The organism is Streptomyces sp. NPDC037242, assembly GCF_055604165.1.
Genome location: NZ_JBVJUY010000041.1, coordinates 1 through 56507 on the forward strand (window position 1 = coordinate 1; position 56507 = coordinate 56507).

The following is a 56507-nucleotide window of genomic DNA, read 5'->3' on the forward strand; positions in this document are numbered from 1 at the left end:
CAGCCCGTCCAGGTCCACCGCATCATCGCCGAAGGCACCGTCGAGGACCGCATCGCCGAGATGCTGGAGGCCAAGCGGGCGCTGGCCGACGCCGTGCTGGGCTCCGGGGAGTCGGCGCTGACCGAGCTGACCGACCGCGAGCTGGCGGACCTCGTATCGCTGCGGAGGCCCGCATGATCACCGCCCGGGACGACCGCCGCCGCACCTTCGAGACCGTGCCCGCCGGGGTGGAGCCCGTCAGCTGGTGGGGCCGGGCCTGGGTGTCGGCCCTCGAATCGGTGTCCCGCGATCCGGCCCGCCTGGCCAGGGGGCGCGTGTATGCCGTCGAGGGCCATGTCGACGCGGTCACGATCACCCCCGGCCGGATCGTGGCGTACGTCCGGGGCAGCCGGCCCCGCCCCTACCGCACCGAACTGTCCGTGCCCGCCTTCGCGGACGCCGAGTGGCGCGAGCTGCTGGAGGAGGTGGCGGCCGACCCGACGGCGCTGGCGGCGCTGCTGGAGCGGGAGGTCCCGGAGTCGCTCGCGGAGACGATCCTGCCCGGCCGGGGCGAGCTCGCCCCGCGCTGCTCCTGCCCGGACATCGCGCGTCCGCCCTGCAAGCACGCCGCCGCGCTCTGCTACCGGGCCGCCCGCCTGCTCGATGCCGATCCGTTCGTCCTGCTGCTCCTGCGCGGCCGGGGCGAGCGGGAGCTGCTGGACGAGCTGGCCCGGCGCAGCGCGGCGCACGCCGCCCGGGAACAGCCCGACACGGCACCGGACTTCCCCGGGGTGCCGGCCCGCGCGGCCCTGGCCCGCACCGGCCTGCCGCTGCTGCCGGCTCCCGTGGGCGCTCCCGCCGCCGTCGGGCTGCCGCCGGCCTACCCGGCGGACCCTGCGGCTCCGGATCCCCTCGCCCTGGACCAGCTCGCCGGCGACGCTGCCGCCCGCGCCCTGGCGCTGCTCACCACCGGCGAGGACCCGATCGACGGGCTCACCCTGTGGCAGGACGCCGTCCGGCTGGCCTCCGCGCACCCCACGGCCGGGCTCACCGGCGCGGCCCGGGCCCTCTACCGGGATCTGGCCCGCGCCACCGGGCGCAGCACCACCGACCTCGCCCGGGGAGCGGCGGCCTGGCGGCAGGGCGGCCTCGGCGCACTCGCTGCCCTGGAGGAGCCCTGGGATCCTCCGGCCGGGCCCTTCGACCGGGCCCGCCCGGCTCTCCTGGCCGCCTCGCAGGGCTCGTTCCGGCCCGACCGCAACCGGCTCACGGACCGCACCCGCCAACTCCGCCTGGGCCGCGACGCCCTCTGGTACGGCTACGAGTCCCGTCCGGACGACGAGGACTGGTGGCCCATCGGCCGACCGTCCCCGGACCCGGTCACCGCCCTGCTGCGCTGACCTGCTCCGCCCAGCGCGTCAAGGCCGTGAAGTCGCGGTCGCGCAGGCCGTGTCGGGGGTGGATGCGCAGGAGGAGGGCCGGGGCGGGGTGGTGGGCGGCGACCCAGGCGCGGTCGCGCGGTTTGATCATGTCGTCCACCCAGGCGAAGGGGCGGCCGGCCGCCCAGTCGAGGAGGGGACGGGTCTTCCAGGAGAGGCCGTCGGGGTCGCGGGCGAAGAGTTCCGGCCATTCGATGACAGGAAGATCAGCGGGAAGTCCGATGTGCGGGGCGATCATCGTGTTGGCCTCGTGCATCCAGGTGGTGGCCCAGGCGAGTTCGAAGGGCAGGGCCAGCAGACGGGGGCCGTGGGAGGGGTGCAGGCGCACCCGCAGGCCGCGCCGGGCGCTGCGGGAATCCGGTGCCCGGCGGGCCATCCAGACGTCCGGGCGCATCCGGTGACCGGTGTATCCGCGCAGGCCCGCGAGGTGCGACCGGAAGGGATTCAGGGGGCCGTCCACGTCGAGGAGGAGCAGCGGGCGATCAGTCATGAAGTACGGAGTACCCAGTACACGATGGAGTGAAATGCGTACCGGCTCTATAACCCATATGGGTTTACGGCGTTGTTTCCGGTGCGGGTGCAGCACCCGCTGACTCCTCCGGAAGGCAGGGAAACTGATGCGTCACAGTCGTCGGAATGGCTTGATCGCGGCGGTGGTTGCGGGAGGCGGACTGGCGGTCGCCGGGGCGGGCGGCTTCGCCTACGCCGACGCGGACGCGGGCGGGCGGGCCGAGCGCTCGCCGGGGCTGCTGTCGGGGAACCTGGTGCAACTGCCGGTGCACACCCCGGTGAACGTGTGCGGGAACACGGTGAGCGTGGTCGGCGTGCTGAACTCGGCCGCCGGGAACCAGTGCGTCAACGCGGCCCCGGGTAAGGGCGGCGGACATCCTGACCCCCGGCCCTCGCATCCGTCGTCGGGGTCCGCGCACTCGAAACCGGGCTCCGGCCGGGGTGCCGAGAACGGCAGGGGTGCCGACAACGGCGGGGGCGCGGTCGCCGAGGGGCGCGGAAAGGATTCTCCGGGGCTGCTGTCCGGCAACGGGCTCCGGCTCCCCGTCGACGTGCCGCTGAACATCAGCGGCAACTCGGTGAGCGTCGTCGGGGTCGGCAACACCTCCGCCGGCAACACCTCCGTCAACGGTGGACCCCCCAGCGGGGGCAAGCCCGCCCAGCCGCCGGCCGTCGTGCGCCCCGTCACCCCGCCGGCCCCGCCGCAGGGCCCGGCGCTCGCCCACACCGGAGCCGACGGCGTCGGCTACCTGCTGCCCGGCGGCGGCGCGCTGCTCCTCGGCGGAGTGCTCCTCTACCGCCGCTTCCGCCTCGGCTAAGGAGTGTCGTCAAAGTGGCGTCGGCCGCCCGAAGGGCGGTGCCAGGCCCAGCCGTCCAGACGGGACTTTGACGACACGACCTAGGGCCGCCGCCACCCGTCCAGGATCGCGTCGATCCGCGCCGCCAGCCTGGCGCGGGCCGTGAACCGCGGGACTCCCGCCATCAGCAGCGCGTCGTACTCGGTGTCGGTGTGCCGCACGGCTGCCCGTACGGCGACGGAGACGGCCAGCTCGTCGAGGGCCCGGCCCGCCGCGCTGCGGCCCACCCGGCCGCTGCCGCGCAGCGAGGCGTGGGCGGCGATCGCGGCCGCCCGGTCGGCCGGGCACCCGGGGAACAGCCGCAGGATCTCCGCGGTGAAGGCCGCCGTGAACCGGGTGTCCTCGGCCGCCCGGCGCAGCCGGTCGCGCTCCCGGCGGCGGGCCCGCGCCTCGGCGTCCGCGAGGCAGGAGCGTTCGGCGCGGACGAGCGCGGCGTCCTCGACGAGCAGTCCCTGGCGCTCGTAGCGGTGCCGGCGCCTGTGGAAGCGCACGACGACGGCGGAGAGCGAACTGGCCTCACGGGCCCGGCGGGTGAGGGCCGCGTCGCCGCGCGGGAGGTAGACGAGATGCCCGAGGTCGGCGCAGTCCAGGCAGCGCGGCACGCCGGCCTCGCGGACCAGATGCCGGAGCGGACCCTGTCGGCACTCCGCGCAGTGGATCTGCTTCAGTGACTCGAACACCACCAAGCTCATGACGAAGTGATACCGCCGTCCGGGCCGTATATCACCTTGTAGGGATGGGTAGTTGCGCATTCACGGACTCTTCCCCTACATCGTGATGTCCTCCTACCTTCAATCGAGTGGGTCCGGCGGGCCCATGGAGGAGGAGCACATGGGTGGACGACAGTCGACGGCGCGGCGCCCGAAGGAGGCGGCGGCCGTCAAGGCGGCAGCCGTCAGGGCCGCGGCCACCGGGGCGGCGGCTTCCGGGGCCGCGGCCACCGGAAACCTCACGGCCCGCGAGGTCGTCATAGAGCCCGGCGGCTGCACCGGCTGGCACTACCACCGGGTCCCGCTGATAGCTGTGGTCAAGTCCGGGACGCTGACCAGGATCCTGCACGACAACACGGTCGTGGTGCACCGCGCCGGCGCCAGCTTCGTCGAACCCGCGGGCCGGCGCCACGTCCATATCGGGCGCAACCTCGGCACCGAACCGGTCGTGCTCTACGTGACCTGCGCGCTGGCCGACGACGCCCCCTTCGCGGTACCCGCCGAGGCGCCGTCCGGGGCCGCGCCGTGCGCATGCCCGGGGTGTCCTGCGTGAAGCCCGAGTGTCACACGAGGCGGCGTATCTCCCCGCGGACCCGGTAGAAGCCCCCCGAGGCCGCGTGGAGTCCCTCGACCACGTACCGGGCGCCGGGCTCCCGGATCCCGCGGGGGAACTGCACGTTCCAGGAAGGCTCATAGCCCCCCGACACCACCTGCACGCGCATCCGGCCGCCCTGCTGCACGCACTCCACCACCACGCCGCCCGCGGGCGCCGCGGCCACCGAGACCGTCGCCACGGCGGCCGCCGAGGCCGCCGGGGTGAACACCGGCAGGGCGGCCGCCGACTTCACATCCACCGCCGTCGGCACCGAACCCTGCTGGGCCGCGGCTATCGCCGCCTCGCTCGCGTCCACGCAGACGAGGGACCCGTCCGTGGTCACCAGATACAGCCGCTCGTCCAGGTACTGCATGGACAGCGCCGACCCGCACCCGGTGCTCAGCTTCCACAGCCGCCGTCCGTCGGCGTCGAAGCAGTACACCGAGGAGGTGTAGTCACCGGCGAACACGTGCCGCCCGTCCGGCGAGGTCGCGCACGCGTACACCGCCGCATCACACCGGTACGAGGCCTCCACCTCGCCCGTCGCCTTCGACAGCCGCTGCACCTGATTGCGCCCGGTCCCCGCGTACACCGCGTGGTCCTCCTGCCAGCCGAACAGCACGGACCCGCTGGTTGCCGTGTGCCACAGCTGCGCGCCGCCGTCCGGGGCGTAGGCCGTCACGCCCTTGCTGTGCCCGTGGTAGACGGCGTCCGCGTCCGCACGCACCATCCACGCGTTGGAACCGGCCGACCGCCGCGACCACTGGAACTCGTCCTCGTGGTCGATGACGGTGAGTCCGCCGCTGCGGTCGGACACATTCAGCACGCCCTCGCGGATGTCGAGCCAGAAGATGTCCACATCCGCCGCGATGTCGTACGCCCCGAACGGCACCTTCGACGACAGGTCGTACACCGTGCCGTCATCACAGCCCGCGTATATCCAGAACTCGTCCGCGACCAGGCACTTCACCCCGTCCGGCAGCGAATACCGGGCCAGCACCTCACCGCCGTGGCTCAGCGTGTAGACGTCCCCCGCCTGGTTGCCGACCCAGCAGCGGTCCTCGTCCACATGGATCCCGAAGGCCGAGGAGCCGGTACGGAACCGCCACAGCACCGGGGCCACCGCGCGCGCCGTCGACGGCGCCGACGTCACCTCGCGGCGGGTCACCGACCGGGCCGCGCGGGCGCCGCGCTGCGCCGGGGCGTAACCCTTGCGGACCTTCTCGCCGATCTTCTTGGCGGCGGCCGCGCGGGCCTTCTCAGCCGTAGGGAAGGAGGAGGCCTGCAACTGGCCGTCGGCGCCGATGCGTCCGTAGCGCACCGAGACGTCCGTGCCGTCCACGGTCACCTCGTAGAACTTGTGCGCGCCGCCACCCTCCTGCGACAGCTCCAGATACGTCGTCTCCCGAGCCATGACAGACCCCTCCCCAAGGCCGGGCCGCCGGCCCCTGTGCGCCGGTGATCCCTCGTGAAAAACGCTAAGGGCCACCACTGACAATGGGTCGGTGCAGCTGGAAGCGATCACATGGCAGCGGATGGCCGAGCGGCTCGCCGGTCACCTCGAAGAGCGCGGCGCCACCCCCGCGGAGGCGGCCTGGCAGCGCGTGGGCATCGACGGCGCCCCCGCCGCCGGCACCGGCGTGCTGGCCGGGGAGCTCGCCGACGCCCTGCGCCTGCGCGGCCGTTCGGTGCTGGTGGTGCCGGCCGAGGGCTTCCTGCGCCCGGCCTCCCTGCGCTTCGAGTTCGGCCGCGAGGACGTGGACACCTACCTCGGCGGCTGGTACGACACGGCAGCGCTCTGGCGGGAGGTGTTCGGCCCGACCGACCCCGGCGGCACCGGACGCGTGCTGCCCGACCTGTGGGACCCGGCGACCGACCGGGCCACCCGCAGCCCGTACGCCGAACTCCCGCCGGACGGCGTGGTGATCGTGCACGGCCCGCTGCTGCTGGGCCACTGGTTCCCCTTCGACCTCAGCGTGCACATCCGGCTCTCCCCGGGGGCGCTCGCCCGCCGCACCGAGGAGTCCGCGCGCTGGACCCTGCCCGCCTTCGAGCGCTACGAGGCCGAGACCGACCCGGCGGACCTGGCCGACGTCCTCGTCCGCGCCGACGACCCGCGCCACCCCGCCTGGACGGGGCTGCGCGGAGCACAGAACGGCTGACTCCGCGCACCCGGTGGTCGCCCCGGTGGTCGCCCCCGTCCTACGGTCGCCCGCCCAGCCGGGTGACCGCCAGCGCCGCCGCCCGGCAGCCCTCCGCGGCGGCCCGCGCCGCGTCCGCCCCCGCCAGCAGGGCCGCGAGGAACCCGCCGGTGAACGCGTCCCCGGCGCCCGTGGAATCCACCGCCGTCGCCGTCTCGGCGGCGACCTCGGCCGTCACCCGGCCGCCCTCGGCGACCAGGGCCCCGCCCGCGCCCCGCGTCACCACCACCAGCGGCACCCGCCGGCTCAGCTCCGCCGCGGCCCGTGCCGCCCCGGCCGTCGCCGTCGCCCCCGCGAGCAGCCGGGCCTCGTCCTCGTTCGGCAGCAGTACGTCGATCCCCGCCACGGCGTCCAGGAAGCGCTCCGGGCCCAGCGTGGCCAAGAACCCCGCCGAGGCCGGGTCGACGCTCACCGGGATCCCCCGGGCGCGGGCGGCCCGTAGCGCGACCAGGGCCAGCTCGCGGCTGCTGTCGGCGAAGAACAGGTAGCCGGACAGATGGAGCCGGGCGGCGCCGTCCAGCAGCTCCGGCGCCCAGTCGGCGGGGGAGAGCCTGAGCGAGGCCCCGCTGTCGGTCAGGAAGGTCCGCTCGGCGTCCTTGCCGACCAGCGCGACCACCGTCCCCGTCGGCTCGGCCGCATCGACCACCAGCCGCGGCAGCACGCCCGCGTCGAGCAGCGCCTGCTCGTGCCACCGCGCCGATTCCGTGCCCACCCGCGCGAGGAGGCGTACCTCGGCCGCGCCCGAGCGGGCCGCCCAGCAGGCCGCGTTGGCCCCGGCGCCGCCCGGGAGGGTCCGGATCCGGGCCGGGGTGTCGGTGGCCGGAGCCAGTGGCTCCGGATGCACCGCGACCACGTCCGTCACCACGTCCCCGACGACCACCAGCGCCCCGGGCCGGGCCCCGGCCGCTCCCGTTCCGGATCCGGTGTCCCGCCCCCCGGCTGCCCCCGCACCGGCTGCCCCCGCACCGGCTGCCCCCGCACCGGCTGCCCCCGCCCCGGTCACGCCCGTTCCGCCCAGGCCCCCGCGATCCGGGCCCCGAGCCGTACGTTGCCCCGTACCGCCGCGAGGTTGGCCTCCAGCGAGGCCCCGCCCGTTGCCCGCACCAGGCGGCCCAGCAGGAACGGAGTCACCGCCTGCCCCGTGATCCCGCGCTCCCGGCACTCCCCGAGCGCCTCCGCCAGCACCCGGTCGTGCAGCTCCGGGTCCAACTGCTCGGCCTCCGCGACCGGGTTGGCGACCAGCAGCGCCGACTCCGGGCCGCCCAGCGCGTCCTGGGCCGCCATCACCGCGGCCACTTCCTCGGGCCGGTGCACGGTCCAGTCCACCGGCTCCCCGGAACTGGCCAGGTAGAACCCGGGAAAACGTTCCGTCCCGTATCCGAGCACCCCCACGCCCAGCGTCTCCAGCCGCTGCAGCGTGGCCGGCACGTCCAGGATCGACTTCACCCCCGCGCACACCACCGTGATCCGGGTCCGGGCCAGCAGCGACAGGTCCGCCGACTCGTCCTGCGTCCGGGCCCACTCCCGGTGCACGCCGCCCAACCCGCCCGTCGCGAAGACCCGTAGCCCCGCCCGGGCGGCCAGGAAGGCCGTCGCGGACACCGTCGTCGCGCCCGTCGCCCCCGTCGCGAGGGCGGGCGCCAGATCGCGGTGGCCGAGCTTGCGCACGCCCTCGCCGCCCGCGATCCGCTCCAACTGCGCCTTGTCGAGACCGGCGTACGGCACTCCGTCGATGACCGCGACCGTTGCCGGAACCGCCCCCTCCGACCGGACCAGGGCCTCCAGCTCCACGCCGACCGCCAGATTGCGGGGGCGGGGCAGGCCGTGCGCGAGGATCGTCGACTCCAGGGCCACCACGGGCCGGCGCCGGGCGAGGGCCTCGCGTACCTCTTCCGACAGGACCGGGACCTGTGGTGCAGCTGCTGTGTGCTGTGACATGTCCCCATCCATGGCACGGGATCCACCCGCCCAAACGCGCTCGGCGCACACCGGCGGGAAACGTGCACGCGGCCCGCGCGCCGCGCCGGCCCCGGCCGAAACGCCGCGGGTGCACCGCCTCGGGCCTGGACAGGGTGACGGGCCGACGGGGGCGTTGCTGGACGCTCTGGTCACCCCGGCGCGCGGGGTGGCCGGATTAGGCTGCCCGCCATGAGCACCAGTGACCACAGCGCCGCCCCCGCCTCCTTCGCCGTCTCCGTACCCGGGATCCCGGACTCGGAGCTGGAGACCGAGGTACTCGACCCCGCCCAGATCGTCTCCGGCGAGCCCGTCGTGACGGGCCGCGTGCTGTGGGAGGCCGAGGACGGGTCACAGGTCCGCGGGATCTGGCAGATCACCCCCGGCGTGGTCACGGACGTGGAGGCCAACGAGCTGTTCGTGGTGGTCAGCGGCCGCGCCACCATCGAGGTCGAGGGCGGCGAGACCCTGGAGGTGGGCCCCGGCTCCGCCTGCGTGCTCCGGGAGGGCGACAAGACCACCTGGACGGTGCACGAGACGCTCCGCAAGGCCTACCACATCAGCTACTGACCGCCCTTGGCGACGGGGTGGCGGCGGGCCGTGAACAGGGCGAGCGCCGCCATCGGAAGCAGCAGGGCGGCGCCGATCACGTTCAGCCAGCCGTAGCCGGCCTGGGACATGACCAGGCCGGCGGCCGCGCCGCCCACGCCCGCGGCGGTGTTCATCGTGAGGTCGCTCAGGCCCTGTACGGCGGCCCGCGCGGGCTGCGGCACCGAGTCCGTCAGCAGGGCCGAGCCGGACACCATCCCGGCGGACCAGCCGAGGCCGAGCAGGAAGAGGCCGAGCGCGCTCTGCGCGTGGCTCGGCCCGGCCGTGCCGGCGAGCAGCGCGGCGACCGAGAGCAGTCCCGCGGCCAGTCCGATCACGGACAGCCGGCCGAGGCGGTCCGCGAGCCACCCCATCAGCGGGGAGAAGGCGAACATGCCGGCGATGTGACCGCTGATGACCAGGCCGATGAGCTCCAGCCCGGCGCCGTGGTGGCCCAGGTCCACCGGGGTCATCACCATGATCGAGACCATGGTGGTGTGGGACACCGCGACGGTCACCAGCGCCAGGCGCGCCCGCGGGGAGGCCTTGACGGCGGCGAACCCGGCGCGCAGGGAGCGTCCCGCGGGGGTCTGCTCCTCGGGCCCGGCCAGGGCCCGGGCCGTCAGCAGCGGATCCGGCCGCAGGAGTACGGCGATCAGCGCGCCGGTGAGCACGAAGACGGCGCCGGCCCACACGAAGGGGCCCGCCGTCTGGGGTATGGAAGTGCCGGCGAAGCTGCGGCTGGCCGGGGCCGAGAGGTTGGGTCCGAGCACTGCGCCGATGGTGGAGGCCCACACGACGACGGAGATGGCCCGGGCGCGGCGGTCGGCGGGCGCGAGGTCGGCGGCGGCGAACCGGGCCTGGAGGTTCGCGGAGGACGCGGCGCCGAAGGCGGCCATGCCGAGCAGCAGCAGCGGCATGCTCTTGACCGAGGCGGCGAGTACGACGAGGGCCGCGCCGGCGGCTCCGATCGCGTACGCCAGGACCAGCCCGGGGCGGCGCCCGCGCGCGGTCATCAGGGCGGCGAGCGGCAGCGAGACCACGGCGGTGCCGATGACGGCGGCGGTCGAGGCGAAGCCGGACATGGCCTCGGTCCCGCTGACCTCGGTCGCGAGCACGGGGGCCAGGGCGATGCTGATGGGCACGCCGAGGCCGCCCAGTATCTGGCTGGCGATCAACACCCCGGAGGTGCGCCGCCGCAGCCGGGGCAGGTCCGCCGGGTCGACCGGGCGCAGCGGGCGCTCGGTGCGGGGCAGGGTGCTCACGCCGTACACCCGCTTCGCGGCTGGGGCTGGCGTACGGGCGCTGCGTGGCCTGCGGCCGGGGGAGTGGTCACGGCCGCAGTTTCGCACCCCTCACGACGGGAGGGAACCGGGAATTCACCGGTCAGGCGGCCGCGGTCAGAACAGCGGCTGCGGAAGCACTCCCTCCAGCGCGAGCAGGATGCGTTTGGTCTCCACCCCGCCGCCGAAGCCGCCGATGCCGCCGTCGTTCTCCACGACCCGGTGGCAGGCCACCACGAGGGGCAGGGGGTTGGATCCCATGGCGTTGCCGACGGCCTGGGCCGCGCCGGGCTGTCCGACCCGGGCGGCCAGTTCTCCGTACCCCACGACGGCTCCGTAGGGGACCGAGCGGTCCAGTTCCAGCAGTACCTGCCGGTTGAAGCCGGAGCTGAGCCGCCAGTCCAGGGGCAGCTCGAAGCGGCGCAGGGTTCCCGCGAAGTACGCGGCCAGCTGGCGTACCGGCTCGGCGAGGAGGACCTCGCCGCCCGGCGGCGGACGCCAGGCGTCGGCGCCGAGCCGGGAGACCAGCGAGCCGATCATCTCCTCGACCCGGTCCGGCCCGGCATGGAACTCGACCCGGACCAGACCCTCCGGGGTCGCGGCCAGGAGCAGGGGTCCGATGCCGACGGGCTCGCTGTCGACGACGGTCCATTCCAGGTGCGGCCCGCGGGGCCGCTCGGTGCTGTCCACGCGTCCACCGTACGGCCCGCCACTGACAGCCGGGCCCGGCCCCGGGCAGCCCGGCCCGGGCCCCGGCGCCGCCCGTCAGTACCCGCCCACCGCGTCGCGTACGACGTCGGGCTTGTTGGTGATGATTCCGTCCACCCCCATCTCCTGGACCTTCCGGGCGGTCGCCGGGTCGTCCACGATCCAGGTGTCCACTTCCATGGCCTTGCCGTGTGCCCCGCGCAGGCCGTGCACCGCCGCCACCCAGTCCGGGGAGATGGTGGTGTGCCACGGGTTGATCCGGTCGGTGAAAGCGGCGTACCGGGGCAGGTCGGCGACCTCGGGGGTGCCGAGGAAGGCCGTCACGATGTCGGGGCGCAGTCCGTGCACGATGCGGACGCAGTCGGCGCTGAAGCTCTGGACGACGAGGCGGCGGGCCACGTGCTGCTCGTCGAGCCAGCCCGCCTGGTCCAGGACCCGCAGGGTCTGCTCCTCGATCCCGGGGTAGAGCTCCGGCTTCTTGATCTCCAGGAGCAGCCGCTGCTGATTGCGCTGTACCCGGTCGAGGTACTCGCGCAGCGTCGGCACGCGGGCCCCCGCGAAGTCCGGGCCGAACCAGCTGCCCGCGTCCAGCCGGGCGATCTCCGCCGCCGTGAAGTCGGCGATCCGCCAGGGTTTGCGGTCCGGGAACACCTGTTCTACGTCGGTCGTGCGGGTCAGGGCGTCGTCGTGCACGACCACGAGCTCGCCGTCCTTGGTGCGCTGGACGTCGTTCTCCACCCAGTCGAAGCCCAGCCGCATGGCGAGGTCGATGGCCTCCAGGGTGTTCTCCGGGGCGTACGCCGAAGCACCCCGGTGGGCGTACACGATCGGGTTGGTGAATCCGTCCGGCCCGGGGGCGGCCGAGGAGGCCGTCCCGCCCAGCACGGTGAGGGTGAGGCCCAGGAAGGCGGCGGTGGCCGCGGCGGCGGGTCGGACGTACATGCGCGTTCTCCTCGGGTCGTGAGACCTGCTCCCGCCCCAAACGGGCGTGGAGCGGCAGACGTTGCGGCGATGCACTTGCGTGATGCGGTTTCAGGGAGAGCTGCTTCATGGCGATCATGGGGTTGAAGATCACCCGGCCGCCACCGAACTACGACAAACGGACCAGAACCGATCGGACCAGAACAGACCCGTCCGATACCGACCGGAACCGACCGCTCCGGGGCGGACCCGCCGGACATCGGGAGTCCGTGGGGAGGCCTGAGTGTCAGCGGGGGGTCGTACGGTTGACCCATGCGGCCCGTATCGAAGATCGAACGCACGGTGGCGCCTTTCGAGGTCGTCAGCCCCTACCAGCCCAGCGGCGACCAGCCGGCGGCCATCGCCGAGCTGGAGAAGCGCATCCGTGCAGGTGAGAAGGATGTCGTGCTGCTCGGCGCGACCGGCACCGGCAAGTCGGCGACCACCGCCTGGATGATCGAGAAGCTCCAGCGCCCCACGCTGGTCATGGCACCCAACAAAACGCTCGCCGCCCAGCTGGCGAACGAGTTCCGCGAGCTCCTGCCGAACAACGCCGTCGAGTACTTCGTCTCGTACTACGACTACTACCAGCCCGAGGCCTACGTACCGCAGTCGGACACCTACATCGAGAAGGACTCCTCGATCAACGAGGAGGTGGAGCGGCTGCGCCACTCCGCGACCAACTCCCTGCTGACCCGGCGCGACGTCATCGTCGTCGCCTCCGTGTCCTGCATCTACGGCCTCGGCACCCCGCAGGAGTACGTCGACCGGATGGTCGCGCTCAAGGTCGGCGAGGAGATCGACCGGGACCAGCTGCTGCGCCGCTTCGTCGACATCCAGTACACGCGCAACGACGTGGCCTTCACCCGCGGCACCTTCCGGGTGCGCGGCGACACCATCGAGATCTTCCCGGTCTACGAGGAACTGGCCGTCCGCATCGAGATGTTCGGCGACGAGATCGAGGCCCTCTCCACCCTCCACCCGCTCACCGGCGAGGTCATCAGCGAGGACCGTGAGCTGTACGTCTTCCCCGCCAGCCACTACGTCGCGGGCCCCGAGCGCATGGAGAAGGCGATCGCCGGCATCGAGGCCGAGCTGGCCGAGCGCCTCGCCGAGCTGGAGAAGCAGGGCAAGATGCTGGAGGCGCAGCGCCTGCGCATGCGCACCACCTACGACCTGGAGATGATGCGCCAGATCGGGTCCTGCTCCGGGATCGAGAACTACTCCCTGCACATGGACGACCGCGAGCGCGGGTCCGCGCCCAACACCCTCATCGACTACTTCCCCGAGGACTTCCTCCTCGTCATCGACGAGTCGCACGTCACCGTGCCGCAGATCGGCGCGATGTACGAGGGCGACGCCTCGCGCAAGCGGACCCTGGTCGACCACGGCTTCCGGCTGCCGTCCGCGCTGGACAACCGTCCCCTGAAGTGGGAGGAGTTCCAGAAGCGGATCGGCCAGACGGTCTACCTGTCGGCCACCCCCGGCAAGTACGAGCTCTCCCGCGGCGACGGCTTCGTCGAGCAGATCATCCGCCCCACCGGCCTCATCGACCCCGAGGTCGTGGTCAAGCCGACCGAGGGTCAGATCGACGACCTGGTCCACGAGATCCGCACGCGCGTCGAGAAGGACGAGCGGGTCCTGGTCACCACCCTCACCAAGAAGATGGCCGAGGACCTCACCGACTACTTCCTGGAGCTCGGCATCCAGGTCCGCTACCTGCACAGCGACGTCGACACCCTGCGCCGCATCGAGCTGCTGCGCGAACTGCGGGCCGGCGAGTACGACGTACTGGTCGGCATCAACCTGCTGCGCGAGGGCCTCGACCTGCCCGAGGTGTCGCTGGTGGCGATCCTCGACGCCGACAAGCAGGGCTTCCTGCGCTCCGGCACCTCGCTGATCCAGACCATCGGCCGCGCGGCGCGCAACGTCTCCGGCCAGGTCCACATGTACGCGGACAGCATCACCCCGGCCATGGCGCAGGCCATCGACGAGACCAACCGCCGCCGGGAGAAGCAGGTCGCGTACAACACGGCCAACGGGATCGACCCGCAGCCGCTGCGCAAGAAGATCAACGACATCGTGGCGACGATCGCCCGCGAGGAGCTCGACACGGAGCAGCTCCTGGGCACCGGCTACCGGCAGGGCAAGGAGGGCAAGGGAGCCAAGGCCCCCGTCCCCGCGCTCGGCGGCAAGGCGACGGCCCAGGGCAAGGCGGCCGGCAAGGGCGGCAAGGGGGCCAAGGCCGCCGAGGTGCTGACCGACCGTCCGGCCGCGGAGCTGGCCGCACTCATCGAGCAGATGACCGAGCGGATGCGCGGCGCGGCCGCGGAGCTGCAGTTCGAGGTCGCCGCCCGGATCCGGGACGAGGTGAGCGAGCTGAAGAAGGAGCTGCGACAGATGAAGGAAGCGGGCCTCGCCTGACCCGGGGCCGGTCAGTAGGGTTGGGCCAGGGCGTGTTCTCGACGCGCCCTGGAGCTGTAGGTACACGCTGCGCGCCCGCCGATCGGGGTGGGCTATGGAGAGGGGACAGCGCGTGACGGTCAACATGACCAAGGGTCAGGCCATCAGTCTGCAGAAGGCGGACGGGGGCACCCTGACGGCGGTCCGGATGGGCCTCGGCTGGCAGGCGGCCAAGCGCCGCGGGCTGTTCGGCTCGCGGACCCGGGAGATCGACCTGGACGCGTCGGCGGTGCTCTTCGCCGACAAGCAGCCCGTGGACGTGGTGTTCTTCCGCCACCTGCAGAGCGACGACGGCTCGGTCCGGCACACCGGCGACAACCTCGTCGGCGGCGTCGGCCAGGGCGGCGACGACGAGTCGATCCTCGTCGACCTGCAGCGCGTGCCGGTCCACATCGACCAGATCGTCTTCACGGTGAACTCGTTCACCGGCCAGACGTTCCAGGAGGTGCAGAACGCGTTCTGCCGCATCGTCGACGAGACCAACGGCCAGGAGCTGGCCCGCTACACCCTCGACGGCGGCGGCCAGTACACCGCGCAGATCATGGCGAAGGTCTCGCGCGTCGGCAGTGGCTGGCAGATGACGGCCCTGGGCAACCCGGCCAACGGCCGTACGTTCCAGGACCTGATGCCGTCGATCCTGCCGCACCTGTAAGCGAAGAGGAACGGGGGGAGACGAGGCGATGGCGGCCGAACTGGTCCGGGGGCAGAACCACGCCCTGTCCGAACACCGGGTGCGGATCACGGTCTCGGCGGGCACCCCGGTGCTCGCCCTGGCCTCGCTCGGGGACGAGCGGGGCGCCGTGACCGGCCCGCAGGACGTCGCGCACCCCGGTGCGCGCGGCCTTCCGGGTGTCGAGGCGCCCGAAGGGGCCGCCGCCCGGCACGGATTCGCCGTCGACCTCGACGCGGTGGCCGCCGGGGTGCACCGGGTCGCCGTCCTGCTCGCGCTGCCCGCGGGCGGCCCGGCCCGGTTCGGTGCCGTCGCGGCCTCGCACGTGGCCGTCGCGGGCCCGGACGGCGCCGAGCTGGCCGAGTACACCCTGACCGGGCTGGAGGCGGAGACCGCCGTGGTGGCCCTGGAGCTCTACCGCCGCCAGGGGGCCTGGAAGGTCCGCGCCGTCGGCCAGGGGTACGCCGACGGGCTCCCCGCCCTCTTCACCGACCAGGGGCTCAGCGCCCCCGCCGCCGCCGACCTGGCCGCGCGCGTGCACGCCTGCGTCGCGGCCCCGGTCGCGGCGGACCCCGTCCCCGTGGCGGCCGACTCCGACGCGGTCCCGGTGTCCGGAGTCCCGTACGCGGGCACGCCGGGCCCCGCGCCCACGCAGCCGCCGGCGTCCGCCGCTGCCGCTGCGGCTGCGGCCCCGGCCCCGGCCCCGGGTGACGCGACCATCAGCTACTCCCACCCGCGCCGCCGCCCCACCAGCACCGAGCCGCCCGAGCCCGCCCCGCAGGCGGCCCCGCCGCCGCAGCCCGGCCTGCCGCCGAGCCCCGTCGCGGGCGACGCCGCCGGCTGGTCCATGGAGGAGCGGCTCTACAACCAGGTCTGGGGCATGTTCGAGGACCTGGCGCGCGCGGTCGCCGCCTACCGCGGCGCCGTCGAGTTCGCCGACAACCGCATGGAGCGCGAGCTCGACGAGGCGCTGTCCGACCCCCGCCACCGCCTCGGCGGCTCCGGCAACGCCGCCCGTGACACCGCCCGGGCCCGCCGCGACGAGCTCGTCGGGCAGGCCCGGGCCGTCCTCGACCGGGACCTCGCCCAGCTCGTCGCCGAGTCCGAGGTGATCGAGCCCGCGCTGCCGGCCTCGTACGCCCGCTGGGACAACCCCGTCTGGCACGACGGCCGGTCGGCCGGGCTGCCCGAGGAGGCGCCGCTGGCGCTGCGCCTCGGCGATCTGTACCTGCCCGAGCGGCCCGACCTGCGCATTCCGATGCTGGTCCGGGTCCCGCTGGAGCGCGGCCTGTGGATCGACAACGGCCGCACCGGCTCCGAGGCGGCGATGGCCATGGACACCGACCGGCTGCGCCGGGCCGCCATGGACATGGCCGTCGCCCACGCCGCACGACTGCTCGCGGTCCACCCCGCCGACCGCATCTCCGTCCACGTCATAGACGCGGCCGGCGCCGGAGCGGCCGCGCTGGCGCCGCTGGTACGGGCCGGGGTGCTGGCCGCGCCGCCCGCCGCGGGCTCCGCCGGGGTCACCCAGACCCTGGCGCGGCTGACCCGGCGCGTGGACCTCGTACAGATGGCGGTGCGGGCCGGAGCCCCGGAGGACCTGCCGGCCGATGTGGACACCGCCGACCAGCTGCTGATCGTGCACGACTTCCCGCACGGCTTCGACGACCGGGCCGTCACCCAGTTGCGCTACCTGGCCGACGAGGGTCCGGCGGTGGGCGTGCACCTGCTGATGGTCGCCGACCGTGACGAGGCCTCGGCGTACGGGCCGCTGCTGGACCCGCTGTGGCGCTCGCTGATGCGGCTCTCCCCGGTCCCGGACAACCACCTCGCCGACCCGTGGGTCCACCACGCCTGGACCTTCGAGCCGGACCTGCCGCCGCAGGGCAGCCGGGTCCTCGACCAGGCCCTGGAGAGGGTGAAGACGACCCGGGGATGACCATCCACTGACCGTCCTTTGGGATTCCCTTTACCTTATGGGCCCGTTACGGGTACCCTTTGAGGGCGGAGGGGAGTATTCCTGCTTTCCTGCTACGGCGTGCCCGTCAATACGGACGACTTCGGTTCACAGAACGCAGTCGGTCCCGGGGCGCCGGCCCACGGCCTCCAGGCCGCCCGGGTGGAAGAGACCTCCGGCAGCGATGACGCTGACGAAGTGCTGAGCCATCCGCCGGAGGCGTGTTCACCATGGAAGTTTCCTGGACCCTGTGGGCGCTGACCATTCTTGGTCTGTCCCTGCTCATCGGCGCCGATTTCTTCATCGGCCGCAAACCGCACGACGTATCGATCAAGGAAGCGGGCACCTGGACGGTCGTCTGGATCGTCCTCGCCGGACTCTTCGGGCTCGGCCTGTGGTTCTTCGGCAACGGCCAGGCCTCCCAGGAGTTCTTCGCGGGATTCATCACCGAGAAGTCCCTGAGCGTGGACAACCTGTTCGTCTTCGTCCTGATCATGGCGAAGTTCGCGGTGCCCTCCCACCTCCAGCAGCGCGTACTGCTCGTGGGCGTCCTGATCGCCCTGGTGCTGCGCGCGATCTTCATCGCGGCGGGCGCCGCGATCATCGCCAGCTTCTCCTGGGTCTTCTACATCTTCGGCGCGTTCCTGATCTACACCGCCTGGAAGCTCATCCAGGAGGCGCGCAAGGACGAGGAGGATGAGGAGTTCGAGGAGAACCGCCTCCTCAAGTCCGTCGAGAAGAAGTTCGGCGTCGCCGACAAGTACCACGGCACCAAGCTCTTCATCGAGAACAACGGCAAGCGCGTCCTGACCCCGCTGATGGTCGTCATGCTCGCCATCGGCACCACCGACGTGCTGTTCGCCCTGGACTCGATCCCCGCGATCTTCGGCCTCACCCAGGACCCGTACATCGTCTTCACGGCCAACGCCTTCGCCCTCATGGGCCTGCGCCAGCTGTACTTCCTCATCGGCGGCCTGCTCAAGAAGCTGGTCCACCTCAGCTACGGCCTGTCGATCATCCTGGGCTTCATCGGGGTCAAGCTCGTGCTGCACGCCCTGCACGAGAGCGGGGTGCACGTCCCCGTCATCTCGATCCCCGTCTCCCTGGGCGTCATCTGCGGCGTCCTGGTGATCACCACGATCACCAGCCTGATGGCCTCGAAGAAGCAGGCGGCGGCCGAGGCCGCCGCCCGCACCGAGAGCATCGACGCCTGACCTGCGCCGCGGAGCTATGCGGGGGCGGCCGCTTCGGCCGCCCCCGTTCCCGTTCCCGCGCCCGCCCTGGCCCGTACGACCACCGGATTCGTCTCGGGCAGCAGGGCGAAACAGACCAGTGAGACGACGGCGATCCCGGTCAGGTACACGGCCACGCCCCACGGTGGGCCGGAGCCGTCCGCCAGCGCCGTCGCGACGATCGGGGTCAGCGCCCCGCCCAGCACGCCGCCCAGGTTGTAGCCCACGGCCGCGCCCGTGCAGCGGATGCGCGGCGCGTACAGCTCCGGCAGGTACGCGCCCACCACGGCGAACATCGTCACCATCCCGAACAGGGCGCCGACGAAGCCCAGCGTCATCAGGAGCGGATCCGCCGTGCGCAGCAGCGCCACGAACGGGAACATCGACAGCGCGCAGGCCGCGCAGCCGATCAGGCACAGGGGCCGGCGGCCGTAGCGGTCGCCGAGCAGCGCCACCAGCGGGGTCACCAGGCCCTTGAGCGCGACCGCCGCCATGATGCAGGCGAGCATCACCGTGCGGTGCACCCCGAGGTGCTCGGTGGCGTACGCGAGGGACCAGGTGGTCACGGCGTAGAAGACGGCGTACCCGACCGCGAGCGCGCCGCCGGTGAGCAGGAGCAGCCGCCAGTGTCCCCGTACGACCTCCGCCAGCGGGGCCTCGGCCCGGCGGCCGGTGTCGGCGAGCGCACGGAACTGCGGGGTCTCCTCCACGGTACGGCGCAGCCACAGCCCGGCCAGCGCCAGCAGCCCGGCGGCCCAGAACGGCACCCGCCAGCCCCAGGACCGGAACTGCCCGTCGCTGAGGCCGGCCGACAGGGCCAGCATCAGGCCGTTGGCCAGCAGGAACCCCACCGCCGGGCCCATCTGCGGGAAGCTCGACCACAGTCCGCGCCGCCGCTCGGGCGCGTGCTCGGCGGTCAGCAGCACCGCCCCGCCCCACTCGCCGCCGAGCCCGAGTCCTTGCAGGAAGCGCAGCAGGAGCAGCAGGATCGGCGCGGCCACGCCGATGGAGCCGTACGTCGGTACGCAGCCGACCGCGACGGTGGCGACGCCGGTGAGGAGCAGGGAGCCGAGGAGCACGGGGCGGCGGCCGTAGCGGTCGCCGATATGGCCGAAAACCGCCGAGCCCAGCGGGCGTGCGAGGAAGCCGATCCCGAAGGTGCCGAAGGCGGCGAGGGTCCCGGCGAGCGGGGAGAAGGACGGGAAGAACAGCGGCCCGAGCACCAGGGCCGCGGCCGTGCCGTAGACGAAGAAGTCGTAGAACTCGATCGCGGTGCCCGCGAGGGAGGCCGAGGCGAGCCGCAGCATCGAGGGGGGAGAGGTGGTAGTCGGGGAGGGGTCTTGAGCCATGGTGCAGCAATTACCCCGTCCCCGGCCCTCCGGGTGGGCGTTCGGTCATCATCGACCGAAAGGAGTGCGCGGGGACCGCGGCGTTGACCGTGTCCCCGCGTCCCCGCGTCCCCGTGCCTGCTGGTCCGCCCGCTACCAGCCGCGCTCGCGCCACTCGGCCAGGTGCGGCCGCTCGGCGCCGAGGGTGGTGTCGTTGCCGTGGCCCGGGTAGACCCAGGTCTCGTCGGGCAGCTGCTCGAAGAGCTTGTGCTGGACGTCGTCGATGAGGCTGGCGAAGGCCTTCGGGTCGCCCCAGGTGTTGCCGACGCCGCCCGGGAAGAGGCAGTCGCCGGTGAACACGTGCGGGTGCCCGTGCGGGTCGTCGTAGACGAGCGCGATCGACCCCGGGGTGTGGCCGACCAGGTGCCGCGCGGTCAGCTCCACGCGCCCGACGCGCACCGTGTCGCCGTCGGCGACGAGCACGTCGGTCGCCACCGGGATGCCCTCGGCGTCGTACGCGCCCGCGTAGGTGCGCGCGCCGGTCGCCGCGACGACCTCCTGGAGCGCGCCCCAGTGGTCGCCGTGCTGGTGGGTGGTGACGACGGACGCGATGCCGTCGTCGCCGATCAGGTTGAGCAGCGTGTCCGCCTCGGCGGCCGCGTCGATCAGCAGCTGCTCGCCGGTGGCCCGGCAGCGCAGCAGGTAGGCGTTGTTGTTCATCGCGCCCACCGCGACCTTGGAAATCATCAGGTCCGCGAGTTCGTGCACGTCGGCAGCACCGCCGACCTTGACCGCTCCGCTGTACGTCATGACTCGATCCTAGAGCGCAGGGAGGGCGGGGAGGGGGCCGCCTTCGACGGACAGGTGGGCGCCCTTGGTGCCGCGGCCGGCGAGCCAGCCGAGGAGCTCGTCGGCGGGGCCGGTGACGGTCACGGGGGCGCCGTCGGGGCCGCCGGTGTGCCAGGTGCGGACGCCGGTGTCGCCGGCGGGCGCCGTCAGGGTCACCGGGGGCACCTCGGGGCGGCCGGACCAGCGGTCGGCGAGGAAGACGATCTCGCGCTCGGTGAACTCGCCGGGGAGGTCGGCCAGCTCGTAGCCGACGTTCAGGTCGACGTGGTGCAGCTCGACCTCGACGAGCCGGCGGAACGGCACGTTGGAGGCGAGGTCGGTGATGCCGTTGCGCAGCTCGACCGTGCGGGACCAGTCCTGGGGAGGCTCGGTGGTGGCCATGAAGCGGTCCGCGGAATCACGGACGTCCGCCAGTTGTTCTTCCAGAGGCCGGCCGGCGTCGCGCTCGATGTCCGCGTCACGCGAGGCGGCGCTCTCGTACATCGGGCGCCCCTCGAAGACGTTGACGAGGGCATCGGCGTTGCGGGCGAGGTGCGCCAGCACGTGGCCGCGGGTCCACCCCGGCAGGTGTGATTCACCGGCCAGTGCGGCGTTGTCCAGTTTCGCGGCCGCGGTCAGCAGTCGCTCCGTGGCTTCACGTACAGATCGCAGGTCGTGCACATGATCACTCATGGTCCGAGCCTAGTGGTTCCCGAGTGGGCGGCCACACGATCGGGTGAAGCGGTCTGCGGAGTGCCGTAAATCGAATGTGCGTGCTATACGCTCGGAAGTCCAGACTCCAACTCCATCGCAGAGGCGCCCCCCATACCCTGGGACGGGGGCCCGTGCCCCCGCTCTCTCAAGAAAGGTGCGGACCGGCGTGACCGACCGTCTCATCGTTCGTGGCGCTCGCGAGCACAACCTCAAGAACGTCTCGCTAGACCTGCCCCGCGACTCCCTCATCGTCTTCACCGGACTCTCCGGGTCGGGCAAGTCCTCCCTGGCCTTCGACACGATCTTCGCCGAGGGCCAGCGCCGGTACGTCGAGTCGCTCTCCTCGTACGCCCGCCAGTTCCTCGGGCAGATGGACAAGCCCGACGTGGACTTCATCGAGGGCCTCTCCCCGGCCGTCTCGATCGACCAGAAGTCCACCTCGCGCAACCCGCGCTCCACCGTGGGCACCATCACCGAGGTCTACGACTACCTCCGCCTCCTCTTCGCGCGCATCGGCAAGCCGCACTGCCCCGAGTGCCGCCGCCCGATCTCGCGGCAGTCGCCGCAGGCGATCGTCGACAAGGTGCTCGCACTCCCCGAGGGCAGCCGCTTCCAGGTGCTCTCGCCGCTCGTGCGCGAGCGCAAGGGCGAGTTCGTGGACCTCTTCGCCGACCTGCAGACCAAGGGCTACAGCCGGGCGCGGGTGGACGGGGAGACCATCCAGCTCTCCGAGCCGCCCACCCTGAAGAAGCAGGAGAAGCACACCATCGAGGTGGTCATCGACCGCCTCACCGTCAAGGAAGGCGCCAAGCGACGGCTCACCGACTCGGTGGAGACCGCCCTCGGTCTGTCGGGCGGCATGGTGATCCTGGACTTCGTCGACCTCGCCGAGGACGACCCCGAGCGTGAGCGGATGTACTCCGAGCACCTCTACTGCCCGTACGACGACCTGTCCTTCGAGGAGCTGGAGCCGCGCTCCTTCTCCTTCAACTCGCCCTTCGGCGCCTGCCCCGAGTGCACCGGCATCGGTACGCGCATGGAGGTGGACCCGGAGCTGATCGTCCCGGACGAGGACAAGTCCCTGGACGAGGGCGCCGTCTCGCCGTGGTCGCTGGGCCACACCAAGGACTACTTCCAGCGCCTGGTCGGCGCCCTCGCCCAGGAGCTCGGCTTCCGGACGGACATCGCGTGGGCCGGGCTGCCGCTGCGGGCGAAGAAGGCCCTGCTGTACGGCCACAAGACGCAGATCGAGGTCCGCTACCGCAACCGGTACGGGCGGGAGCGCGCGTACACGACGGCCTTCGAGGGCGCCGTGCCGTTCGTCAAGCGCCGGCACTCGGAGTCCGAGAGCGACGCCAGCCGCGAGCGCTTCGAGGGCTACATGCGCGAGGTGCCCTGCCCGACCTGTGAGGGCACCAGGCTCAAGCCGATCGTGCTCGCCGTGACCGTGATGGAGAAGTCCATCGCCGAGGTCGCCGCGATGTCGATCAGCGAGTGCGCGGACTTCCTGGGGCAGATGCGCCTCGACGCCCGCGACAAGAAGATCGCCGAGCGGGTCCTGAAAGAGGTCAACGAGCGGCTCCGCTTCCTCGTCGACGTCGGCCTGGACTACCTCTCGCTCAACCGCGCCGCCGGCACCCTCTCGGGCGGCGAGGCGCAGCGCATCCGGCTGGCCACGCAGATCGGCTCCGGCCTCGTGGGCGTGCTGTACGTCCTGGACGAGCCCTCCATCGGCCTGCACCAGCGGGACAACCACCGGCTGATCGAGACGCTGGTGCGGCTGCGGGACATGGGCAACACCCTGATCGTGGTCGAGCACGACGAGGACACCATCAAGGTGGCCGACTGGGTCGTCGACATCGGCCCCGGCGCGGGTGAGCACGGCGGCAAGGTCGTGCACAGCGGTTCGCTGAGGGAGCTGCTGAAGAACCCCGAGTCGATGACGGGCCAGTACCTGTCGGGCAAGCGGTCCATCCCGCTGCCGGACGTGCGCCGTCCCGTGGACGGGGAGCGCAGGCTCACCGTCCACGGCGCCAAGGAGAACAACCTGCGGGACATCGACGTGTCCTTCCCGCTGGGCGTGCTCACCGCCGTCACGGGCGTGTCGGGGTCGGGCAAGTCCACGCTCGTCAACGACATCCTCTACACGCACCTGGCGCGCGAGCTGAACGGCGCCCGCTCGGTGCCGGGACGGCACACGCGGGTGGACGGGGACGACCTCGTCGACAAGGTCGTGCATGTCGACCAGTCGCCGATCGGCCGGACCCCGCGCTCGAACCCGGCGACGTACACCGGCGTCTTCGACCACGTGCGCAAGCTCTTCGCGGAGACCATGGAGGCGAAGGTGCGCGGCTACCTGCCGGGCCGCTTCTCCTTCAACGTGAAGGGCGGCCGGTGCGAGAACTGCTCCGGTGACGGCACGATCAAGATCGAGATGAACTTCCTGCCGGACGTCTACGTCCCGTGCGAGGTGTGCCACGGCGACCGGTACAACCGGGAGACGCTGGAGGTCCACTACAAGGGCAAGTCCATCGCGGAAGTCCTGAACATGCCGATCGAGGAGGCGCTGGACTTCTTCGAGGCCGTGCCGACGATCGCCCGTCATCTGCGTACCCTCAACGAGGTCGGCCTCGGGTACGTGCGGCTCGGGCAGTCGGCGCCCACCCTGTCGGGCGGTGAGGCGCAGCGCGTGAAGCTGGCCTCGGAGCTTCAGAAGCGCTCGACGGGACGGACGGTCTACGTTCTGGACGAGCCGACGACCGGCCTGCACTTCGAGGACATCTCCAAGCTGATCAAGGTGCTGTCCGGCCTGGTCGACAAGGGGAACACCGTGATCGTCATCGAGCACAACCTCGATGTCATCAAGACGGCGGACTGGGTCGTGGACATGGGCCCCGAAGGCGGTTACGGCGGCGGGCTCGTCGTCGCGGAGGGCACCCCCGAGCAGGTCGCCTCCGTCGGCGCGAGCCACACCGGCAAGTTCCTCCGGGACATCCTCGGGGCGGACCGCATCTCCGACGCGGGCGCGCCGCCGGTGCGGGCCGCGGCCAAGAAGGCCCCGGCCAAGAAGGCGGCGGCCGCGAAGAAGGCGGCTCCGGCCAAGAAGACGACGGCGCGGGCCCGCAAGGCGTAGCCGCTGCGCTGGGCTTGGGCGGTGGGGCTCGGCCTGTGGCCGGGCCCCGCTTGCGTGTGCGGCGCCGTTGCGGGCTCCGCCCCGGACCCGCGCCTCACATCGCCGACGGGGCTGGACGTGGTCTGGCGGCGCCCGATTCGGCGCGGCTGGGCCGGGTTCGGCCGGATGGTGGCCTCAGGATGCGATGCCCACCGCCTGGCGGGTCGTCGCCGGGTCCGTCAGGGTGACGAGGAGCGCGTCCGCGACGTCCGCGCGGGAGATGGTGCGGGCGTCCGGCACGTTCGCGCCGATCACCCGGCGGTAGTTGCCGGTGCGCGGCTTGTTCAGCAGGCGCGGCGGGCGGATCACCGTCCAGCGGGCGCGGCTCGCGCCTATCGCCGTCTCCATGACCGCCAGGTCCGCGTACAGGTCGCTCAGGAACCACCGCAGGACGGGCAGGAGCACCTTGCGGGCGATCACGCCGTCGCTGGGGACGTCCGGGCCGACGGGGGCCGCGCTGACCACCGCCAGGCGGCTCACGCCCGCCCGGTCCATGGCCGCCAGGATGGCCCGTACCGCGGGACCTGTGACCGGGCTGCGCTTGGCCTGCTTGTTGGTGCCCGCGCCCAGCGCCGAGATCACGGCCTCGCGGCCCGCCAGGACCGGGACCAGGGCCTCGGCGTCCGTGAGGTCGGGCACCACGGCCACGTCCAGCCGGTCGTGCGCCGGCACACCCAGCCGCGCGGGGTCGCGGACCACGGCCGTCACGTCGTGGCCCGCCGCCAGCGCCTGCCGGACGACCTCGCGGCCGACGCCGCCCGTGGCTCCGAACACCGTGATCTTCATCCCTGAGCTCCCGGACCAGAGGGGTGGGTGAGCCGTTGCTCGCCCCCGATTTCCCTCAGGGTGCCACCGCGGGCGCGGGCGGACGCTCGCGGCCCGGTGGAACGCGGGTCGAAGCGTCAGAGCTCCGCCGCGTACGGCGGCTCCGCGCCCGCCCGCGTGCACGTCAGCGCGGCCGCGTGGGCGGCGTAGGCCAGTACATCGGGCCAGTCCGCGGAGTGCGCCGGGGCCACCCGCCCGGCCGGGGTCGAAAGCCGGTGCAGCAGCGCCGCGTTCACCGTGTCGCCCGCGCCGATCGTGTCGGCCACCGGCACCCGGCGCGCCGCCACGGAGTGCTCCGCGCCGCCGCTCGTCCACACCGTCAGGCCCGCCGCACCCCGGGTGAGCACCACAGCCGAGGGGCCCGCCGCCAGCCAGTCGCCGACCCGGCCGCCCAGCCACGCCGCATCCTGCTCCGACAGCTTGAGCACGGACACGTACGGCAGCCACTCCAGGAAGCGGGACCGGTACGCCGCGGGGTCCGCGATCAGCGCGGGCCGGATGTTGGGGTCGAGCAGGGTCAGCAGCCCGCGCCCGGACTCCCGGCGCAGCAGGGCCTCGTACGCGCTCGCCCCGGGCTCCAGGACGAGCGAACAGGTGCCGAGCGCCAGGGCGCGTGCACCGGCGGGCAGCGCGGGCGGCAGCTCGAAGAGCCGGTCCGCCGTGCCCTCGACGTAGAAGCCGTAGGCGGCCGAGCCGTCCGGGGCGAGCGAGGGCACGGCGAGGGTGGTGGGCTCCGGGCCGCGCTGCACCAGCGACAGGTCGACCCCGGCCGCGCGCAGCCCGGACAGCAGGCTCTCGCCGAAGCCGTCCGCCGAGACCCGGGAGCAGAAGGCGACCTCCGCCCCGAGCCTGCCGAGAGCGAGCGCGGTGTTGTACGGTCCGCCGCCCGGCCGTGGCAGCAGCGCGCCCGGCGGCTGCGCCACGGGCACCAGGTCGATCAGGGCTTCTCCGCCGACGACGATCACGCGGGGGAAGGTATCCCATCGGGCGCCGGTATCGTCGGGTGGGCCGAACACCGTGCCGAAACACCACGTCCGGCGCGCCGAACTGCCGAACTGCCGAAGTACCGAACTGCCGAAAGCCGAGGAGCCCCATGTCCGCGTCGCCGTCTGCCGCCCGCCGTACCGTCCTCAAGGGCGCCGCCGCGCTCGCCGGGGCCGCCGGGGCCGGACTGACCCTCGCGGCCTGCTCCACCGAGACCAACAGCGGCGCCGGCTCCCCGGCGGTCCCCGCCGAGCCCGTCGAGCTCGGCGCGGCGACCGAGGTCCCGGTCGGCGGTGCCAAGCTGTTCCGGGAGCGCAAGCTCGTCGTCAGCTGCAAGGAAGCCGGCCAGTACAAGGCCTTCAGCGCCCAGTGCACGCACGCGGGCTGCGTCCTGGACAAGATCGTCGAGGGGGAGGGCAACTGCCCCTGCCACGGCAGCCGCTTCGACGTGACGACGGGCCAGGTCCTGCGCGGCCCGGCCACCGACCCGCTGCCCGAGGTCCCGGTCAAGGTCGAGGGCGGCAAGCTCGTCGCCGGCTAGTGCCCCGTACGGTCGACGCGCCAGGACCGCAGGGGGCCCGGGGGGGGGCTCACTCCCAGTCCCAGGCGATCCCGAGGATCCCGCGCCCCACGCACGGCTCGACCAGGTGGACCGTCCGGTGCCGCCCGCTCGGGGTCAGGTCCGAGACCTGCCCGCGCGGCGCGCCCGGCCCGGTCCGGCTGAAGCGGTGGCACCGCACCGGCAGCGCCGCCTCGTCGAAGCGGACCTGGAGCACGTACTGCCCGCCGGTGTAGCTGAAGCCGCGCACGTACTCGGCGCTGCGGCCGCCGGTGCCGTCCTCGAAGCCGTAGCCGAAGACGTACGTGTCGCCCGCGCGCAGCCTGGCGTCGAAGAGGAGCTCGGCGACGAGCACCTCGGCCTCGCGGTGCCAGCGCACGCGTCCGGGCCGGCAGTTCTCGTCGGCCCGCACCCGTACCCGCGCCGGGTCGGAGCCGGGGTCGCCGTGGTGGACGGCCAGGTACCGGTCGACCCCGTCGCGGTGGGCCCGTACGACGTGCTGCGACTCGTGGCCCAGGAGTTCCCCGGCGGGCCCGACCCGTACCCGCTCGTGGTGGCCGACGGTGTGCAGGCCGCCGTCGGCGGGCAGTTCCATGCCGGCCAGGAGCTCCTCCACGGCCGCGCCCACGCTGATCAGCGCCCGGTACGAGCGGGCCGGCGGCCGGACCGCCTCGGGCCCGGCGGCGGCGTCCCGCGGCTCGGCGAGCAGCCGCCGCAGGGTGCCGTCGGGCAGTTCCAGGATCTGCTCCAGCGCCTGTACGGCCTTCAGGGACTCGGCGCGGCGGGGTCTTCGGGCGCCCTGCTGCCAGTAACTGAGGCTCGTCACGCCGACCTTGATGCCGCGGGCCGCGAGTCGGTGCTGCACCCGGTGCAGGGGCAGTCCGCGCGCCGTGAGCGCGGCGCGGAGCGCGAGGTGGAAGGGCCCGGCGCGCAGGAGGTGGGCCAGCTCGGGCGTGGGGTTCCCGGTCGGGCGCATGACGGCTCCTCTTGTGAACGTTCACGCACGATGGTGCGGGAGGCCGCGGCGGTGACGCCCGTGGCCGGGTGGTTCCAGGTGAATGGACGGCAGACGTTCACACCGCAGTCCCACCGTTCACACCGCAATGTCACGGCGTATTGAAGCCTGTTGACCTGCTCGCGACAACACCACGATGCTCCTCCACAGCGTCCGGACGCGGTCCTCCACCCCCCACTCCCCACATCGGGAGGAACGCGATGCGCAACAGAAACGGGCGGCTCACCCTGGCCGCCTTCCTCACCACCCTGCTCCTCGCCCTGTCCGCCGGCACCGCCACCGCCGCCGATGCCGGATCGGACACGGCCCTCGCGACCAAGCGCCTGAACATCACGATGCAGGCGCAGCAGAAGACCAACTGGTGCTGGGCCGCGGGCGGCAACACCATCGCCACCTGGTTCGGCCGCAACTACACCCAGAACCAGTTCTGCAACGCCGCCTTCAACCGCCAGCAGGGGTACGACTGCCCCAACAACCAGGCCACCCTCGGCAACGTCCAGAACGCCCTGGACTGGGCCGGCATCAACTCCGGTTCGTACGTGACCGGCTGGCTGCGCTACCCCACGGTGCAGACCGAGATCAACGCCAACCGCCCGATCGAGACCCGCATCCAGTGGTCCAACGGCGGCGGCCACATGCACGTCATCTACGGCTACGACACCGCCAACAGCTGGGTCTACTGGGGCGACCCGTGGCCCTCCAGCGACCGCTACAACTGGGCCTCGCACGCCTGGTACGTGGACAACAGCACCTTCTCCTGGACCCACTCGCTCTACCGGATCGGGGCGTGACCGCCATGGCCCACGCACCTCGTACGCCGCGCGCCGCAGCCCTGCTCCTGGCCGCCACCGCGGTTCTCGCGCTCGCCCCGCAGGCCTTCGCCGCGCCCGTGCCGCAGCCGCAGTCCGCCACCGCCGAGACCCGGGCGGCGGCCGCGCGGGCGGCCACCGCCCCCGACACCCTGGCCACGCTGTCCCGCTTCTTCGCCCGCGAGGGCAAGGTCGGCGTGGCCGCCGCGCAGCCCCGTATCGAGGGCGAGGCGATCCCGGTCAGCCACCTCTCCCCGGACTTCGTCGCGGGCAAGCCCGGCGCGAGCGTCGCCCGCCTGGAGTTCCTCGCCAGCAAGGCGGTCTCCTCCGACGGCCAGCAGGCCGCCCTGTGGACCGCCAGGACCGAGGCGGGCTGGCAGGTCGTGAACATAGCCACCGGCGACGACGAGTTCCGCTACGCACAGCTGGGCGCCGCCGGACTCCCGGGCGGCACCGTGTTCCGGGAGCCGCAGATCGACGCCTGGTACGTCGCCGACGGCAGCCGGGTGCTGCCGCTGGACGAGGACGCCGTACGGGCCGTGGGCGAGCGGGGCACGACCCTGAGCGCCTACCAGGCCCGGGTCGCCAAGGCCTACGGCGACAAGCTGCCCGGCTCCGCCTACGCCAAGGGCGGCAAGGCCGGCGGCTACGCCGATCCGGGGACCGGTGCGGAAGGCGCGGCCCTGGCGGCCGAGGCCGGGGCCGGGGCCGGGAGCGGAGCCGGTGACGGCGGGACCCTGCCCGTGCCGGCCGGAGCCGCGGCCGGCGCCCTCGCCCTCGGGGCGCTGGGCACGCTCGCGGTGCGCAGGTCGCGCCGGGCCCGGTCGGGGGTCTGAGCCCCGGGCTCCACTCCACGGGCGGGCGCCGGCGACCCCGGCGCCCGCCCACGGGAGTGCGTCCCGCCGGGGACGCACTCCCGCCGCCGCGAGGCGGGGAACGGTCCGGTTGTCGCACCTCGCCAGTAGGGTGGTTGGCATGGCCGACCCTTCCAGCTACCGCCCAAAGCCTGGACAGATCCCCGACTCTCCGGGGGTCTACAAATTCCGCGACGAGCACCGCCGGGTGATCTACGTCGGGAAGGCCAAGAGCCTGCGCCAACGCCTGGCCAGCTACTTCCAGGACGTCGCCGGGCTGCACCCGCGTACCGCCACGATGGTGACCACGGCCGCGGCCGTCGAGTGGACGGTCGTCTCCACCGAGGTCGAGGCGCTCCAGCTGGAGTACTCCTGGATCAAGGAGTTCGACCCCCGGTTCAATGTCAAGTACCGCGACGACAAGAGCTACCCCTCCCTCGCCGTCACCATGAACGAGCAGTACCCCCGCGTCCAGGTCATGCGCGGCCCCAAGAAGAAGGGCGTGCGCTACTTCGGCCCCTACGGACACGCCTGGGCCATCCGCGAGACCGTCGACCTGATGCTGCGCGTCTTCCCCGTGCGCACCTGCTCCGCCGGGGTGTTCAAGCGCTCCGCCCAGATCGGCCGCCCCTGCCTGCTCGGCTACATCGGCAAGTGCTCCGCGCCCTGCGTCGGCCGGGTCACCCCCGAGGAGCACCGCGAACTGGCCGAGGACTTCTGCGACTTCATGGCCGGGCGCACCGGCACCTACCTCTCCCGCCTCGAAGCGCAGATGCGCGAGGCCGCCGAGGACATGGAGTACGAGAAGGCCGCCCGGCTGCGCGACGACATAGGGGCCCTGCGCCGGGCCATGGAGAAGAACGCCGTCGTCCTCGCCGACGCCACCGACGCCGACCTGATCGCGGTCGCCGAGGACGAGCTCGAAGCCGCCGTGCAGATCTTCCACGTACGCGGCGGCCGGGTCCGCGGCCAGCGCGGCTGGGTCACCGACAAGGTCGAGGCCGTCGACACCGCCGGGCTCGTCGAGCACGCCCTCCAGCAGCTGTACGGCGAGGAGAAGGGCGAGGCCGTCCCCAAGGAGGTGCTGGTCCCGGCGCTCCCGGAGGACACCCCGGCCCTCACCGAGTGGCTGGCCGAGCGCCGCGGCTCCCAGGTCAGCCTGCGCATCCCGCAGCGCGGGGACAAGAAGGCCCTGATGGAGACCGTCCACCGCAACGCCCAGCAGTCCCTCGCCCTGCACAAGACCAAGCGGGCCAGCGACCTCACCACCCGCTCCCGGGCGCTGGAGGAGATCGCCGAGGCCCTGGAGCTGGACAGCGCCCCGCTGCGCATCGAGTGCTTCGACATCTCCCACCTCCAGGGCGACGACGTGGTGGCCTCCATGGTCGTCTTCGAGGACGGCCTCGCCCGCAAGGGCGAGTACCGGCGCTTCCAGATCAAGTCGTTCGAGGGGCAGGACGACGTCCGCTCCATGCACGAGGTGATCTCCCGGCGCTTCCGCCGCTACCTCCAGGAGAAGCTGAAGACGGGGGAGTGGCCCGAGGACGGCGCCGACGGCGAGGCCCCGGAGGAGGACGACGGCCGCCCCAGGCGCTTCGCGTACCCGCCCCAGCTCGTCGTGGTCGACGGCGGGCAGCCGCAGGTCGCCGCCGCCAAGCGGGCCCTGGAGGAGCTCGGCGTGGACGACGTGGCCGTGTGCGGCCTGGCCAAGCGGCTGGAGGAGGTCTGGCTGCCCGGCGAGGACGACCCCGTCGTGCTGCCCCGCACCAGCGAGGGCCTCTACCTGCTCCAGCGGGTGCGTGACGAAGCCCACCGGTTCGCGATCCAGTACCAGCGCAACAAGCGCGGCAAGCGCTTGAAATCGGGCCCGCTGGACGATGTGCCCGGCCTCGGCGAGAGCCGCAAGCTGGCCCTGGTCAAGCACTTCGGTTCGGTGAAAAAGCTGAGACAGGCGACAATCGACCAGATCTGCGAGGTCCCGGGCATAGGCCGCAAGACGGCCGAGACCGTGGCCGCGGCCCTCGCCCAGGCGGTTCCCGCTGGTCCTGCCGTCAACACGGCGACAGGGGAGATCATTGAGGATGAGATCCCCGCGTCGGCGGGGGCATCGTCCGAACGGGGGACCGAGCAATGACCCAGCACGAGTCCGAGCACGTGACCGCGCACGAGACCGAGCACGACCGAGACGGAGCACAGGTGAGTACGGGCCTGACAGTGGAGCCCGGAGATACCGCCGAGGCGGCCATCCCCGAGCTGGTGATCATCTCCGGAATGTCCGGGGCCGGCCGCAGCACCGCGGCCAAGTGCCTGGAGGACCTCGGCTGGTTCGTCGTCGACAACCTCCCGCCGGCGCTGATCCCCACCATGGTGGAGCTCGGGGCCCGCTCGCAGGGCAATGTGGCGCGCATCGCCGTCGTCGTCGACGTCCGCGGCCGCCAGTTCTTCGACGCCCTGCGCGAGTCCCTCTCCGACCTGGAGGCCCGCGGCGTCACCCGGCGCATCGTCTTCCTGGAGTCCTCCGACGACGCGCTCGTCCGCCGCTTCGAGTCGGTCCGCCGCCCGCACCCCCTCCAGGGCGACGGCCGCATCGTGGACGGCATCGCCGCCGAGCGCGACCTGCTGCGCGAGCTGCGCGGGGACGCCGACCTGGTCATCGACACCTCCAGCCTCAACGTGCACGAGCTGCGCGCCAAGATGGACGCCCAGTTCGCGGGCGACGAGGAGCCCGAGCTGCGGGCCACCGTCATGTCCTTCGGCTACAAGTACGGCCTCCCCGTCGACGCCGACCTCGTCGTCGACTGCCGCTTCATCCCCAACCCGCACTGGGTCCCGGAGCTGCGCCCCTTCACCGGGCTCAACGAGGAGGTGTCGGGCTACGTCTTCAGCCAGCCCGGCGCCAAGGAGTTCCTCGACCGCTACACCGAGCTGCTCCAGCTCATCGCCACCGGCTACCGCCGCGAGGGCAAGCGGTACGTGACCATCGCCGTCGGCTGCACGGGCGGCAAGCACCGCAGCGTGGCCATGTCCGAGAAGCTCGCCGCCCGCCTCGCCTCCGAAGGAGTCGAGACCGTCGTCGTCCACAGGGACATGGGGCGCGAGTGACCGGTCGCACCCTGAGGCTGCGCCGCCTGCGCCGGCTCACCTCCGGCAGGGCCGAGGACGGCGTGGGCCGCACCGGCCTGCGCCGCGGCGCGGCCCCCAAGGTGGTCGCACCCAAGGTCGTGGCGCTGGGCGGCGGCATGGGGCTCTCGGCCTCCCTCGCCGCCCTGCGCCGGATCACCGGTGACCTCACCGCGGTGGTCACCGTCGCCGACGACGGCGGCTCCAGCGGACGCCTGCGCGAGGAGCTCGGCGTACTGCCGCCCGGCGACCTGCGCAAGGCGCTGGCCGCGCTGTGCGGGGACGACGACTGGGGCCAGACCTGGGCCCGGGTCATCCAGCACCGTTTCCAGTCCGAGGGCGATCTGCACGGGCACGCGGTCGGAAACCTGCTGATCGTCGCGCTGTGGGAACAGCTCGGAGACCCCGTCCAGGCCCTCGACCTGGTCGGGAAGCTGCTCGGCGCCCAGGGCCGCGTACTGCCGATGTCGGCGGTGCCGCTGGAGCTCCAGGCCCTGGTCAGGGGCCACGACCCGGCCCGCCCCGGGGACGTGGACACCGTCCGGGGGCAGGCCACCGTCGCCACCACCCCCGGCGAGGTGCTCTCCGTACAGGTGGTGCCCGGCGACCCGCCGGCCGTGCCGGAGGCCGTCGCGGCGGTGCTGGACGCCGACTGGGTGGTGCTCGGTCCCGGGTCCTGGTTCTCCTCGGTGATCCCCCACCTGCTGGTGCCGCAACTGCTCGACGCGCTGGTCGAGACCAAGGCCCGGCGGGTCCTCTCGCTGAACCTCGCTCCGCAACCCGGCGAAACAGAGGGCTTCTCTCCGCAGCGTCATTTGGAGGTTTTGGCCCGACACGCCCCTAAACTCGCCCTGGACGTGGTGCTGGCCGACGAGGCCGCCGTGCCCGACCGCGAGTCCCTCGCCGATGCCGCAAAACGGTTCGGTGCCGCGGTCGAGCTGGCGCCCGTGGCCAGGGAAGACGGCTCTCCGAAGCATGATCCGGAGCTGCTCGCCGCCGCGTACGACCGTATTTTTCGGATGCATGGAAGGATCGGCCCATGGCGATGACGCCCGCGGTGAAGGATGAGATCGCCCGCCTGCCCGTCACCCGCACCTGCTGCAGGAAGGCGGAGGTCTCGGCGATTCTTCGGTTCGCGGGCGGGTTGCACCTGGTGAGCGGACGGATCGTCATCGAGGCGGAGCTGGACGCGGGCATCGCGGCCCGCCGGCTGCGCAAGGACATCCTGGAGATCTTCGGGCACTCCTCGGACCTGGTGATCATGGCTCCCGGCGGACTGCGCCGCGGCAACCGCTACGTCGTCCGGGTCGTCGCCGGCGGCGACCAGCTGGCCCGCCAGACCGGCCTCGTGGACGGCCGCGGCCGCCCCATCCGGGGACTTCCCCCGCAGGTGGTCTCCGGGGCCACCTGCGACGCCGAGGCGGCCTGGCGCGGGGCCTTCCTCGCCCACGGCTCGCTCACCGAGCCCGGCCGCTCCTCCTCCCTGGAGGTCACCTGCCCCGGCCCGGAGGCCGCCCTGGCGCTGGTCGGCGCCGCCCGCCGGCTCTCCATCGCCGCCAAGGCCCGCGAGGTCCGCGGCGTGGACCGGGTCGTCGTACGGGACGGCGACGCGATCGGCGCCCTGCTGACCCGGCTCGGCGCCCACGACTCGGTGCTGGCCTGGGAGGAACGGCGGATGCGGCGCGAGGTCCGCGCCACCGCCAACCGCCTCGCCAACTTCGACGACGCCAACCTGCGCCGCTCGGCGCGCGCCGCGGTGGCCGCCGGAGCCCGGGTCCAGCGCGCGCTGGAGATCCTCGGCGAAGAGGTCCCCGAGCACCTCGCCGCGGCCGGCCGGCTGCGCATGGAGCACAAGCAGGCCTCCCTGGAGGAGCTGGGCGCGCTCGCCGACCCGCCGCTGACCAAGGACGCGGTCGCGGGCCGGATCCGCCGCCTGCTGGCGATGGCCGACAAGAGGGCCCAGGACCTCGGCATCCCGGGCACCGAGTCGAACCTCGACCTCAGCGAGGAGATGGCCGACAACATGGCCGGCTAGCCCCCGTACACCGGAAGGGGTCCGCGCGATCACTCGTGCGGGCTCCTTCTCGGCACGCCCCATTGACATGAGCATGGGCTGATCGTGAGCCTGTCGTCCGAAGCTTTCGTGGCAGACGACGCCCAGGGGGGCACATGAGGCACCGCGCGAGATCGATCCTCGCCGCAAGCGCACTCGTCTTCGGAACCACACTCGCCGCACTGCCCGCGGCGGCCCAGGCCCAGTCCACGGCGCCCGACCGGGCCGCCGCCGACGAGGTGCGGGTCTACGACGCCGACATCACCAAGGAACAGGTACCGCTCGTCCTCGCGGCCGGGCAGGACGCCCACGAGCTCTCCGAACGCGCCCCCGACACCGGGACCGCCAAGGTCGAGCTCTTCCTCACCGGCGACCAGGCCGCGGAGCTGGCGGCGCAGGGCATCAAGCTCGCCGAGCGCAAGGTTCCGGCCAAAGCCGCGGCCCGCTCCCAGGCCGCCGGCGACGGGGTCTTCCGCCCGTACAGCGGCAAGGGCGGCCTCCAGGAGGAGATCCTCCGGACCGCCCAGGAGAACCCCGGCCTCACCAAAGTCGTCTCCATCGGCAAGACCGTCCAGGGCAAGGACATCCTCGCCCTCAAGGTCACCAAGAACGCCAAGAAGGGCAAGGACGGCGACAAGCCCTCCGTCCTCTACATGTCCAACCAGCACGCCCGGGAGTGGATCACCCCCGAGATGACCCGGCGGCTGATGCACCACACCCTGGACAACTACGGCAAGGACCAGCGGATCACCAAGCTGGTGGACTCCACCGAGCTGTGGTTCCTGCTCTCCGCCAACCCCGACGGCTACGACTACACGCACGCCCCCGACGGCCAGCGGCTGTGGCGCAAGAACCTGCGCGACAACAACGCCGACGGCAGGATCACCGCCGGCGACGGGGTCGACCTCAACCGCAACTTCGCCTTCAAGTGGGGCTACGACAACGAGGGTTCATCCCCGAACCAGTCGAGCGAGACCTACCGCGGCACCAAGGCCTCCTCCGAGCCCGAGACCGAGGCCCTCGACCGGTTCGAGAAGCGCATCGGCTTCGACTACGCCATCAACTACCACTCCGCCGCCGAGCTGCTGCTCTACGGCGTGGGCTGGCAGGTGGCCACCCCCACCCCGGACGACGTGGCCTACAAGACGCTGGCGGGCACCCCGGAGAACCCGGGCGTCCCCGGCTACTACCCGCAGGTCTCCTCCGAGCTGTACACGACCAACGGCGAGGCCGACGGACACGCGTCCAACGCCAACGGCATCATGATGTTCACCCCGGAGATGACCACCTGCCAGACGGCCTCCGAGATCGACCCGAACGACCGGTGGAAGCCCGAGGACTGCGCCTCCGGCTTCAACTTCCCGGACGACGAGAAGCTCATCCAGGCGGAGTTCGCCAAGAACGTCCCCTTCGCCCTCGCGGTCGGCGAGAGCGCCGCGCACCCGGACCGGCCCGCGTCCCCCGTGGGCCTGAGCGCCCCGGACTTCACCCTGGACCCCTTCACCACCTCCTACGCGGCCCGCGGCGATGACCAGACGGTCTCCGTCACCGCCCGCAAGGCGCTCCAGGACAAGGAGCTCAACTTCCGGATCAACGGCGGCCGGACGCACGACGAGGACCTCAAGGCCTGGAAGGGCGGCGAGGTCTACGGCGGCGAGGACAACAACTGGTTCGACGAGTACCGGGCCCGGGTGGACGGCGCGAAGCCCGGCGACAAGGTCGAGGTCTGGTTCACCGGCCGCGACCGCGGCAAGCAGGTCTCCAGCGAGCACTTCACCTACACGGTGGCCGAACGCCCGCGCGCGGACGTACTGGTGATCGCCGAGGAGGGCGCCACGGCCCAGCACGCCCAGACCTACGTCGACGCACTGCGCGCCAACGGCAGGTCCGCGGCCGTCTGGGACGTCGCCGCCCAGGGAGCGCCGCACCACCTGGGCGTGCTCTCCCACTTCGGTACGGCCGTCCACTACACCGGCGCCAAGACCCCCGGCGGCGAGACCCAGCTCGCCGTACGCGACTTCCTGAACGAGGGCGGCAAGCTGATCGAGGCCGGTGAACTGGCGGGCGGCAACGCCCAGGTCGGCCGCGCCGTCACCAACGACTTCAGCCAGTACTGGCTCGGCGCCTTCGGCCGGGCGAGCGTCAGCGGTCCCACCGGGTTCACGGGCGCCGGCTCCCTCGCCGGGGCCAAGGGCGGCCTCGGGGACGCGGCGGGCAACCCGCTCAACGCCCCCGGGTCCTACACGGTGACGTCCGAGACCCTGGCCCCCGCGCAGTTCCCGCAGTTCAAGAGTGCGCAGGCAGGCCAGTACGCCGGGGTCGTGAACCCGTACGCGCCCTTCGCCGGCACCGGGATGGCCGCGGCCACCCACGTCGACGACGACTGGAAGCGCCTGACCCGCACCATCGACCTGACCGGGGTCACCGCGGCCGACAAGCCGCAGCTCAAGACGGCCCTGAACTGGAACACCGAAGAGGGCTACGACCACGCGGTGCTGGAGGTCCGCACGGCCGGCGGGGACGACTGGACCACGCTGCCCGACGCGGGCGGCCTGAGCACCACGACCGTTCCCGAGGAGTGCGGGGCCGGGTTCTTCGTCAACGGCCACCCGTTCCTGCGCCGCTACCTCACCCTCGACTCCGGCGGCTGCACCGCGCAGGGCACGAGCGGGACCTGGAACAGCTTCACCGGGTCCTCCGGGGGCTGGAAGCAGGTCTCCTTCGACCTGAGTGCGTACGCGGGCAAGAGCGTCGAGGTCTCGCTCTCCTACATCACCGACCCCGGGTCGGGCGGTCGCGGTGTCTTCGCGGACGAGGCACGCCTGAGCGTGGGCGGAGCCGACGGGGCCGTCGAGGGCTTCGAGACGTCCCTCGGGGTCTGGACCGCCCAGGGCGCACCTGCCGGAAGTCCTGATGTTCCGGGCGATTGGTCCCGGTCCGGGGAGCTCTTCAAGTCCTACGCGTCGGTCACTACGCGTGACACGGTCCTCCTCGGTTTCGGCCTGGAGCACCTCCCGGCAGCGGCCGACCGCACCCTACTCGTCGGTAAGGCGCTTCGCTCGCTGAACCGCTGACCAGCCGCCCCACCCGCCGCTCACCCTGAGTGACGGGGACGAAAGTCCCCGAGGTCCCGTGCCGGCTTTCCGGCCCAGGGCCTCGGGGCGTGTCAGCCCCCGGTCGATGTCACCCAGAAGCTCACAGAGAGGTAGGGTCGTAAGCGGTCGGGGACATCCCATACAGCTCGCCGGCGGACTTACCGGCGCACCAACGAGGAGATCGGTTCGTGACGATCCGCGTAGGCATCAACGGTTTTGGTCGAATTGGCCGCAACTACTTCCGGGCGCTCCTTGAGCAGGGAGCGGACATCGAGATCGTCGGTGTCAATGACCTGACTGACAACGCGACCCTTGTTCACCTGCTCAAGTACGACACCATCCTGGGCCGCCTCAAGCACGAGGTCTCCCACACGGCCGACACCATCACGGTCGGCGGCAACACCTTCAAGACCTTCGCCGAGCGCGACCCCGCGAACCTCCCCTGGGGCGAGCTGGGTGCCGACATCGTCATCGAGTCGACCGGCATCTTCACGAAGAAGGCCGACGCCGCCAAGCACATCGCGGCCGGCGCGAAGAAGGTCCTCATCTCGGCCCCGGCCAAGGACGAGGACATCACGATCGTGATGGGTGTCAACCACGACAAGTACGACGCGGCCAACCACCACGTCATCTCCAACGCCTCCTGTACCACCAACTGCGTGGCGCCGATGGCCAAGGTTCTCCTGGAGAACTTCGGCATCGTCAAGGGCATGATGACGACGGTCCACGCGTACACGAACGACCAGCGCATCCTGGACTTCCCGCACTCGGACCTGCGCCGCGCCCGCGCCGCCGCCGAGAACATCATCCCGACCACCACCGGTGCCGCCAAGGCCACCGCGCTGGTGATCCCGGAGCTGGCGGGCAAGCTCGACGGCATCGCGATGCGCGTCCCGGTCCCGACCGGCTCCGTGACCGACCTGGTCATCGAGCTCGAGCGCGAGGTCACCAAGGACGAGGTCAACACCGCATTCCAGAAGGCAGCCGAAGGCCAGCTCAAGGGCATCCTCGACTACACCGAGGACGCGATCGTCTCCTCCGACATCGTGAACTGGCCGTACTCGTGCACCTTCGACTCCTCCCTGACCATGGTCCAGGGCAAGAACGTCAAGGTCATCGGCTGGTACGACAACGAGTGGGGCTACTCCAACCGTCTCGTCGACCTGACGGTCTTCGTTGGCGGTCAGCTCTAACCACCAGGGCAGGCACCAGGATGTAGGTACAGGGTCCGAGCGGCGCGACGAAGCGCCGTTCGGGCCCTGTTGCTTGCCTTGTCCCTCTCGTACAAGGAGTAGAAACACATGAAGACGATCGACGAACTTCTCGCCGAAGGCGTCTCCGGCAAGCGGGTCTTCGTCCGCGCCGACCTCAACGTGCCGCTCGCGAACGGCGCCATCACCGACGACGGCCGCATCCGCGCCGTCCAGCCGACCATCGCGAAGCTCGCCGAGGCCGGCGCCCGCGTGGTCGTGGCCTCGCACCTGGGCCGCCCCAAGGGCGCCCCGGACCCGGCCTTCTCGCTCGCCCCGGCCGCGGCCCGCCTCGGTGAACTGCTCGGCGCGCAGGTCGCGTTCGCCACCGACACCGTCGGAGCCTCCGCCAAGGAGACCGTCGCCGCGCTCGCCGACGGCCAGGTCGCCGTCATCGAGAACCTCCGCTTCAACGCCGGTGAGACCTCGAAGGACGACGCCGAGCGCGGCGCCTTCGCGGACCAGCTCGCCGAGCTCGCCGACATCTACGTCGGCGACGGCTTCGGCGCTGTCCACCGCAAGCACGCCTCGGTCTTCGACCTGCCCGCGCGCCTCCCGCACGCGGCCGGCTACCTCATCGCCACCGAGGTCGGCGTCCTGAAGAAGCTGACCGCGGACGTGAAGCGCCCCTACGTCGTGATCCTCGGCGGCGCCAAGGTCTCCGACAAGCTCGCCGTCATCGACGAGCTGCTCGGCAAGGCCGACCGCATCCTGATCGGCGGCGGCATGGCGTACACGTTCCTCTACGCCAAGGGCTACGAGGTCGGCATCTCCCTGCTCCAGAAGGACCAGGTGGAGGTCGTCAACGAGTACATGAAGCGTGCCGAGGAGACCGGCGTCGAGCTGGTCCTGCCGGTCGACATCCTCGCGTCCCAGGACTTCCCCGACCTCAAGGGCAAGACCCCGGCCGAGTTCGTCACCGTCGACGCGGACAAGATCCCCGCCGACAAGGAGGGTCTGGACATCGGTCCCAAGACCCGTGAGCTGTACGCGTCGAAGATCGCCGACGCGGAGACCGTCTTCTGGAACGGTCCCGTGGGAGTCTTCGAGCACCCCGACTACGCCGGAGGCACCCGCGCCATCGCGCAGGCCCTCGTCGACAGCAGCGCCTTCACCGTCGTCGGCGGTGGCGACTCGGCCGCGGCCGTGCGCACGCTCGGCTTCGACGAGAACGCTTTCGGCCACATCTCTACCGGTGGTGGCGCCTCCCTCGAATACCTCGAGGGCAAGACGCTCCCCGGCCTCGCCGCACTGGAGGTCTGAACCCGTATGACCACGCGTACCCCGCTGATGGCGGGCAACTGGAAGATGAACCTCAACCACCTTGAGGCCATCGCCCACACCCAGAAGCTCGCCTTCGCCCTGGCCGACAAGGACTATGACGCCGTCGAAGTCGCGGTCCTGCCGCCCTTCGTCGACCTCCGCTCGGTCCAGACCCTGGTCGACGGCGACAAGCTGAAGATCAAGTACGGCGCCCAGGACATCTCGGCGCACGACTCCGGTGCCTACACCGGCGAGATCTCCGGCCCGATGCTCGCGAAGCTGCAGTGCTCCTACGTGGCCGTCGGCCACAGCGAGCGCCGCCAGTACCACGCCGAGAGCGACGAGATCTGCAACGCCAAGGTCAAGGCCGCCTACAAGCACGGGATCACCCCGATCCTGTGCGTCGGCGAGGGCCTGGACGTCCGCAAGGCCGGCCAGCAGGTCCCGTACACGCTGAGCCAGGTCGACGGCGGCCTCAAGGACATCCCGGCCGAGCAGGTCGAGTCCATCGTGATCGCGTACGAGCCCGTCTGGGCCATCGGGACCGGCGAGGTCGCCACCCCCGAGGACGCGCAGGAGGTCTGCGGTGCCATCCGCGGCCGCCTCGCGGAGCTGTACTCGCAGGAGCTGGCCGACAAGGTCCGCATCCAGTACGGCGGCTCGGTGAAGTCCGGAAACATCGCGGCGATCATGGCGCAGCCCGATGTCGACGGCGCCCTGATCGGCGGCGCGGCGCTGGACGCGGACGAGTTCGTCAAGATCGTCCGCTTCCGCGACCAGTGACGTTCGCCGTGAGTATGCGGTAGGACGGATCCGTCGTACCCTTGCGGGGGCCAGGAGGCTGAACCACCAGCCACTGGCCCCCGCTGCACATTTCAGCGAAGCCGGAAAGCCAGAAAAGCCAGAAAGTAGGAATCAGCCGTGATTATGGGGTTCTCGATCGCCCTGATCGTCTTCAGCGCCCTGCTGATGCTGCTCGTGCTGATGCACAAGGGCAAGGGCGGCGGCCTTTCCGACATGTTCGGCGGCGGCATGCAGTCGTCGGTCGGCGGCTCCTCGGTCGCGGAGCGCAACCTCGACCGCATCACCGTCGTGATCGGTCTGCTGTGGTTCGCGTGCATCGTCGCGCTCGGCCTGCTCATGAAGTCCAACGGCAGCTGAAGCGTTCTGGCCATTCCGGCACTCAGGTCGGCTCCCTCCGGCCTATCATGAGGTCCGGCGTTCACGTCTGGAATTGGTAACTCCGGTCACTGGACGCACGTTGGGCCTTACGTAGACTTGGGCGCCCGCGGCGGAATCCACTCACGCTTCGCGGCACCATCACGCAGGGAGTTACGACCGTGGCAAGTGGCAACGCGATCCGTGGTAGTCGGGTCGGAGCGGGGCCGATGGGTGAGGCCGAGCGCGGCGAATCCGCGCCCCGCCTGCGCATCTCCTTCTGGTGCTCGAACGGGCACGAGACGCAGCCGAGCTTCGCCAGCGACGCACAGGTGCCGGACACCTGGGACTGCCCGCGCTGCGGGTTCCCGGCCGGCCAGGACCGGGACAGCCCGCCCGCGCCGCCGCGCACCGAGCCGTACAAGACGCACCTGGCGTACGTACGCGAACGGCGTACCGACGCCGACGGCGAGGCGATCCTCGCCGAAGCGCTCGCCAAACTGCGCGGCGAGATCTGAGTTCGTGACGTCCGGCCCGGCCCGCGGAGACATCTCTCCGTGGGCCGGGCTTCTTTGTGTCGGTTGTGCCCCTTCCGATCCCTTAGGTTGGTGCGTGGCGGGGCACGACAGGACGGAAGAAGTGGGTTGATGTCCGAGATGAACGCAGACCAGGCCGCCGCGCGAAGCGCGTCAAGCGAGGGTGGTGGTGGGCGACGGGAGGGACGAACGAAGCTCAACCGGATGCCGGAGTGGCTCGCACTCGGCAAGCACCGGGAAGAGCTGGGGCAGACGCATCTGCGGGAGCTGTTCGAGACGAATCCCGGCCGCGGGGCCGGCTACACGCTGCGGGTCGGCGACCTGCACATCGACTACTCGAAGCACATCGTCACCGACGAGACGCTGACGCTGCTGCGCGAGCTCGCCGCGGCGACCGACGTGGCCGGGCTGCGCGAAGCGATGTTCCGCGGCGAGAAGATCAACACGACCGAGGACCGGGCGGTCCTGCACACCGCGCTGCGCGCGCCCGCGGACGCGGTCGTCGAGGTGGACGGCGAGAACGTCGTCCCCGGCGTCCACGCCGTCCTCGACAAGATGGCGGCCTTCAGCGACCAGGTCCGGTCGGGGGAGTGGACCGGCTCCACCGGCAAGCGCATCAAGAACGTCGTCAACATCGGCATCGGCGGCTCCGACCTGGGCCCGGCGATGGCGTACGAGGCGCTGCGCGCCTTCACCGACCGGGGCCTGACGCTCCGCTTCGTGTCGAACGTGGACGGCGCCGACCTGCACGAGGCCGTGCGGGACCTGGACCCGGCCGAGACGCTCTTCATCATCGCCTCCAAGACCTTCACGACCATCGAGACCATCACCAACGCCACCTCGGCGCGGGAGTGGCTGCTGGCGGGCCTGGGCGGTGACGAGTCGGCCGTGGCACGGCACTTCGTGGCCCTGTCGACCAATGCCGGCAAGGTCACCGAGTTCGGCATCGACCCGGCCAACATGTTCGAGTTCTGGGACTGGGTCGGCGGTCGCTACTCCTTCGACTCGGCCATCGGCCTCTCCCTGATGGTCGCCATCGGCCCCGACGCCTTCCGCGAGCTGCTCGCCGGCTTCGCCGACATGGACCGGCACTTCCGGACGGCCCCTGCGGAGGAGAACGCACCGCTGCTGCTCGGCCTGTTGGGGATCTGGTACGGGGCGTTCTTCGACGCCCAGTCGCACGCGGTCCTCCCGTACAGCCACTACCTGTCGCGCTTCACGGCGTACTTGCAGCAGCTGGACATGGAGTCCAACGGCAAGTCCGTGGACCGCGACGGCGATCCGGTGGAGTGGCAGACGGGTCCCGTGGTGTGGGGCACGCCCGGCACGAACGGGCAGCACGCCTACTACCAGTTGATCCACCAGGGCACCCGGATGATCCCGGCGGACTTCATCGGTTTCGCCCGCCCCGTCGGGGAGCTGTCCGCCGCGCTGGAGGCCCAGCACGACCTGCTGATGGCCAACTTCTTCGCGCAGACGCAGGCGCTGGCCTTCGGCAAGACCGCGGCCGAGGTCCGGGCGGAGGGCGTCGCCGAGGCGCTCGTCGCGCACAAGACCTTCCAGGGCAACCACCCGACGACCACGATCCTGGCCACGGAGCTCACGCCGCGGTCGCTGGGCCAGCTCATCGGGCTGTACGAGCACAAGGTGTTCGTCCAGGGCGCGGTGTGGAACATCGACTCCTTCGACCAGTGGGGCGTGGAGCTCGGCAAGGTCCTGGCCAAGCAGGTCGAGCCGGCGCTGATCGACGGGAGCCACGTGGAGTCCCTGGACCCCTCGACGCGGGCGCTGGTGTCCACCTACCGCGAGCTGCGCGGCCGCGGCTGACGCCGCCGGACACGTGAAAGGGGCCCGCCCTCCGGTCGACCGGAGGGCGGGCCCCTTTCACGTACGGGTCAGGAGGACGCCGGGGGGTACATCCCGCTCGGCAGCTTCGCCGCGGCCGCCCGGTCCAGGAGCCACAGGGTGCGGGAGCGGCCGTACGCGTCCGCGGCCGGGGCCTGGACCCCGCCGGCGCCGCCGAGGGCGATGGCCACCGCGCCGGCCTTGTCCTCGCCCGCCGCCAGCAGCCAGACCTCGCGGGCCGCCCGGATCGCCGGGAGGGTGAGCGAGATCCGGGTCGGCGGGGGCTTCGGGGCGCCGTGGACCCCGACCACCGTGCGCTCGGTCTCCCGGGACGCGGGGTGCTCCGGGAACAGCGAGGCCACGTGCGTGTCCGGGCCGACGCCCAGCATCAGCACGTCGAAGCGGGGGACCGGGCCGTGGTCCTCCGGGCCGGAGGCCCTGCGCAGCTCCTCGGCGTACGCGGCCGCGGCCGCGTCCACGTCGGCGCCGTACGGGCCGTCCGAGGCGGGCATGGAGTGCACGCGCGCGGGGTCGACCGGGACGGCGTCCAGGAGGGCCTCACGGGCCTGCGTGTGGTTGCGCTCGGGGTCGTCGGCGGGGACGTACCGCTCGTCGCCCCACCACAGGTCCAGCCGGGCCCAGTCGACGGCGTCCCGGGCCGGGGCCGCGGCGAGCGCGGCGAGGAGCCCGTTGCCGTTGCGGCCGCCGGTGAGCACCACGGACGCGGTGCCGCGGGCCGCCTGGGCGTCCACGATCTTCGTGATGAGCCGGGCCGCCGCGGCCTGGGCCATCAGCTCCTTGTCCCGGTGGACGACGACCTGAGGAGTCGTCATGCCCATGTGCTGCCGCCTTGTCGCTAGGTCTTGGTACGGGCTCTGCTGCGCGGGGCGAAGTGCGCCCCCGCCCCGCGCAGCGGCCCGGGCGTACTACTTGGCCGCGGCCTTCTTGGCCGGCTTGGGCGCCGGCTTGGAGGCCTCGGCCCGGGCTTCGGCCGGAGCCGGTGCCCCGGCCGGTGCCGGTGCCGGTGCGGGCTTGACCGGTGCGGGCTTGGCCGGCGCCGCCGGGTCGGTGGACGCCTCCAGCCGGGCCACGCCGAACTTCAGCGCGGACTCGTACGTGTTGTCCGGGTCCAGCCGGCGCAGCTCCTCCGCCAGGAGCTCGGCCGTGTCACGGCGCTTGAGCGCCACCGCACGGTCGGGCTGCCCCGGCATGCACAGCGTGGCCAGCGCCCCGTCCGCGCGGTCCAGGACGATCTCGCCGTCCTTGGTCTCCATGCGGACCGAGGTGAGGCCCGGGCCCGCGGACAGGGTCCGCTTGACCGGGACGCCGAGGCGGTCCGCCAGCCACATGGCCAGCAGCTCGCAGCTCGGGTTGTCGTCCTCGCCCTCGACGGTCGCCGAGGCGACCGACAGGACCTGCTGGTCCAGTGCGGCGGCCAGCATCGAGCGCCAGGGCGTGATCCGGGTCCAGGACAGGTCCGTGTCCCCGGGGGCGTAGGCCGCCGCCCGCGTGGCGAGTGCCCCGATGGGGTTCTCGCAGGAGTACGTGTCCGTGATCCGGCGCTGCCCGAGCGCCCCCAGCGGGTCGCCCGCCAGGTCCGACGGAGCGCCCTCCGGCCACCAGACGACCACGGGGGCGTCCGGCAGGAGAAGCGGGAGGACCACCGACTGGGCGTGGTCTACCAGTTCACCGTGAAGGCGGAGCACAACCGTTTCGCCAGTGCCGGAGTCCGCCCCGACGCGGACTTCCGCGTCGAGACGGGCGTCGCGGCGGCTGCGCGGCGAGCGGGCGGCCCGCTTGACCACGACGATGATCCGCGAAGGGTGTTCGTGGGAAGCGTCGTTCGCCGACTTGAGCGCGTCGTACGCGTTCTCCTCGTCGGTCACGATCACCAGCGTGAGGACCATGCCGATGGCCGGCGTGCCGATGTCCCGGCGTGCCTGCACCAACGCGGCATTGATCTTGCTGGAGTTGGTCTCCGTGAGGTCGATCTTCATGGCCGGCGCCAGCTCCGTCCGTCTCGTGCGAGCATCTCGTCCGCCTCGACCGGTCCCCAGGTGCCCGCCGCGTACTGCGCGGGCTTGCCGTGCTTGTCCCAGTACTGCTCGATCGGGTCGAGGATGTTCCAGGACAGCTCGACCTCCTGGTGGCGCGGGAAGAGGTTCGCGTCACCCAGCAGGACATCGAGGATCAGCCGCTCGTACGCCTCGGGGCTCGACTCCGTGAAGGACTCGCCGTAGGCGAAGTCCATCGTCACGTCCCGGACCTCCATGGAGGTGCCCGGAACCTTGGAGCCGAAGCGCACCGTCACGCCCTCGTCCGGCTGGACCCGGATGACCAGGGCGTTCTGCCCCAGCTCCTCGGTCGCGCCGGACTCGAACGGCAGGTACGGGGCCCTCTTGAAGACCACGGCGATCTCGGTCACCCTGCGGCCCAGGCGCTTGCCGGTCCGCAGGTAGAACGGGACGCCCGCCCAGCGGCGGTTGTTGATCTCCAGGCGGATGGCGGCGTAGGTGTCCGTCTTCGACTTGGGGTCGATGCCGTCCTCTTCGAGGTACCCGACGACCTTCTCGCCGCCCTGCCAGGCCGCCGAATACTGGCCGCGCACCGTGTGCTTGCCCAGGTCCTCGGGCAGCTCCACCGCGGTCAGCACCTTGAGCTTCTCGGCCACCAGCGCCTTGGGGTGGAAGGAGCCGGGCTCCTCCATCGCCGTCAGGGCGAGCAGCTGGAGCAGGTGGTTCTGGATGACGTCGCGGGCCGCGCCGATGCCGTCGTAGTAGCCGGCCCGGCCGCCGATGCCGATGTCCTCCGCCATGGTGATCTGCACGTGGTCGACGTACGACCGGTTCCAGATCGGCTCGAACATGGTGTTGGCGAAGCGGAGCGCCAGGATGTTCTGGACGGTCTCCTTGCCGAGGTAGTGGTCGATCCGGAAGACCTCGTCGCGCGGGAAGACCTCGTGGACGACCTTGTTGAGTTCCTCGGCGCTCTTCAGGTCGTGTCCGAAGGGCTTCTCGATGACGGCACGCCGCCAGGAGCCCTCCTTCTGCGCCAGCCCGTGATCCTTGAGCTGCTGGACCACCTTGGGGAAGAACTTCGGGGGGACGGACAGGTAGAAGGCGAAGTTGCCGCCCGTGCCCTGCGCCTTGTCCAGCTCCTCGATGGTGGCCTTCAGGGTCTCGAAGGCCGCGTCGTCGTCGAAGTCGCCCTGGACGAAGCGGCAGCCCTGCACCAGCTGCTGCCAGACTTCTTCACGGAACGGCGTACGGGAGTGTTCCTTGACGGCGTCGTGGACCTCCTTCGCGAAGTCCTCGTCCTGCCACTCGCGTCTGGCGAAGCCGATCAGCGAGAAGCCCGGCGGGAGCAGCCCGCGGTTGGCCAGGTCGTAGACGGCAGGCATCAGCTTCTTGCGCGACAGGTCACCCGTAACGCCGAAAATGACCAGGCCGGACGGCCCCGCGATGCGCGGGAGCCGCCGGTCCTGTGCGTCACGAAGCGGGTTCGCTCCGTTTACAGACAAGGTGTTCAGGCCTCCGTGGGGGCAAGGCGGGAAAGCTCCGCCTCGGTCGACTTCAGAAGGTCGTTCCAGGACGCCTCGAACTTCTCGACGCCCTCGTCCTCGAGCAGCTGCACCACATCGTCGTACGAAATGCCCAGCTTCGCGACCGCTTCGAGCTCATTGCGGGACTGCTCGTAGGTGCCGCGGATGGTGTCGCCGGAGACCTCGCCGTGGTCGGCGGTGGCCTCCAGGGTGCCCTCGGGCATGGTGTTCACCGTGCCGGGGGCGACCAGGTCCACCACGTACAGGGTGTCCTTGTACGCCGGGTCCTTGACGCCGGTCGAGGCCCACAGCGGGCGCTGCTTGTTGGCGTGCGCCTTGTCCAGGGCCGCCCAGCGCTCGCTGCCGAACACCTCTTCGTACGCCTCGTAGGCCAGTCGGGCGTTGGCGAGCGCCGCCTTGCCCTTGAGGGCCTTGGCCTCGTCGGTGCCGACGGCGTCCAGGCGCTTGTCGATCTCGCTGTCCACGCGGGACACGAAGAAGGAGGCCACCGAGTGGATCTTGGAGAGGTCCAGGCCCGCGGCCTTCGCCTTCTCCAGGCCCGCCAGGTAGGCGTCCATGACCGCGCGGTAGCGCTCCAGCGAGAAGATCAGCGTGACGTTGACGCTGATGCCCTTGCCGATGACCTCGGTGATCGCCGGCAGGCCGGCCTCGGTCGCCGGGATCTTGATGAGCGTGTTCGGGCGGTCCACCAGCCAGGCGAGCTGCTTGGCCTCGGCGACGGTCGCCGCGGTGTTGTGCGCCAGGCGCGGGTCGACCTCGATGGAGACCCGGCCGTCCTGGCCCTCGGTCGCGTCGTAGACCGGGCGCAGGATGTCGGCGGCGTCGCGGACGTCCGCCGTGGTGATCATGCGGATCGCCTCGTCGACGGTGACCTTGCGGGCGGCGAGGTCCGCGAGCTGCTGCCCGTAGCCGTCACCGCTGCTGATCGCCTTCTGGAAGATCGACGGGTTGGTGGTGACACCGACGACGTGCTGCTGGTCGATGAGCTCGGCCAGGTTGCCCGACGTGATGCGCTTGCGGGACAGGTCGTCCAGCCAGATCGCCACGCCTTCGTCGGAGAGGCGCTTGAGTGCGTCTGTCATGGGAATTGCATCTCCTACTGGTCTTGGTACGGACGTCAGCGCGCGGCGGCCGCGAGCGACTCGCGGGCGGCTGCGGTCACGGCCTCGGCGGTCAGGCCGAACTCGCGGTACAGGACGGCGCCGTCGGCCGAGGCGCCGAAGTGCTCCAGCGAGACGATCCGGCCGGCGTCGCCGACGTAGCGGTGCCAGGTCAGGCCGATGCCGGCCTCGACCGCGACGCGCGCCTTGACGGCGGGCGGCAGGACGCTGTCCTTGTACTCCTGGTCCTGCTCCTCGAACCACTCGACGGACGGCATCGAGACCACGCGGGCCGGAACGCCCTCGGCCTGCAGCGCCTCGCGCGCGGCGACGGCGAGCTGGACCTCGGAGCCGGTGCCGATGAGGACGACCTGCGCCGCTGCGCTCTGCCCCTCGGGGCCCGTCGCCTCGAACAGCACGTATCCGCCCTTGGCGGCGTTCTCGTTGCGCTCGTACGTCGGCACGCCCTGGCGGGTCAGCGCCAGGCCGTGGGGGGCGCCCTTGCCGAACACCTTCGTGTGGCGCTTGAGGATCTCGCGCCACGCGACGGCGGTCTCGTTCGCGTCGGCCGGGCGGACCACGTTCAGGCCCGGGATGGCGCGCAGCGAGGCGACGTGCTCGACCGGCTGGTGGGTCGGACCGTCCTCGCCGAGGCCGATGGAGTCGTGCGTCCACACGTACGTCACCGGCAGGTGCATCAGGGCGGACAGCCGGACGGCGTTGCGCATGTAGTCGGAGAACACCAGGAAGGTGCCGCCGTAGATGCGGGTGTGGCCGTGCAGGGCGATGCCGTTCATGGACGCGGCCATGGCGTGCTCGCGGATGCCGAAGTGGATGGTGCGGCCGTACGGGTCGGCCTCCGGCAGCGGGTTGCCCACCGGCAGGAACGAGGAGTTCTTGTCGATGGTGGTGTTGTTGGAGCCGGCGAGGTCGGCCGAGCCGCCCCACAGCTCCGGGATGACCGCGCCGAGCGCTTCGAGCACCTTGCCGGAGGCGGCGCGGGTGGCGACACCCTTGCCGGCCTCGAAGACGGGGAGCTTGTCCTCCCAGCCCGCGGGCAGCTCGTTGGCGTTGATGCGGTCGAACTCGGCCGCGCGCTCCGGGTTCGCGGTGCGCCAGGCGGAGAAGTCCTTCTCCCAGGCGGCCTTGGCCTCGCGGCCGCGGTCCCCGAGGGCGCGGGTGTGCGAGATGACCGCGTCGGAGACCTCGAAGGTCTGCTCCGGGTCGAAGCCGAGCACGGCCTTGGTGGCGGCGACCTCGTCGTTGCCGAGGGCCGAGCCGTGCGAGGCCTCGGTGCCCTGGGCGTGCGGGGCGGGCCAGGCGATGATCGAGCGGGCCGCGATGAAGGACGGGCGCCCGGTCTCGGCCTTGGCGGCCTGGAGGGCGGCGAACAGCGCCTTGGGGTCGAGGTCGCCGTTCTCCTGCTGCGCGACGCGCTGGACGTGCCAGCCGTACGCCTCGTAACGCTTGAGGGTGTCCTCGGAGACGGCCGTCTCGGTGTCGCCCTCGATGGAGATGTGGTTGTCGTCCCACAGCAGCACCAGGTTGCCGAGCTTCTGGTGGCCGGCCAGCGCGGACGCCTCGTGGGAGATGCCCTCCTGGAGGCAGCCGTCGCCCGCGATCGCGTAGACCATGTGGTCGAACGGGGAGGTGCCCGCGGGGGCCTCGGGGTCGAACAGGCCGCGCTCGTAGCGGGCGGCCATGGCCATGCCCACCGCGTTGGCGACGCCCTGGCCCAGCGGGCCGGTGGTGGTCTCGACGCCGGCCGTGTGGCCGTACTCCGGGTGGCCCGGGGTCTTGGAGCCCCAGGTGCGGAACGCCTTGAGGTCGTCCAGCTCCAGGCCGAAGCCGCCCAGGTAGAGCTGGGTGTACAGGGTCAGGGACGAGTGCCCCGCGGAGAGCACGAAACGGTCGCGACCGACCCACTCCGGGTCCGCCGGGTCGTGCCGCATCACCTTCTGGAAGAGGGTGTACGCGGCGGGGGCCAGGCTCATCGCCGTGCCCGGGTGGCCGTTTCCGACCTTCTGGACCGCGTCCGCGGCCAGGATGCGGGCGGTGTCAACGGCCCGCTGGTCCAGTTCGGTCCACTCGAGCTCTGTGGTGGTCGGCTTGGTGCTCACCGTTTTTCAGGGCTCCTCTCCACATGTCTGTTCCCGGTACGAACGGTGCACCGGGGCGATTCCGAGCCTACCCCCGCCACGGCGTGCAGCTATTCGAGTACCCGCGGTCCGCCGTGACGTCTGAGCGCCGATCGGACCAACACGAGGTGACCCCCGCGCAGGACGGGATAAGAGCTACGTCTACAGTGGCGTGGTACGCGCAAGTCTTTACGAGGCCTTCATATCTGAAGCGTCTGCGCTGGAGCTTGCTGGATTCTCTGTCAGGGGTGTGCGTGACGGCCGTCGAATCCCGTCCAGCGGGGGTGCTCGGGACGAGCCCCGGTCACCGGCCGTTCGGGGCCCGGGCCATGGCTTTCGTGGCATTGACCAAGCCTCGGATCATCGAACTTCTGCTGATCACCACAGTGCCGGTGATGTTCCTCGCCGAGCAGGGGGTGCCCTCCCTGTGGCTGGTCCTCGCGACCTGCTTCGGCGGCTACCTGTCCGCGGGCGGCGCCAACGCGCTGAACATGTACATCGACCGCGACATCGACGCGCTGATGGACCGGACCTCGCAGCGCCCGCTGGTGACCGGCATGGTGACCCCCCGTGAATGCCTCGCCTTCGGCATCACCCTCGGTGTGGTCTCCACCCTCTTCTTCGGTCTGCTCATCAACTGGCTGTCGGCGGCCCTCGCGCTCGGCGCGCTCCTCTTCTACGTCGTGGTCTACACGATGCTGTTGAAGCGGCGCACCGCCCAGAACATCGTCTGGGGCGGCATCGCGGGCTGCATGCCGGTGCTCATCGGCTGGTCGGCCGTGAAGAACGAGGTCTCCTGGGCCGCGGTCATCCTCTTCCTCGTCATCTTCTTCTGGACGCCGCCGCACTACTGGCCGCTGTCGATGAAGGTGAAGGACGACTACGCGCGGGTCGGCGTGCCGATGCTCCCGGTCGTGGCCGGCAACAAGGTCGTGGCGCGCCAGATCGTCCTCTACAGCTGGGTGATGGTGGCGGTCTCGCTGCTGCTGACCCCGCTGGGGTACACCGGCTGGTTCTACACCGCGGTCGCGCTGGTGGCGGGCGGCTGGTGGCTGTGGGAGGCGCACGCGCTGCACGCGCGGGCCAAGGCCGGCGTGACGGGCGCGAAGCTCAAGGAGATGCGGCTGTTCCACTGGTCCATCACCTACGTGTCGCTGCTCTTCGTCGCGGTGGCCGTGGATCCCTTCCTCCGCTGACGCTTCCTCCGGTCATTACCCGCCGGTAGCATGCCTTCCATGGCAGACACCACGGCAGAGACCGCAGGCAGCGAAGGCGCCGCGGACAAGAAGCAGGACCGCAGGGCGGCGAAGCTGGCCAAGCAGATCGACGCGTTCGCCAAGCAGCACGGCGGCGTCGAGGGCCAGCTCGCCCACATCGGCCAGGCCGGCACCCGGATCGTCCTCGTCGGCACGGACGGCGGCTGGGGCGACCTGGTGGCCCCGACCTACGCCGTCGCGCAGCTCGCGGCCGAGAAGGCCGGGCTGACCCTCCACGAGGAGTTCGACGGGGAGTTCGCCGCGCGCGTGAAGACCGGCCCGTACGAGTGGGAGCGGATGGCCGGCCTCCAGCTCGGCGGAACGGTGAACCCGGCGGCCTGACCGACCCGGTCCCGACCCGGGCCCGGCCCGGGCCCGGCCCGCCGGCCGGGGAGCGCTCGGTCAACAGCGCGAGCAACACCTCACACCCCGCTCACCCGTTAGGACGTGTGGAAGCCCCTTCCTCACGTCCGCAACGGGATGACCGGATGATCGAAACGCCGCCCCTGGTGGACCAGTACTGCCAGGGAGTGCTCCGCACGGAGCTGGGCCTCGGCACCTTCGAGGCCCAGCTGATCCCCTCGGCCGGCCCGCCCGCCGCCGGCACCACCTTCTTCGACACCCAGACCGGCTTCGCCGTGCGCCGCTGGTGCCCGCCGCTGCTCGGGCTGGAGCCGCACTGCGCCCCCGCCCGCTACCTGGCCCGCCGCCGCGAACTGGGCGTGGCCGAGGCCGGGCGGCGCCTGCTGCGGGGTTCCGGGATCGCCGCGCACCTGGTCGACACGGGGGTGCCCGGGGACCTCACCGGGGTCAAGGAGCTGGCCCTCGCCGGGGACGCCGAGGCCCACGAGCTGGTGCGCCTCGAACTGCTCGCCGAGCAGGCCGCCGACACCTCCGGGACCGTCGCCGCCTTCCTGGCGAACCTCGCCGAGGGCGTGCACCACGCGGCCGCCGGGGCCGTCGCCTTCACCTGCGGAGCCGGTGCCGGGTACCCCGCGGCCCTCGCGCACGCGCCCGAGCCGCCCGGTCCCGGCGAGGTGCGCGGGGCGGCCGGGCGGTGGCTGGCCCGCCGGGTCAAGGGCGGGGTCGTACGGGACCCCGTACTCCTGCGGCACCTGCTGTGGAGCGCGGTGGCGTCCGGGCTGCCGCTCCAGCTGCACACGGGCGCGGGGGAGCCCGGAGCGCGCCCGCAGCAGGCACATCCGGGGCTACTGACGGAGTTCGTACGGGCCACCGCGGGCCTGGGCACGCGGCTGGTCCTGCTCGGCGGATACCCGTACCACCGGGAGGCGGCGCTCCTGGCGGCCGCGTTCCCGCACGTGCACGCCGACCTCGGCGCGGCCCTGGGCCGGTCCGGGCCGCGGGCGGCCGAGGTGCTCGCGGAACTGCTGGAACTCGCGCCGTTCGGGAAGCTGCTCTTCTCCAGCGGCGGCGGCCCCCTGCCCGAACTGCACGCGGTCGGCGCACTGGTGTTCCGGGAGGCGCTGGGCCGGGTGCTGGGCGGATGGGTCGCCGAGGGCGCCTGGTCCTGGCGGGACGCCGACCGGGTGGCGGCCATGGTCGCGGCGGGCAATGCCCGCCGCGTGTACCGGCTGGACGAGCGGAGCTGACGCCGGGAGGGTCGGACGGTTCAGACGGTGGAGAGCTGCGCGTCGCCCTGGGCCGGGATCTCGGCCTGCGCCGTGGGCCGCTCGCGCAGGGTGAGCGCGAGGCGGAGCACCGCGATCCACACCAGGCAGGAGCCGAGCATGTGCGCGGCGACCAGGGCCTCGGGCACGTGGGTGAAGTACTGGACGTAGCCGATGCCGCCCTGGGCGAGCAGCACGATCAGCAGGTCCCGGGCGCGGGCCCGGGTGTCGGTCGGCGCATCGACCACGCGCAGCACCAGCCACATGGCCACGGCGAGCGCGCACACCACCCAGGCGGAGATCGCGTGGACGTGGGCGGTGGCCGACCAGTCGAACGGCATCCGCTTGATCTCGCTGCGGTCGCCCGCGTGCGGACCGGAACCGGTGACCACCGTGCCCGCCGCGATCAGCAGCAGCGTCGTCGCGATCAGGGCCCAGGAGAGCTTGCGCACCGGACCGGGGACGCGCGGCCGGGGGGCGGTGTCGCCCTCGCGGGTGCGCTGCCAGGTGACCGTCGTGAGACTGATCAGCACGGTGGCGAGCAGGAAGTGCCCGGCCACGCTGTACGGGTTGAGCCCCGTCAGCACGGTGATGCCGCCGAGGACCGCGTTGGCCATCACGATGAGGAACTGGAGCCAGCCGAGCTTCGTCAGTGAACGGCGCCAGGGCTTGGCCGACCGGGCCGCGATGATGAACCAGCCAACGGCCGCGCTGAGCACGTACGTCAGCATGCGGTTGCCGAACTCGATGGCCCCGTGGAAGCCCTGCGCCTGGGTCACGACCAGGCTGTCGTCGGTGCACTTGGGCCAGGTGTCGCAGCCGAGGCCCGAGCCGGTCAGCCGCACCGCGCCGCCTGTGACGACGATGAGCACGCTCATGACGAGAGCGATGGCCGCGGCCCGCCGGACGGTCCGGGGTGACGGAGTCCAGCGGCTGGCGATGTAAGCGAGAGGGGTCAACACGGCCCTTATCGTACGCGGACCCTTGTGCAAAGTTTCACGAGGGGGTGGCCGACGGTGCGTCCGGTCCGACGGCCAGGCGGAACCTGGCTCCGGCGGGGTCGCCTTCTGCGTGCCACCAGACGCGGACGCGCCAAAGGCCGCTGTCGCCCGGGTAGTCCGCCGACGCCGTGAATCCGCGTACCAATTCGGCCCCTATCTCCCCAGCCGTCCGGTTCCTCACTTCTGCACCGCTGTGCCAGGGATGGTTCTGTACGTTCCACAGTCCGTCAGGACCCCGCACCTCGACCCGCCACACCGCGAGCCAGGGGGTGACCTCCAGCATCGTGCGCACCTGGTCGCCGTCCAGGTGCAGCCGCACCGCGATCTCGGACTCCTCGGCCCCCTGGATCCGGGCGGCCACCACGGCCTGGGGCAGCAGCCGTTCGGGCAGCAGGCCCCGGGTGCGCAGGCTGACCAGGGAGTCGAAGGACAGGAAGCGCAGCCGCAGTTCGAGCTGGCGGCCGATGTGGTCCAGGGCCTCCTCGGCCTCCTGGGACTCCTCCGAGCCCGGATCCGCGAGCAGCAGCCGCCGGAAGTGGCCCTCGGCGTCCACGGCCCACGCCACCGCGTCCTCGGCGAGACCCAGCTCCGCGAGGCGGTCGCCGAGGAAGACCTTCGCCTGCGCGAGCCCCCGCTGGTTGACCGGGTCCTCCTGGTCCAGGGAGGCCCAGACGCCGACCGCACCGCGGGTCAGGTCGCGGGCGCGCTCGCCCGCCGCCCGCTCCATGGCGCTCGGGCCGTTCTCGGAACCCGGGCCGAGGGGGTGGCGGGGCAGCCGCTCCCCGTCGCTGAGCGGCCAGGACAGCCAGACCCCCTGGTTGATCAGGCCCCGCGCGTACCAGCGCGCGTACTCCGCGGCGTGCCCGGCCGCCTGCTGGGAGAACCTCAGGCCCTCCTCGATCGCCGCCAGGGCCCCGGCCCGGTCGCCGCCGGCGAAGCGGCGGGCCGCCAGGTCGCCCAGGCGCAGCCCGAGCCGGGCCGCGCACTCCGCGTCCGTACGGGCCGGCTCGCGCAGGGCGCCGATCAGCTCCCCCAGCAGCGCGTCGGCCTCCGCGGGATCCGCGTGCGCGGCGCCCGACCGGATCCGTGCCCACTGCTCGTCCAGCCGCAGAACGGCCTCCCGCTGCGCCATGCCCGCCCCCCGGCGTCTGTGGTGCGCTGTCGTGTGGAGAGGCGACCATCCTCCTCGCAACGTCAAGCCAAGGGGAAGGGATTCACTCCCAGCGGAAGAACCGCGCGGCCGCGCCCAGACCGAGTACGGACCAGCCGGCCAGCACGGCCGCGTCGCCCCACGGCAGCGCGGCGCCGTGCTGGAGAACCTCGCGCAGCCCGTCGGACAGGGCCGAGATCGGCAGCAGGCCGAGGACGGACTGCACCGCGCCGGGGAACTTCTCCAGCGGCACGATCACCCCTCCGCCGACCAGCAGCAGCAGGAAGACCAGGTTGGCGGCGGCCAGGGTCGCCTCGGCCCGCAGGGTGCCCGCCATCAGCAGCCCGAGGCCGGAGAACGCGGCGGTGCCGAGCAGCACCAGGACGGCCACCGACAGCGGGTCGCCGTGCGGGGACCAGCCCAGGGCGAAGGCGATCATCGTCAGCAGCGCGATCTGGAGCACCTCGGTGACCAGCACGGACAGGGTCTTGGCGGCCATCAGCGCCCAGCGCGGCAGCGGCGAGGCCCCGAGCCGCTTGAGCACGCCGTAGCGGCGGTCGAAGCCGGTGGCGATGGCCTGGCCGGTGAAGGCGGTGGACATCACGGCCAGTGCCAGGATGCCCGGGGCGAGGAAGTCGACGGACTTCCCGCTGCCGGTGTCGATGATGTCGACCGCCGAGAACAGCGTCAGCAGCAGCGCCGGGATGATCACGGTCAGCAGCAGCTGCTCCCCGTTGCGCAGCAGCATCCGGGTCTCCAGGGCCGTCTGCGCCAGGATCATCCGGGAGACGGGCGCGGCCCCCGGGCGGGGGGTGAACGTACCGGCGCTCATGCGCGCAGCTCCTTACCGGTCAGTTCCAGGAAGACGTCTTCGAGGGTGTGCCGCTCGACGGAGAGGCTGTCGGGCATCACGCCGTGCTGCGCGCACCAGGAGGCGACGGTGGCCAGCAGCTGCGGGTCGACGTCGCCGGTGACCCGGTACGTGCCCGGGGTCAGCTCGGCGGCCTGGGTGCCGTCGGGCAGCGCCTTGAGCAGCGAGGCGAGGTCGAGGGAGGGGCGGCCGGTGAAGCGCAGCGTGTTCTCGGCGCCGCCCCGGCACAGCTGCTCGGGGGTGCCGTGGGCGATGACCCGGCCGGTGTCGACGATGGCGACC

General features: G+C 72.1%; 50 protein-coding genes (1 of these 50 running past the window's edge). 27 read left to right on the top strand and 23 right to left on the bottom strand.

The window, feature by feature from the left end; genetic code table 11:
* The first annotated feature begins 173 nt into the window (after positions 1-173).
* Positions 174-1379, top strand: coding sequence for an SWIM zinc finger family protein (locus ACZ7GJ_RS33895; protein WP_470757204.1), 1206 nt, complete (start codon positions 174-176; stop codon positions 1377-1379).
* Here ACZ7GJ_RS33895 and ACZ7GJ_RS33900 read toward each other — a convergent pair.
* Positions 1360-1908 carry a hypothetical protein gene (locus ACZ7GJ_RS33900; RefSeq protein ID WP_470757205.1) on the bottom strand — a complete coding sequence of 183 codons (549 nt, stop codon included), beginning with the start codon at positions 1906-1908 and terminating at the stop codon, positions 1360-1362. The genes ACZ7GJ_RS33895 and ACZ7GJ_RS33900 overlap by 20 nt on opposite strands.
* Before the next feature lie 151 nt (positions 1909-2059).
* Between ACZ7GJ_RS33900 and ACZ7GJ_RS33905 the strand changes: the two genes are divergently transcribed.
* Positions 2060-2746, top strand: coding sequence for a chaplin (locus ACZ7GJ_RS33905; RefSeq protein ID WP_470757207.1), 687 nt, complete (start codon positions 2060-2062; stop codon positions 2744-2746).
* Between the two features lie 80 nt (positions 2747-2826).
* Here ACZ7GJ_RS33905 and ACZ7GJ_RS33910 read toward each other — a convergent pair whose 3' ends face one another.
* Positions 2827-3477, bottom strand: a complete 651-nt coding sequence (locus ACZ7GJ_RS33910) for a DUF2293 domain-containing protein (RefSeq protein ID WP_470757208.1) — start codon at positions 3475-3477, stop codon at positions 2827-2829.
* A gap of 139 nt (positions 3478-3616) precedes the next feature.
* Between ACZ7GJ_RS33910 and ACZ7GJ_RS33915 the strand changes: the two genes are divergently transcribed.
* Complete coding sequence (locus tag ACZ7GJ_RS33915; protein ID WP_470757209.1) at positions 3617-4048, top strand: cupin domain-containing protein; 432 nt, start codon at positions 3617-3619, stop codon at positions 4046-4048.
* 10 nt (positions 4049-4058) lie between these two features.
* Here ACZ7GJ_RS33915 and ACZ7GJ_RS33920 read toward each other — a convergent pair whose 3' ends face one another.
* Positions 4059-5504: a WGR domain-containing protein gene (locus ACZ7GJ_RS33920; RefSeq protein WP_470757210.1), complete on the bottom strand. Its 1446-nt coding sequence runs from the start codon at positions 5502-5504 to the stop codon at positions 4059-4061.
* A gap of 91 nt (positions 5505-5595) precedes the next feature.
* Between ACZ7GJ_RS33920 and ACZ7GJ_RS33925 the strand changes: the two genes are divergently transcribed.
* Positions 5596-6252 carry a nucleoside/nucleotide kinase family protein gene (locus ACZ7GJ_RS33925; RefSeq protein WP_470757211.1) on the top strand — a complete coding sequence of 219 codons (657 nt, stop codon included), beginning with the start codon at positions 5596-5598 and terminating at the stop codon, positions 6250-6252.
* A 40-nt stretch (positions 6253-6292) separates the two neighbouring features.
* On the opposite strand, the gene ACZ7GJ_RS33930 is transcribed toward ACZ7GJ_RS33925, so the two are convergent.
* Together ACZ7GJ_RS33930 and ACZ7GJ_RS33935 are read right to left on the bottom strand one after the other, a co-directional pair.
* Positions 6293-7294: a carbohydrate kinase family protein gene (locus ACZ7GJ_RS33930; RefSeq protein ID WP_470757213.1), complete on the bottom strand. Its 1002-nt coding sequence runs from the start codon at positions 7292-7294 to the stop codon at positions 6293-6295.
* Entirely contained in the window at positions 7291-8229 is a 939-nt protein-coding gene (locus ACZ7GJ_RS33935; protein WP_470757215.1) for a pseudouridine-5'-phosphate glycosidase, read from the bottom strand. Before ACZ7GJ_RS33935 ends, ACZ7GJ_RS33930 begins: the two co-directional genes overlap by 4 nt.
* Before the next feature lie 210 nt (positions 8230-8439).
* On the opposite strand from ACZ7GJ_RS33935, the gene ACZ7GJ_RS33940 reads away from it, so the two are divergent.
* Positions 8440-8817: a cupin domain-containing protein gene (locus ACZ7GJ_RS33940; protein WP_470757217.1), complete on the top strand. Its 378-nt coding sequence runs from the start codon at positions 8440-8442 to the stop codon at positions 8815-8817.
* On the opposite strand, the gene ACZ7GJ_RS33945 is transcribed toward ACZ7GJ_RS33940, so the two are convergent.
* The 3 genes from ACZ7GJ_RS33945 to ACZ7GJ_RS33955 form a co-directional block, all read right to left on the bottom strand.
* Positions 8811-10091, bottom strand: a complete 1281-nt coding sequence (locus ACZ7GJ_RS33945; RefSeq protein WP_470757308.1) for an MFS transporter — start codon at positions 10089-10091, stop codon at positions 8811-8813. The two genes, ACZ7GJ_RS33940 and ACZ7GJ_RS33945, sit on opposite strands and share 7 nt — an antisense overlap.
* A 144-nt stretch (positions 10092-10235) precedes the next feature.
* On the bottom strand, positions 10236-10808 hold the full coding sequence (locus tag ACZ7GJ_RS33950; RefSeq protein WP_470757219.1) for a methylated-DNA--[protein]-cysteine S-methyltransferase: 573 nt from the start codon (positions 10806-10808) through the stop codon (positions 10236-10238).
* Positions 10809-10883: 75 nt separating this feature from the next.
* Positions 10884-11768 carry a glycerophosphodiester phosphodiesterase gene (locus ACZ7GJ_RS33955; RefSeq protein WP_470757221.1) on the bottom strand — a complete coding sequence of 295 codons (885 nt, stop codon included), beginning with the start codon at positions 11766-11768 and terminating at the stop codon, positions 10884-10886.
* A gap of 291 nt (positions 11769-12059) precedes the next feature.
* Here ACZ7GJ_RS33955 and uvrB point away from each other — a divergent pair, with 291 nt between their 5' ends.
* The 4 genes from uvrB (at position 12060) to ACZ7GJ_RS33975 (ending at position 18093) form a co-directional block, all read left to right on the top strand.
* Positions 12060-14210 carry an excinuclease ABC subunit UvrB gene (uvrB, locus tag ACZ7GJ_RS33960; RefSeq protein ID WP_470757223.1) on the top strand — a complete coding sequence of 717 codons (2151 nt, stop codon included), beginning with the start codon at positions 12060-12062 and terminating at the stop codon, positions 14208-14210.
* A gap of 112 nt (positions 14211-14322) precedes the next feature.
* The gene (locus ACZ7GJ_RS33965) at positions 14323-14901 is read left to right on the top strand and encodes a TerD family protein (protein ID WP_365920741.1); all 579 of its coding nucleotides are present in this window, start codon (positions 14323-14325) and stop codon (positions 14899-14901) included.
* A 28-nt stretch (positions 14902-14929) separates the two neighbouring features.
* On the top strand, positions 14930-16861 hold the full coding sequence (locus ACZ7GJ_RS33970; protein ID WP_470757225.1) for a TerD family protein: 1932 nt from the start codon (positions 14930-14932) through the stop codon (positions 16859-16861).
* A gap of 248 nt (positions 16862-17109) precedes the next feature.
* Positions 17110-18093 (top strand): TerC family protein, encoded by a 984-nt coding sequence (locus ACZ7GJ_RS33975; protein WP_470757227.1) that lies wholly within the window; start codon positions 17110-17112, stop codon positions 18091-18093.
* Between the two features lie 14 nt (positions 18094-18107).
* Here the strand turns inward: ACZ7GJ_RS33975 and ACZ7GJ_RS33980 are convergent, their stop codons facing one another.
* From ACZ7GJ_RS33980 to ACZ7GJ_RS33990, 3 genes are all read right to left on the bottom strand, one after another.
* Positions 18108-19418 (bottom strand): MFS transporter, encoded by a 1311-nt coding sequence (locus ACZ7GJ_RS33980; RefSeq protein WP_470757229.1) that lies wholly within the window; start codon positions 19416-19418, stop codon positions 18108-18110.
* Positions 19419-19592: 174 nt separating this feature from the next.
* Entirely contained in the window at positions 19593-20249 is a 657-nt protein-coding gene (locus ACZ7GJ_RS33985; protein WP_470757231.1) for an MBL fold metallo-hydrolase, read from the bottom strand.
* Between the two features lie 9 nt (positions 20250-20258).
* Positions 20259-20960, bottom strand: a complete 702-nt coding sequence (locus ACZ7GJ_RS33990; protein ID WP_470757233.1) for a maleylpyruvate isomerase family mycothiol-dependent enzyme — start codon at positions 20958-20960, stop codon at positions 20259-20261.
* A gap of 187 nt (positions 20961-21147) precedes the next feature.
* Between ACZ7GJ_RS33990 and uvrA the strand changes: the two genes are divergently transcribed.
* Positions 21148-24114: an excinuclease ABC subunit UvrA gene (gene uvrA / locus ACZ7GJ_RS33995; protein WP_470757235.1), complete on the top strand. Its 2967-nt coding sequence runs from the start codon at positions 21148-21150 to the stop codon at positions 24112-24114.
* A gap of 174 nt (positions 24115-24288) precedes the next feature.
* On the opposite strand, the gene ACZ7GJ_RS34000 is transcribed toward uvrA, so the two are convergent.
* The gene (locus ACZ7GJ_RS34000) at positions 24289-24939 is read right to left on the bottom strand and encodes an NAD(P)-dependent oxidoreductase (protein ID WP_470757237.1); all 651 of its coding nucleotides are present in this window, start codon (positions 24937-24939) and stop codon (positions 24289-24291) included.
* 116 nt (positions 24940-25055) lie between these two features.
* Positions 25056-25943 (bottom strand): carbohydrate kinase family protein, encoded by an 888-nt coding sequence (locus ACZ7GJ_RS34005; protein WP_470757239.1) that lies wholly within the window; start codon positions 25941-25943, stop codon positions 25056-25058.
* A 128-nt stretch (positions 25944-26071) separates the two neighbouring features.
* Here ACZ7GJ_RS34005 and ACZ7GJ_RS34010 point away from each other — a divergent pair, with 128 nt between their 5' ends.
* Positions 26072-26503, top strand: a complete 432-nt coding sequence (locus ACZ7GJ_RS34010) for a Rieske (2Fe-2S) protein (protein WP_470757241.1) — start codon at positions 26072-26074, stop codon at positions 26501-26503.
* A 49-nt stretch (positions 26504-26552) separates the two neighbouring features.
* Here ACZ7GJ_RS34010 and ACZ7GJ_RS34015 read toward each other — a convergent pair whose 3' ends face one another.
* Positions 26553-27497 carry a hypothetical protein gene (locus ACZ7GJ_RS34015; RefSeq protein WP_470757243.1) on the bottom strand — a complete coding sequence of 315 codons (945 nt, stop codon included), beginning with the start codon at positions 27495-27497 and terminating at the stop codon, positions 26553-26555.
* A gap of 239 nt (positions 27498-27736) precedes the next feature.
* Here ACZ7GJ_RS34015 and ACZ7GJ_RS34020 point away from each other — a divergent pair, with 239 nt between their 5' ends.
* The 13 genes from ACZ7GJ_RS34020 (at position 27737) to pgi (ending at position 43501) form a co-directional block, all read left to right on the top strand.
* Positions 27737-28327 (top strand): papain-like cysteine protease family protein, encoded by a 591-nt coding sequence (locus tag ACZ7GJ_RS34020; RefSeq protein ID WP_470757245.1) that lies wholly within the window; start codon positions 27737-27739, stop codon positions 28325-28327.
* Positions 28328-28332: 5 nt separating this feature from the next.
* Positions 28333-29181 carry a hypothetical protein gene (locus ACZ7GJ_RS34025; RefSeq protein ID WP_470757310.1) on the top strand — a complete coding sequence of 283 codons (849 nt, stop codon included), beginning with the start codon at positions 28333-28335 and terminating at the stop codon, positions 29179-29181.
* 139 nt (positions 29182-29320) lie between these two features.
* Entirely contained in the window at positions 29321-31333 is a 2013-nt protein-coding gene (uvrC, locus tag ACZ7GJ_RS34030; protein WP_470757247.1) for an excinuclease ABC subunit UvrC, read from the top strand.
* Positions 31330-32301: an RNase adapter RapZ gene (gene rapZ, locus ACZ7GJ_RS34035; protein WP_470757249.1), complete on the top strand. Its 972-nt coding sequence runs from the start codon at positions 31330-31332 to the stop codon at positions 32299-32301. The genes uvrC and rapZ overlap by 4 nt, the downstream gene beginning before the upstream one ends.
* The gene (locus tag ACZ7GJ_RS34040) at positions 32298-33368 is read left to right on the top strand and encodes a gluconeogenesis factor YvcK family protein (protein ID WP_470757251.1); all 1071 of its coding nucleotides are present in this window, start codon (positions 32298-32300) and stop codon (positions 33366-33368) included. The genes rapZ and ACZ7GJ_RS34040 overlap by 4 nt, the downstream gene beginning before the upstream one ends.
* Entirely contained in the window at positions 33359-34354 is a 996-nt protein-coding gene (whiA, locus tag ACZ7GJ_RS34045; RefSeq protein ID WP_365920770.1) for a DNA-binding protein WhiA, read from the top strand. The genes ACZ7GJ_RS34040 and whiA overlap by 10 nt, the downstream gene beginning before the upstream one ends.
* Before the next feature lie 134 nt (positions 34355-34488).
* On the top strand, positions 34489-37446 hold the full coding sequence (locus ACZ7GJ_RS34050) for a M14 family metallopeptidase (RefSeq protein ID WP_470757253.1): 2958 nt from the start codon (positions 34489-34491) through the stop codon (positions 37444-37446).
* Positions 37447-37655: 209 nt separating this feature from the next.
* Positions 37656-38660, top strand: a complete 1005-nt coding sequence (gap, locus tag ACZ7GJ_RS34055; RefSeq protein ID WP_393818897.1) for a type I glyceraldehyde-3-phosphate dehydrogenase — start codon at positions 37656-37658, stop codon at positions 38658-38660.
* Positions 38661-38768: 108 nt separating this feature from the next.
* Positions 38769-39980: a phosphoglycerate kinase gene (locus ACZ7GJ_RS34060; RefSeq protein WP_470757255.1), complete on the top strand. Its 1212-nt coding sequence runs from the start codon at positions 38769-38771 to the stop codon at positions 39978-39980.
* Between the two features lie 6 nt (positions 39981-39986).
* Complete coding sequence (gene tpiA / locus ACZ7GJ_RS34065; protein ID WP_470757257.1) at positions 39987-40763, top strand: triose-phosphate isomerase; 777 nt, start codon at positions 39987-39989, stop codon at positions 40761-40763.
* Positions 40764-40907: 144 nt separating this feature from the next.
* Entirely contained in the window at positions 40908-41141 is a 234-nt protein-coding gene (gene secG, locus ACZ7GJ_RS34070) for a preprotein translocase subunit SecG (protein ID WP_358893201.1), read from the top strand.
* 179 nt (positions 41142-41320) lie between these two features.
* Positions 41321-41656, top strand: coding sequence for an RNA polymerase-binding protein RbpA (locus ACZ7GJ_RS34075; RefSeq protein ID WP_008741068.1), 336 nt, complete (start codon positions 41321-41323; stop codon positions 41654-41656).
* A 138-nt stretch (positions 41657-41794) separates the two neighbouring features.
* A complete protein-coding gene (gene pgi / locus ACZ7GJ_RS34080; protein WP_470757312.1) occupies positions 41795-43501 on the top strand; it encodes a glucose-6-phosphate isomerase in 1707 nt (568 codons plus the stop codon).
* A 68-nt stretch (positions 43502-43569) separates the two neighbouring features.
* On the opposite strand, the gene pgl is transcribed toward pgi, so the two are convergent.
* The 5 genes from pgl to tkt all read right to left on the bottom strand — a co-directional run bounded on the left by pgl (position 43570) and on the right by tkt (position 50301).
* On the bottom strand, positions 43570-44352 hold the full coding sequence (gene pgl / locus ACZ7GJ_RS34085; protein WP_470757259.1) for a 6-phosphogluconolactonase: 783 nt from the start codon (positions 44350-44352) through the stop codon (positions 43570-43572).
* 93 nt (positions 44353-44445) lie between these two features.
* Positions 44446-45516 (bottom strand): glucose-6-phosphate dehydrogenase assembly protein OpcA, encoded by a 1071-nt coding sequence (gene opcA, locus ACZ7GJ_RS34090; protein WP_470757262.1) that lies wholly within the window; start codon positions 45514-45516, stop codon positions 44446-44448.
* Positions 45513-47039: a glucose-6-phosphate dehydrogenase gene (zwf, locus tag ACZ7GJ_RS34095; protein WP_470757264.1), complete on the bottom strand. Its 1527-nt coding sequence runs from the start codon at positions 47037-47039 to the stop codon at positions 45513-45515. Before zwf ends, opcA begins: the two co-directional genes overlap by 4 nt.
* 5 nt (positions 47040-47044) lie before the next feature.
* Positions 47045-48163, bottom strand: coding sequence for a transaldolase (tal, locus tag ACZ7GJ_RS34100; RefSeq protein WP_470757266.1), 1119 nt, complete (start codon positions 48161-48163; stop codon positions 47045-47047).
* A 35-nt stretch (positions 48164-48198) separates the two neighbouring features.
* Positions 48199-50301 carry a transketolase gene (gene tkt, locus ACZ7GJ_RS34105; protein WP_470757268.1) on the bottom strand — a complete coding sequence of 701 codons (2103 nt, stop codon included), beginning with the start codon at positions 50299-50301 and terminating at the stop codon, positions 48199-48201.
* Positions 50302-50573: 272 nt separating this feature from the next.
* Between tkt and ACZ7GJ_RS34110 the strand changes: the two genes are divergently transcribed.
* The 3 genes from ACZ7GJ_RS34110 (at position 50574) to ACZ7GJ_RS34120 (ending at position 53185) form a co-directional block, all read left to right on the top strand.
* Positions 50574-51515, top strand: coding sequence for a heme o synthase (locus tag ACZ7GJ_RS34110; RefSeq protein ID WP_470757270.1), 942 nt, complete (start codon positions 50574-50576; stop codon positions 51513-51515).
* A gap of 39 nt (positions 51516-51554) precedes the next feature.
* The gene (locus ACZ7GJ_RS34115; protein ID WP_365920792.1) at positions 51555-51917 is read left to right on the top strand and encodes a hypothetical protein; all 363 of its coding nucleotides are present in this window, start codon (positions 51555-51557) and stop codon (positions 51915-51917) included.
* A gap of 146 nt (positions 51918-52063) precedes the next feature.
* Positions 52064-53185, top strand: coding sequence for an amidohydrolase family protein (locus tag ACZ7GJ_RS34120; RefSeq protein WP_470757272.1), 1122 nt, complete (start codon positions 52064-52066; stop codon positions 53183-53185).
* 20 nt (positions 53186-53205) lie between these two features.
* On the opposite strand, the gene ACZ7GJ_RS34125 is transcribed toward ACZ7GJ_RS34120, so the two are convergent.
* From ACZ7GJ_RS34125 to ACZ7GJ_RS34140, 4 genes are all read right to left on the bottom strand, one after another.
* Complete coding sequence (locus ACZ7GJ_RS34125; protein ID WP_470757274.1) at positions 53206-54195, bottom strand: COX15/CtaA family protein; 990 nt, start codon at positions 54193-54195, stop codon at positions 53206-53208.
* A gap of 4 nt (positions 54196-54199) precedes the next feature.
* Positions 54200-55336, bottom strand: coding sequence for a hypothetical protein (locus tag ACZ7GJ_RS34130; RefSeq protein WP_470757276.1), 1137 nt, complete (start codon positions 55334-55336; stop codon positions 54200-54202).
* An 82-nt stretch (positions 55337-55418) separates the two neighbouring features.
* Positions 55419-56186: an ABC transporter permease gene (locus tag ACZ7GJ_RS34135; RefSeq protein WP_470757278.1), complete on the bottom strand. Its 768-nt coding sequence runs from the start codon at positions 56184-56186 to the stop codon at positions 55419-55421.
* Positions 56183-56507: the end of an ABC transporter ATP-binding protein gene (locus ACZ7GJ_RS34140; protein WP_470757280.1), read on the bottom strand. Its footprint extends 611 nt past the window's final position; the window shows 325 of its 936 coding nt (coding positions 612-936); its start codon lies off the right edge, out of view; the stop codon is at positions 56183-56185. Before ACZ7GJ_RS34140 ends, ACZ7GJ_RS34135 begins: the two co-directional genes overlap by 4 nt.

Excerpts from the sequence above, each read along its gene's own strand:
- ACZ7GJ_RS33990 (WP_470757233.1), bottom strand. The coding sequence starts at position 20,960 with ATGAGTGATCATGTGCACGACCTGCGATCTGTACGTGAAGCCACGGAG.
- whiA (WP_365920770.1), top strand. The coding sequence starts at position 33,359 with ATGGCGATGACGCCCGCGGTGAAGGATGAGATCGCCCGCCTGCCCGTC.
- ACZ7GJ_RS33980 (WP_470757229.1), bottom strand. The coding sequence starts at position 19,418 with ATGCTGCGGCTCGCCTCGGCCTCCCTCGCGGGCACCGCGATCGAGTTC.
- ACZ7GJ_RS33910 (WP_470757208.1), bottom strand. The coding sequence starts at position 3,477 with ATGAGCTTGGTGGTGTTCGAGTCACTGAAGCAGATCCACTGCGCGGAG.
- tal (WP_470757266.1), bottom strand. The coding sequence starts at position 48,163 with ATGACAGACGCACTCAAGCGCCTCTCCGACGAAGGCGTGGCGATCTGG.
- opcA (WP_470757262.1), bottom strand. The coding sequence starts at position 45,516 with ATGAAGATCGACCTCACGGAGACCAACTCCAGCAAGATCAATGCCGCG.
- ACZ7GJ_RS34020 (WP_470757245.1), top strand. The coding sequence starts at position 27,737 with ATGCGCAACAGAAACGGGCGGCTCACCCTGGCCGCCTTCCTCACCACC.
- ACZ7GJ_RS34025 (WP_470757310.1), top strand. The coding sequence starts at position 28,333 with ATGGCCCACGCACCTCGTACGCCGCGCGCCGCAGCCCTGCTCCTGGCC.
- ACZ7GJ_RS34130 (WP_470757276.1), bottom strand. The coding sequence starts at position 55,336 with ATGGCGCAGCGGGAGGCCGTTCTGCGGCTGGACGAGCAGTGGGCACGG.
- ACZ7GJ_RS34060 (WP_470757255.1), top strand. The coding sequence starts at position 38,769 with ATGAAGACGATCGACGAACTTCTCGCCGAAGGCGTCTCCGGCAAGCGG.
- secG (WP_358893201.1), top strand. The coding sequence starts at position 40,908 with ATGGGGTTCTCGATCGCCCTGATCGTCTTCAGCGCCCTGCTGATGCTG.
- ACZ7GJ_RS33900 (WP_470757205.1), bottom strand. The coding sequence starts at position 1,908 with ATGACTGATCGCCCGCTGCTCCTCCTCGACGTGGACGGCCCCCTGAAT.
- ACZ7GJ_RS33920 (WP_470757210.1), bottom strand. The coding sequence starts at position 5,504 with ATGGCTCGGGAGACGACGTATCTGGAGCTGTCGCAGGAGGGTGGCGGC.
- ACZ7GJ_RS33915 (WP_470757209.1), top strand. The coding sequence starts at position 3,617 with ATGGGTGGACGACAGTCGACGGCGCGGCGCCCGAAGGAGGCGGCGGCC.
- ACZ7GJ_RS33975 (WP_470757227.1), top strand. The coding sequence starts at position 17,110 with ATGGAAGTTTCCTGGACCCTGTGGGCGCTGACCATTCTTGGTCTGTCC.
- ACZ7GJ_RS34115 (WP_365920792.1), top strand. The coding sequence starts at position 51,555 with ATGGCAGACACCACGGCAGAGACCGCAGGCAGCGAAGGCGCCGCGGAC.
- ACZ7GJ_RS34000 (WP_470757237.1), bottom strand. The coding sequence starts at position 24,939 with ATGAAGATCACGGTGTTCGGAGCCACGGGCGGCGTCGGCCGCGAGGTC.
- ACZ7GJ_RS34135 (WP_470757278.1), bottom strand. The coding sequence starts at position 56,186 with ATGAGCGCCGGTACGTTCACCCCCCGCCCGGGGGCCGCGCCCGTCTCC.
- tpiA (WP_470757257.1), top strand. The coding sequence starts at position 39,987 with ATGACCACGCGTACCCCGCTGATGGCGGGCAACTGGAAGATGAACCTC.
- ACZ7GJ_RS33940 (WP_470757217.1), top strand. The coding sequence starts at position 8,440 with ATGAGCACCAGTGACCACAGCGCCGCCCCCGCCTCCTTCGCCGTCTCC.
- rapZ (WP_470757249.1), top strand. The coding sequence starts at position 31,330 with ATGACCCAGCACGAGTCCGAGCACGTGACCGCGCACGAGACCGAGCAC.
- ACZ7GJ_RS34050 (WP_470757253.1), top strand. The coding sequence starts at position 34,489 with ATGAGGCACCGCGCGAGATCGATCCTCGCCGCAAGCGCACTCGTCTTC.
- pgl (WP_470757259.1), bottom strand. The coding sequence starts at position 44,352 with ATGACGACTCCTCAGGTCGTCGTCCACCGGGACAAGGAGCTGATGGCC.
- ACZ7GJ_RS33935 (WP_470757215.1), bottom strand. The coding sequence starts at position 8,229 with ATGTCACAGCACACAGCAGCTGCACCACAGGTCCCGGTCCTGTCGGAA.
- ACZ7GJ_RS34015 (WP_470757243.1), bottom strand. The coding sequence starts at position 27,497 with ATGCGCCCGACCGGGAACCCCACGCCCGAGCTGGCCCACCTCCTGCGC.
- uvrC (WP_470757247.1), top strand. The coding sequence starts at position 29,321 with ATGGCCGACCCTTCCAGCTACCGCCCAAAGCCTGGACAGATCCCCGAC.
- pgi (WP_470757312.1), top strand. The coding sequence starts at position 41,795 with ATGAACGCAGACCAGGCCGCCGCGCGAAGCGCGTCAAGCGAGGGTGGT.
- ACZ7GJ_RS34010 (WP_470757241.1), top strand. The coding sequence starts at position 26,072 with ATGTCCGCGTCGCCGTCTGCCGCCCGCCGTACCGTCCTCAAGGGCGCC.
- ACZ7GJ_RS33970 (WP_470757225.1), top strand. The coding sequence starts at position 14,930 with ATGGCGGCCGAACTGGTCCGGGGGCAGAACCACGCCCTGTCCGAACAC.
- ACZ7GJ_RS33895 (WP_470757204.1), top strand. The coding sequence starts at position 174 with ATGATCACCGCCCGGGACGACCGCCGCCGCACCTTCGAGACCGTGCCC.
- uvrB (WP_470757223.1), top strand. The coding sequence starts at position 12,060 with ATGCGGCCCGTATCGAAGATCGAACGCACGGTGGCGCCTTTCGAGGTC.
- ACZ7GJ_RS33985 (WP_470757231.1), bottom strand. The coding sequence starts at position 20,249 with ATGACGTACAGCGGAGCGGTCAAGGTCGGCGGTGCTGCCGACGTGCAC.
- ACZ7GJ_RS33955 (WP_470757221.1), bottom strand. The coding sequence starts at position 11,768 with ATGTACGTCCGACCCGCCGCCGCGGCCACCGCCGCCTTCCTGGGCCTC.
- ACZ7GJ_RS34120 (WP_470757272.1), top strand. The coding sequence starts at position 52,064 with ATGATCGAAACGCCGCCCCTGGTGGACCAGTACTGCCAGGGAGTGCTC.